Consider the following 57671-nt stretch of genomic DNA (forward strand, 5'->3'; position numbering starts at 1 on the left):
GTCAGCGAGAGGTCGTTGCCCGCCTGCAGTGCCGCGCTGCCGCCGGCCTTGATGGTCACGCCATGCAGTTGCAGGTCCTTGCCTGCGGAGACGATCAGGTCCTTGCCCGTGGTCACCGACACGGCGTCGCCACCACGCAGCAGGCCGTTGTCGTCACGCAAGGCGCTGGGTGTGAGGCTGAGGTTGTTGCCCGCGATCAAGGCCGCGCTGCCGCCTGCCTGCACGCGGGTGCCGGTCAGCGTCATGTCGTTGCCGGCCATCAGCTGCAAGGCGTTGCTGGCACTGATGCCCGACAGGATGCCGGCGCCGTTGATGGCCCTGGACGCTTCACTGACCAGGTTGTTGCCAGCGGCCAGCGCGACATCGCGGCCCTGGATCTGGCCCTGGTTGAGCAGGTCGTTGCGCGCTTGCAGCGACACCGTGCCGGTGCCGCTGATGCGGCCCTGGTTGAGCAGGTTGCCGGCGGTGACGCTGACATCGGCACCCGCGATCACGCCCTGGTTGCTCAGGGTGTTGGTGGCGTTGAGTTCGACGTTGCCGCCAGCGATCAGCGCGCCGTTGCCACGCAGCTGCAGCGAGTTGGACGCCAGATACACCACCGGCACCAGCACGGTCTGGCCCTGGTACTCCTGCTCCACCATCCACACGATGTCCTGCGTCAGTGCAGCGGCCTGGGCGGCAGTCAGGCCCACGCCCATGCTCAGCTGCAGCTGGCCTGCGGCGGCCACGCCGGACTCGAGCAAGGCGCGGTATTGCGCCACGCCATCGGCGTAGTTGCTCAGGTAGCGGCGGCCGGTGAGCTGGGTGATCTGGTCCAGCACCAGGCGCTGCTCATAGAAGCCATCGCCCAGCCGGGTCTGGGTCCACTCCGGGTCCACGCCCAGCTTGTCCAGCAGGAAGTCGCTGCTGATGAAGTTGTCGTAGTTGACGAAGCGCGGATCGGTCTCGATCAGGTAACGACGGCCCGGGCCGTTGCTGCGCCAGGCGTTGATGCCGCCCAGGCTGGTGGCCGCGCGGCCCATCGCGGTGCGGTCGGTGGCGGTGCCGTTGGACAGGCGATACAGCCCGCCGATGGGCAGATCGATCTGCGCCAGCGAGGTCTGGCCGCCGCCCACAAGCTCGGTTACCGGGATGCTCGATGGATCGACACCCACCCGGCCCTGGTTGGCACCCACGACGATGCCGGTGCCGGCCGTGGTGGTCTGCACTGTGGCCTGATCGACCGTGCTGCGCGCCAGGCCGCTGTCGTTGGACATGACCGGCGCAACCGACATCGCGACGATGCCGCCGGAGGTGGCCAGCGTGGCGTCCTGGGTGTTCGCACCGACCTGCGCTCCCGCGTTGCCGGAAGTGCCCGTGGCGACCCGGATGCTGCTGGCGCCGCCATTGGCGCGCCCGGTGACTGCCTGCTGACCCGCACTGGCTGCGCTCTGCCTGCCGCGGCCGCTCAGGCCGCCTTGCGCGCCGACCGCCGCCAGCGACGCGCCGCTGACCGCGCGCCCGTCGATACCGACCGCGCCGTTGCTAATGTTCGCGCCGTTGATGCTGACGCCTTGGTTGCCGGTCATGCTGGCGCCTAGGGCGACATAGCTGCTGTTGGTTCTAGTCGTCGACAGCGTTGTTTCCGTGGTGCCGTACTCACAGACAGGCCTTGGTCCCGGCCCGTTCCCGTTGTGCTCGACCGTTGCGCAATCCCCAAGCCTTCCTTCGACAGTGACATCCACAGTGGTCTGACGCACCGTTTGCGTCAGTGCGAGCTCCTGATTCAACGAGGCCTCGCTGCCGTTGATCAACGCATCGGACAACCCGGCTGTACCGCGACGATTGACATCCAGCGCGCCGGCCGCTGCAACAGTGGAGGCGGTATTAGTGACAGAGCCGGATACCAAAATGTTACGGCCTGCAACGATTCGCCCTTCGGCACTTGCTGCCGTCAGCTTGTCCCGCTGTTCGACGACTGTCGTCCTCGTGATGCCGGGATCAGGGCCCATGTATGGCGTAAACACATAGTAATCGCCGCGCGGATACTGAATATCACGCGCCTCGATCAACTCCGAAGTAGTACCGATCGAGTCCTGTTCCTGCGGCGTCAGCGTTTCCGTTTGCGTCAAGAGGACGCGTCGACGGTTATTCAGCTGACTCGCTGCGAGCCAGATGCTCCCATCCGCCTCGATACTGCCCGATAGGTTATTCACCACCCCAGTGCGCGAGACCAGCGTGCCGCCGCCATCCTGCGCCCCACCAATGGCGATATTGCCGAGGCTGAAGATGCGCGCGTCGCGGTTGAGCAGTTGATCGCGCACGACAAGATTCATATTGCCGGTCGAACCGAGCAGGGCCGAGCCATAGGCCGCATTGCCGGTGGCACCACCGAAGTCGGCGCCATTGACCAGGGTGCCGGTGTTCACCGACACGTTGCCGCCGACGATGCTGCCGGTGTTGTTGATGCTGTTGGCCACCAGCGACAACGCGCCGTTGCCGGAGATGTTGCCGGCGTTGTCGATGCCGTTGCCGCCATTGAGGCGGGTGTCGTTGGAGAGGATGTTGGCACCGGCACGGTTGCTGATGCTGCTGGCGGTGATCTCCAGCCGGCGCGCGGCCTTGAGCGTGGCCTCGTTGACCAGGTTGCCGCCCACGCGCAGGTTGAAGTCGCCATTGCTGACCAGATCGGCACCGGCACGATGGGTGTAGTCCCCGCGCAAGGTCAGATCCAGCAGGTTCTGCGCCAGGATGCTGCCGCCGCCGTCGAAGCCGACGGTGTCGATCAGCACGTTGCCTGCCCCGCCGCTGATGCTGCCGGCACCGATCTGCCCGCCGGCGTTGCTCAGCGATTGCAGCCACAGCTGCACCGACTGCTCGCCCTTGATCCTGCCGTTGCGGTTGTCCAGGAACGCGCCCGCACGCTGCAACAGGACATTGGCGCCGGCGTAGACGCTGCCGCCCTGGTTGTTCAAACCGTTGGTGTTGGCGATCAAATCGCCGGCGGCGACCAGTTGCCCGGCGTTGTTGGCGATGGAGGCGGCATCGATGACCACACTGCCACGCCCGCCCAGGTTGCCGCTGGTATTGGTGAGGTCACCGCCGGTGACGATGCGGGTCAGGCCACCGCCGTTGTTGACGATGCTGCCCTGAGTGTTGTCGATGCGCGCGCCTGAGGCGGTGAGTGCGTTGCCGGCGTCGAGCTGGCCACCGCTGTTGAGCAATGCGCCGCTCACTGCCACGTTGAGATCGCGACCGGCACTGAGCTTGCCGCCCTGGTGATTGTCCAGCTGGCCGCGTGCGGTGATGCCGAGGTCGCGCGCCGCTTGCAGGCTGCCGCCGGCGCTGCTGATGTTTTCTGCGGTCACGACCGCATCGGTGCTCGCACCGATCAGGCCGTTGCCGTTGTCCAGGCCACGATCGAGCTCGATGCGCAGACCACCGCCCAGGTTGCCGCTGGCCACTGACTGCACCGTGCCCCCCGCATTGGCGAGACTGGCTGCACGCACGCTCAAGCCACCGCCGCTGGCCTGCAGCAGCCCGCTGCGGTTGTCCACCGCGCCGCCGCTCTGCACGGTCAGTGCGCGCGCAGCGACCGACCCGCCGACATTGGCGAGGCTGGATGCGGTCAGGCTTGCATCGCCTGCGGCGGCAACGGTGCCGGCCTGGTTGTTCAATGTGCCTGCAGCGCCCAGGGTCAGCTGACCCTGGGTGAGCACGCGCCCGGAGGCGTTGCTCACTCCGCCGCGACTGGTGACCGCGAGCGTGCCAGTGCCCGCATGATCGATGCGGCCCTGGGTGTTGTCGACGCTGGCAGCGGTGATGGTCAGGTCCTGGCCATTGCTGGCGACGGTGCCTGCGGTGTTGTCGAACGCGCCGGCGAGGCCAAGGCGGGTCTGGCCGACGCCGCTCTGGACCAGACGGCCACCGGCGTTGTTCAAACTGCCACCGTCGATGCCGAGCTGGGTGGCCTGCAGTTGCCCGCCGACGCCGTTGAGCCGGCCGTTGTCGATGGCACCGCCGGCCTGCACGGTGAGCGTGCCGCCCGCCAGCAGATCGCCGCCACGATGATCGAGACTGCCAGCGGTGGTCAGCGCCACGTTGCCGCTGGCGCGGGTGGTGGCGCCGGCCAGGGATAGCTGGCTGCCCTGCGCGAGCAGGGTGCCGCCTGCGAGCAAGCTGCCGGATGCGCTCAGCTGACGGTCTGCGGTCAGACGCAACGTCCCGGCGCTGCCCAGGCTTCCATCGCCGGCGATGCCCGCGCCCACGGTACCGGCGATGGCGATGTCGCCCGCACGCAGGCTGAGATCGCCCGCCGCGGTGGTCTGGCCGGCGTTTTCGATGCGCGCGCCCTGCAGGCTCACGCTGTGACCGCTGACCACGCCCTGCTGCCGCAGCACCGTGTCGCTGGTCAGCGTGAGCTGCTGCGCGGCCAGTTGGCCGGCCACGGTGAGATCGCTGCTGGAGCGCAGCTCCAGCGTGCTGCCTGCGCTGAGGTTGCCGCTTTGCGCCAGGGTGCCGCCGGCCTGCGCAGAGAAGGCGCCTGCCGATGCCAGATTGCCGCCGAGCTGCAGATTGCCGCGGCTGATCACCGCGACCGCGCCGCGTTCGCTGCCCAACTGGCCACTGCTGCTGAGCTGCCCGGCCTCCACGCGCAGGCTGTTGCCGCCGATCAGCCCGCCGCGGTTGTCCACCGCACCGGACGCGGTCAGCCCCAGGCCGCTCACGCCGTATGCCTGCCCGGTCTGGCGCAGCGCGCCCAGGCCGAAGGTCAATTGATTGCCGGCACGCACCGCGCCGGCATTGTCGAGCAGACCGGCGATGGACAAGGTGGCGTCGCCCTGCGCCAGCAGCACGCCCGTGCCGGTGTTGCCCGCACTGGCGGCCGTGGCGGTGAGGTTCTGCCCGGCCACCACCTGGGCGGCGTTGCTGAGCGCATCGTTGGCACTGAGCACGATGTTGCGATCGGCCTGCGCCAGGCCGGCGACGGCCAGTTGCCCGGTGCTGCGCAAGGCCAGATCGCCGGCAGCATCGAGTGCACCGCGGCTGTCGATCGCCGCGCCATCCAGGGTGATGTCGCCGCCGCTCTGCAGCACGGCGGCCTGCCCGGTGGCGATGCTGGCGCCACGCAGGCTGGCGTTGCCGCCACTGGCCGCCTGCCCGTCGAACACCAGGCTGCGCTGGGCCTGCAAGTCCAGCAGCGTTGCCGATTGCAGCGTGCCGGCGGCGGTGAGGTCGCGCCCGGCCTGCAGGGCGAGCGCCTGCGCCTTGAGCGAGCCACCCTGCTGCAGATCGCCACCGGCGCTGGCCTGCAGCGTGTTCGCTGCGGCAACCACGCCCTGCAGCACGGTGTCGCCGCGGCTGCTCAGCACCACCGTGGAGGTTTCGCTACCGAGCTGGCCGCTGCTGCGAAGGCTGTCTGCGTCGATGCGCAGCGCGTCCTTGGCGATCAGGGTGCCGCGGTTGTCCAGCAGCCCGGCGACATCGGCGGTCAGTGCCTTGCCGGCAATCGCGGTGCCGCTCTGGGTCATGCTGGCGGCGGTGATCTGCAGGTCGTCGCCGCTTTGCAGCGTGCCGGCGTTCTGCAACGCGCCGGTCGTCAGCACGAGGCCGCGCTCGGCGGCCAGGGCGCCTCCGTCGGCGTTGTCGATGGCGCTCGCCTGCAGCGTGAGATCGCGGCCGGCGACCACCTGCCCGGCATTGCGCAGGCTGCCGTCGGCGCTCAGCACGACATCGCCCGCGGCCTGCGCGACACCTGCCAGCGCCAATGCGCTGGTACTGCGCAGGCGCAGATCACCGCCGGCATCGAGCGTGCCACGGCTGTCGATCGCCGCACCGTCCAGGGCGATCTGCCCGCCGCTTTTGAGCACGGCAGCGGCGCTGGTGGCGATGTTGTCGCCACGCAGGTTGGCATCGTTGCCTGCCTGCGCCTGACCGTTCAACGTCAGGCTGCGCTGCGCCTGCAGATCCAACGCAGACGCGGACTGCAAGGTACCGCCGGCAGTGAGGTCGCGGCCGGCCTGCAATGTCACGGCCTGCGCGTTGAGCGAGCCAGCCTGCAGCAGATCGGTCCCTGCGGTGGCTTGCAGCGTGGTCGCCGCAGCCACGACACCTTGTAGATCGATCGCGTTCCGGCTGCTCAGCGACAGTGCGCCGTTGACCGAGCCGAGTTGCCCGGTGCTGAAGATGCTGTCGGCGGCGATGCTCAGATCCTTGCCGGAGACCAGCTGACCCGCGTTTTCGAATGCGCCCGTCGACGCGATCGATAGCGCATTCCCGCTGTAGACACGGCCGCGCTGCAGCAACGTGCCGGTGTTCAATGCAAGGCCGCGCTCGCCGTGCAGGTTGCCATTATTTTCCACCACTCCGGCGACATCGACGCGCAGGTCGCGGAGCGCACCCAGGGTCGCAGTTGCGGCATTGTTGGCGCTGGCGGCCTGCACGTGCAGATCGCGGGCCGCCACGACTTGAGCGCCATTGTTCAACGCAGCGGTCGCCGTCAGCGCAACATCGCGCCCGGCCTGGACCACCCCGGCCAGCGCCAGATCACCGGCGCTGTGCACAGTCAGATCGGTCGCCGCATCGAGCGAGCCACGGCTATCGATGGAGCCGCCATCCACGCTGATCGCGGCCCCGCTCTGCAGCACGGCTGCAGCACCCGTCAGAATTGTCGCTCCGGTGACACTTGCGTCACCGGTGCTCGATGCTTGCCCGTTCACGGCGAGCGTGCGCTGCGCCTGCAGATCCAGGGTGGATGCCGATTGCACGGTGCCGTTCGCAGTGAGGTCGCGACCAGCCCTCAACGTCACCGACTCTGCCTTGAGCGAACCGGCTTGCTGCAGATCGCCACCCGCAGTCGCACGCAATCCAGTGGCTGCTGCAACCACACCATCGAGTTGCAGCGCGCCCTGGCTGGCCAGCGTGACATCGGCAGCTTCGCTGCCCACCTGCCCGGTGCTGCGCAGCGTGCCCGCATCGATCTGCAGCGCATTCCTGGCGACCAGATTGCCGCGATTGTCCAACGTGCCAGCAATCGTCGCATGCAACGTGTTGCCCGCAGACGCGCTACCGCGCTGGTCCAGGCTTGCAGCGCTGATCTGCAAGTCGCCGCCAGCCTGCACCCGGCCGGCGTTGTCGAGCTGCGCCACGGTGGTCAGTGCCACGTTGCCCTCGCCTGCCAGCACACCGTTGACGGTGTTATCCAGGCTGCCTGCCTGCAACGACAGATCGCGGCCTGCAAACACCTGCGCTGCGTTACTGAGCGCGCCGGTGGCGTCCAGGCTCACGTCGCGGCCGCCCTGTGCCACACCTGCCAGCGTCAGATCGCCCTGGCTGCGGATCTGCAGATCGCTGCCCGCATCCAGCGTGCCGCGGCTGTCGATGGTTGCGCCGTCCAGCGCGATTACGCCTGCGCCTTGCAGCACCGCATCCTGGCGCGTCGTCACTGTGGCCGCACGCAGTGAAGCATCACCACCGGCCTGTCCCTGCCCGGCAAACGTCAGTGCGCGCTGCGCTTGCAGATCCAGCGTGGATGCCGATTGCAGATTGCCGACGGCCGTGAGATCGCGCCCGGCACGCAGTGCCAGCGATTGCGCGCGTAGCGAGCCTGCCTGCTGCAGATCGCCCGCGGCGCTGGCCTGCAGCGTGGTCGCAGCGGCAACCACGCCTTGCAGCGTCATATCGCCTTGGCTGCCCAGACGAACACCTGCAGCTTCGCTACCGAGTTGACCGCTGCTGCGTACGCTGCCGGCATCGATCTGTAACGCATTGCGGGCGACCACCGTGCCTGCGTTGTCGAATGACCCGCTCACCGCAGCCGAAAGCGTATTGCCCGAGCCGGTACTGCCGCTTTGCGTGAACGCACCTGCGGTCAGCTGCAGATCGCGCGCCGCATACAGGCTGCCGGCGTTGTCCAAGGTGCCGGCCGTGCGCACGCGCGCACTGGCATCCGACGAGAACGCGCCACTTTGCGCGTTGCGCAGCGAGGCTGCCTCGACATCCAGTGCTCCGGCGGCGACCACCTTCGCGCGGTTATCCAGTGCCGCGCCCGCCTGCAATGTCGCCGAGCCGGCGCTCTGCACAGTGCCGTCCAACGCGAGGTCGGCAGCACTGGCGATGCGCAGGGTGCCACCTGCATCGATGACACCATCGTGCTCGACCGCCGCGCCGCGCAACTGCAACGCGCCATCGCTACGGAGCTGGCCACGCTGACGCAGCGTGCCGTTCGCCTGCAAATCGATCGCCCCTGTCGAACCCACCACGGCATCGCTGGCGAGCTCACCGCCTGCGGCGATCACCAACCCACCGGCGGTGGTCTGCAAGGTACCGGAGAGCGCGGTATCGCCGCCGCTACGAAGATTCACGCGGCCGGCGTTGACGACGCCGGATACCTGCGCATCCGCTGCGGCGTCCAGGTCCAAGGCAGCGCCTGCCACGGTGTTGCCGCTCAGCACCAGACCGCCACGGCTGCGCAGCGTGGCCTCCCCACGCTGGCTACCGATATCGCCGCGACTTTCCAGCTGCGCCGCGTCGATGGTCAGCGCATTGCCCGCAACGAACATACCGCGATTGACCAGATCACCCGCAACCGCCGCCTGCGCGTCGCGTGCGGCAGACAGACTGCCTGACGTGGTCACGGACGCTGCTTGCAAACGCAGATCGCGGCCGGCGTAGCCGCTACCGGCATTGTTCAATGCACCTGCGCTGCGCAGTTCAAGATCGCCACCGGCAGAGACTGCGCCACGCTGTGCGATGTCGATGCTCGCCGCATCGAGCGCCACTGTATCGGCCGCAATCAACTGACCCTGCAGCTCCAGCCGGCCGCCGGCTTGCACACCGGCACCCTGCCCGGCCTGTGCCAGTCCCGCCAAGCGCACATCGCCATTGCCGTTGATCCGCAATGCAGTTGCCGCATCCAGCGTGCCGAGTGCATCGATGGTATTGGCGTTCAGCGCAAGCGCTGCGCCACTCTGCAAGGTGCCGGAGATCGCAATCTGCGCCGCCTGCAGATTGGCGCCGGTACCACCATAGGCCACGCCACCGCTGCGCAGTAGTCCATCGGCGCTCAGATCCAGCGCACCGGTGGTATGCAGGCTGCCATCGGCATTCAATTGCGAACCGAACAGACGGATCGATCCTGCGCTGCTGCGGCCCACATGGTCCACCGCACCACCGGCTTGTGCATCCAGCATGCCGGCGGCGACCAGGTCGCCCGCAAGCGTCATGCTTGCCGCACGCAGGTGCACGTCGCCTTGTTGCGAGCCGAGCACGCCGCGCTGATCCAGCGCGCCGGTGGCGCGTACATTCATGCCATCGCGCGCCACCGCAGTGCCGCCCAGACTCACCTGGCCCGCACTGTCGATCTGCAGATCGCCGCTCTGCGCCGCCAGGGTGCCGCGGCTGACCACGCCCACCCCGGCTTCGGTGGCGATCAGGCGGATGCGGTCGGCATACATGCCGCCCAGCTGCGCCACGTCGATGCCGATCGACGGCGGCGATCCATCGGTACCGGGCAGCACATCCAGCAGCATGCCGTCGTAGCTGACCCGACCGACGCCGGCGTTGGCCACCAGTTCCCGGGTCCAGATCGATCCCTCGACACCGAGCTGCCGAGACAGCAGATCCAGGCGGTCCACGGCGAACGCGTCCAAACCGTTGCTGCCGATCGTCAGCGCACCGCCGGTGACGCTGAAGACATTCAACGCGCCATCGGCGCCGAGATTGGGGGTGCCGGTGGTCAGGGTGACGCGTGAGGTATTGAGGAATCCGCAGCCATCGCAGGAGATGCCGTTCGGGTTGGCGATCACCAGTTGTGCCCGGGTGCCGGCGATTTCGGTATAGCCCTGCAGACGGCTGCTGGCCGAGGTGACCTCGTTGAGGATCAGCGAGGCGGCGCCGCTGCGCTGCAGATTGTCGTTGCCGGCCACGTAGCCGCCCAGCTCGGTCCTGGAGATCTGTGCGCTGTTGTTGAGGATCAACCCGTTGGGGCCGACATTGAAGGTGCCGTAGCGGTTGTGCGAGATGCCGCGCGCATTGGGCGCCACGATATCCACCACCGGCACGCCGTTGGCGGCGACCTGTTGCCCCGGGGTCTGCCCGCCGGGGTTGGCCGTCGGTGCGACCTGCGCCCATGCCGGGAACGATGTCCAGGTGATGGTGACGCAGAGCAACAGCGCCACCGCGCGCTTGCCCTGTTCGGCCACGTAATCACGCACGCTCATCGCTTCGATGTCCATCGTTTCTCTCTGGCCGCCTGTCGGCGGCATCAATCAGCACAGCGCGCTGCCGGTCGGCAGCGCGATCCAAATCAGAACTGGTAGATCACGCGCGCGCCGTAAGCCGGCTGCGCGCTTGCAAAACCGTCGGGGCGGTGAATGGCCCAACCCGCGAACGCATCCACGCTGGCGCCGAACCATCCGCCGCGCAGACCCAGCGCACCGCCGACCAGACTGCGACCACGCAGCCCGCTGGCACTGGTGCCATCGATGCGGCCCGCGTCCAGGCCCAGGTAGGGCGTCAGCCCGATCCGCTGGATCGGGAAACTCAGGGTGTTGCGCCAGTACGCGCCTTTTTCCGCACCCAGGTTGGCTTCGCCATCGAAGCCACGCACGCTGTAGCGGCCGCCGATGGTGAGGAATTCCGAACCGAGCAGCAGTTCGCCGGCGGTCTGCGCGCGCAGGCTGCTTTCCCACGCCATCGCTACCGGGCCCAGCTTGAATGGCAGCGCCGTGCTCACATCCAGCGTGGTCACGCCATAGCGAAACGTCGGGAAGCCGATCTGCGGGTCGTAATCGGTCCACTGGCTGTCGAACCAGGGCGTACCGCGCCGATGCGCAATCCGCGCATCCAACTGCAGCGCGCCCAGATAGCGCCGATGTGCGAGATAGAACTCCGCACTGCTGGTATCGCGCCGCTGGATGCCGATTTCCACCCCGTCCAGGTAGCTGCGCGCACGCCGCCGGCCGATGACCACGCCGGCGGAGGTCTTGCTGGTGGCGTCGCGATGCAAGACGCGCTGCAGATCCAGCTGCACGTTGCTGGATTGGCCGCTGGAGCGAAAGGTCTGCAAAAACCCGTCCACGCGCTGGTGATAGCGGTAGGACGATGCCGACAGCGCGAACGTCCACCAGCCCCACGGCAGGCTGTAGCCAAGACTGTTGCCGCGGGTGCCGCGCTCGTCGTCGCGGCTGGCCAGATCGTGGCTGTAGCCGACGCTGAGCAGATCGTTCAAGCCCAGCGGATTGTCCAGCGAAAGATCCAGCCCACCCTGCACACGACCAGTGGCGTCCACACCCGAATCCTCGGCATTGACCACACCGCGCCAGCGCCGGCCGTGCTGCAGGGTGATGACCAGATCCGATTCGCCCGGCGCGTCTCCCGGCGCGATATCGATCTTGGCGTCCTGCGACGGCAGGCGCTTGAACTGCTCCACCGCCTGTTCGATCGCGCGCAGGTCCAGCAGATCCCCGCCGCGCAACGGCAAGGCCGTCTTCCAGCCGGCGCCATCGGTGTCGGAAACCACACGCACCGCCCGCAGGCGTCCGGGCAGCAGTTCGAAGCGCAGTTCGCCACGCGACAGATCCTGCTCGGGCACCCCGATGCGGGTGGTGACCAGACCACGCGCCACCAGTTGATCCAGGGCGCGGCGGCGGATGATGTCGATGCCGGTGCGGCCGATGCAGCGCCCCTGGTAACCGCGCAGCGATTTCCACAACCACGCAAAGCGTGCAGCGTCGTCGCCCGCGCCGGACAGGCGCACGCGATTGATCGGGAAACACAGTTGTTCCTTGGGCAGCACGGTGCTGCGTGCGTCCACGCGCTCGGGCTCCTCGCGCGGGCCGGCGAAAGGCGCCTGGCGCTCCTGCTCCTGACGGCGCTGGATCTCTTCGGCCTGACGCAGCTGTTCCTGCCGGTCCAGGCTCGTCGGCGCAGTTTGTTGGGCAGCCGCCGGCCTGGCGACCGCCCACAGGCAGGCCGCCAGCACCAACGGTGCCGATCGCATCCACATCTGTCATGCCCCCTGTGCCACGGTCGCGCCTGGGCGCGCCGCCGCCCGCACCGCCACGCCTGGCCGCCAGAACGGCGACGCCAACCGAGGACGCGGCGAGTGCGGCGGTACTGTGCGGTCGCGTTAATGGTGCGTCAACGCGCGCTGTAGGGGCCACCCTGTAGGAAAAGCCTGACAATCAGACTTATGTGATGAAAATCACACTAAAAGTGAAGAATAGCGGGCCTCACCCTGCTGCATCGAATCGCATGACTGCGCAATCGCAGACGAAACTTCGGCAAAGCCGCTAACAACTCCACCGAAACTGCCAATGTTCGGGAAAGCAGCTCTGGTATGTCCTTGCTGTGCCTCGCGCTCCGCAAACAGTCGACCAAAGCGATACCGGTTCCGCCCGTGCCTGGCTCCGACCGCCTTCATCGCAGGCATTCGCTAGCGGAATCAACCGATGAACATCGCACCAACGTTGTGACGACGTCGTTTTTACATGGGCATACGCAGTATCGCCGATCCTTATAGCCGGGATCGCTAGTGAACTTCTTCCGTTCTTTGCCTGCATTCCGTGCGGCTCGGTCGTCCTGACCGCCTAGGCGCACTCACCCCCCTGTTCGGCCTCGCGTTGTTTGCCACCTGTGCGCCCCCCGCGCGCAGCGCAGAAGTGCGGCCCTCAGAGGTGACTGACGCCTCCGCCTTGACCCCCATGCAGCAGGCCGAGCGACTCCGTGGCCAGCAGCGCTATGCGGATGCACTAGCGATCTACGAGCGGGTGCTGCGTAAGGACCCGCGCGACAAGGGCGCCTACACGATGCGGGCATTCACGCTTAGCGACCTTGGCAGCGCGCAATTGGCCGCCGAAGCGGTCTGGCGTCATCCCGATTGGTTCTCGCAGCAGGAACGCGACCGTCTCGACAACGATCGCATCGCCCGCATGATCGGCTGGGCCAGTGCCGAACCGATCGATGCGGCGCACCGCTACGCGGAAACCGATCAGGCATTGGCCAACGTGGCGCGCATCGAACGCAGCGCACCGCCGCAGGTTGCCGGCGAGGCGACGCGGCTGCGCATCGATCGCCTGATCGCGCTCAATCAGCGCCAGCGTCACCGCGATGTGGTGGCCGGGTACCAGGCGTTGCGCGCGCAGGGCATCGAGGTACCCACATACGTGCTGCCAACCGTCGGTGACTCGCTGATGGGGTTGCGCCGCCCTGCCGAAGCCGAAGCGGTGCTGCGTCAGGCCCTGCAGCACAACCCGGACGATTTCAATACGCAGGTCCTGCTGGGCTACGCCTTGCTCGAACAGGAGCGCTTCGATGCGGCAATGCCCGTGTTCGAACGCCTGGCCGCCACGCAGGCTCCCTGGCCGCGACGCGCTGGTGCCACCAGCGGTTACGAAAACTGGGACCGCTTCAGCGCCGACATCGCGCTTGCCACCGCGCGCTCCGCGGCCAACGACAATCGCAACGCGGAACGCCTGCTGCGCGAGCGCGTTTCCATCGGTCCGGACAATGCCGAGCTGCAGGCCGCGCTGGCGTCGATCCAGGCCCGACGCGGCCACACCACACAGGCACTGCAGCGCAATCGGATCGCACTGACGCTGGACCCGCACCAGAAACAGGCGCGCAGCGGCATGGTCGAAACCCAGCGCGATCTCGATCGGCTGGACCTGGCCGACGCACAGTTCCAGACCCTGCGCACCGAGTATCCCGATGATGTGGGCCTGCAACGGCTGGGCGCGTCGCTGCAACGCCAGCGCGGCTGGCAGGTGCACCTGAGCCAGTCCTGGGGTCGCAGCGACAACGACGAGCGCACCACGGCGGTGTCGCCGCTGGGCAATCATTTTGGCGGAACGCTGCTCGAAGCCGAATCGCCCTTGCTCGGCGAGCGCTGGCGTATCGGCCTGCGTGGCCGCGACGACTGGGCGGATTTCCAGGACACGCGGGTGCGCTATCGCAGCTTCTGGCTCGGCACGCATTATCGCTACGACCGCCTGGATTTCAGCGCCTACGGTGGTCGCGCGCTGGACGACTTCGACCGCGATGGCACCGCATGGGCACTGGATGCCGGTTGGCGCTTCTCCGATGCATGGTATGCCAGCGTTGCCTGGCGCACGCGCGATCCGGAAGCCTCGTTGCAGGCACGCCGTCTGGGCATCACCGCCGACAGCATCGGCGCCAGCGTGCGTTGGACACCCAGCGATGAACGCCGCTGGGAGCTGCAGGCACGGCGATTACGCTACAGCGATGGCAACCGGCGCAATCAACTGGATCTCTCCGGCAGCCAGCGGCTGTGGGCCAATCCGCATCTGCTGCTCGACGGGCTGCTTGCAGCATCGGTGTCTGCCGCCGAGGACGACCGCGTTGTCGACTATTTCAATCCGCGTCGCAGCGTCGGTGTAGCTGCCGGCATGCGTATCGAACAGATCGGCTGGCGCCGTTACGACTACGCCTTCCGGCAGCGGTTGGAGGTGACCGCCGGGCCGACCTATCAGTCGGATTTTGGCAGCCAATGGGTGCCCGCGCTGGCCTACCGGCATCTGTGGTCGCTGGGCGACGGCAGCGCCCTGACGTATGGCGTCAGTTGGTCGCGACCGGTCTACGACGGCCGGCGCGAACAACAACTTGGACTGGACCTGGATTTCCGATGGGGAGGTACGCCTTGATCCGCCTGCCGCTGTTGCTGCTCGCGCTGCTGCTGATGAGCTTCGCTTCGTCGGCGCGGGCCGGCCTGCTGGTACTCAGCTACCACGATATCCGCGACGACGTCGCAGCCAAGGGCGACCCGGATCGCTATGCGGTGTCCACCAGCAACTTCGCTGCGCATCTGGACTGGCTGCGCTCGCATGCGTATCACCCGGTGAGCGTGCAACAGGTGCTGGATGCACGCGCCGGCCGGCGCCCACTGCCTTCGCGGCCGGTGTTGCTCACTTTCGACGATGGCCTGCGCAGCGTGTATACGCGGGTGTTTCCGCTGTTGCAGGCGTATGGATATCCGGCGCTGGTCGCACCGGTCACCAGTTGGGTCGAACTGCCTGCCGGCCAAGTGGTGCCCTATGGCCCGCGCGACTTCACCGGCGACGACTTCGTGACCTGGGCCCAACTGCGCGAGATGCAGGACAGTGGCCTGGTGGAAATCGGCTCGCACAGCGACGATCTGCACAAGGGCATCGCCGGTAATCCGTTCGGCAACCAGACGCCTGCCGCAGTGACGCGCCAGTGGCATGCGGAAAGCGGCTACGAGAACGAAGCGGACTACCGCCAGCGGATCCAGACCGATCTGCGCCGCAGCCGCGACGCGATCGTGGCGCATCTTGGCAAACCGCCGCGCGCGATGGTGTGGCCTTACGCCGCCTACAACCGCGCCAGCAACGCCATTGCCGCGCAACTGGGCATGACGCTCAGTTTCGACCTGGAAGGCCGTTCGCACGAAGCCGATATCGGCCAGCAGGGCCGCGACCGCGTGGACGGGCAATCGCTGGCCAGCCTCGGCCGCCTGTTGCTGTTCAACAACCCCGATGTGCGCGACCTGGCCGGCGAACTGCGACGCGACCTGTCGCGCGACGGCCTGCGCGCCATCCAGGTGGATCTGGACTACGTCTACGACCCGGATCCTGCACAGCTGGCGCGCAACCTCGACATCCTGGTCCAACGCATCAAGGACATCGGCCCCAGCCATGTGTTCCTGCAGGCCTTCGCCGATCCGGATGGCGACGGTGCGGCCGACGCGCTGTATTTCCCCAACCGGCATCTGCCGATGCGCGCGGACCTGTTCGGGCGGGTGGCCTGGCAGCTGCGCACCCGCGCCGGCGTGCGCGTATTCGCCTGGCTGCCGGTGCTGGGATTTCATCTACCCGATGCGCAGCAGCAGGCCAGCCTGCAGATTCGCGGCAACGACCCCAAAGACGTTCCGCGCCTGGATCCGGGCAACCTGCGCACGCGCACACTGGTGAGCGATATCTACGAAGACCTTGCGGCCAATGCGTATTTCGAAGGCCTGCTGTTCCACGACGATGCCTACCTGCGCGACGACGAGCTGCCCGCCTATGGCAATGGCGATCCGGCCCGGCGCACCCAGGCCCTGATCGGCTTCACCCAGCAGTTGAAGAACGCGGCTGAACGCTGGCGCCCGAAGCTGGTGACGGTGCGCAACCTGTTCGCACAGCCGGTGCTGGAACCGCACAGCGAAGCCTGGTTCGCGCAACGGCTGGACGCATTCGCCGCGGCATACGACTACACCGCCTTGATGGCCATGCCTTACATGGAGAAGGCCGACGATCCGCAATCCTGGCTGGCGCAGCTGGTCAAACGCGTGGGTGAACATCCCGGTGGCTTCGACACCACCATCTTCGAACTGCAGACCGTGGATTGGCGCACCGGCAAGCCGCTGCCCGATGGCGTCCTGCTTGCGCATAGCCAGCTGCTGTTGGCAGCGGGCGCGCGTCACCTGGCGTACTACCCCGACGATTTCATTGGCGGCCATCCCTCCCTGCCCGAAGCGCGCGAAGCGATGTCCGCGCGCCAATTTCCCTATCTCGAGCGATGACCGATGACGTCCAGCCTGTTACTGGTCGCCCTGTTCAACTTTGCGTTCTACTACCCGATCATCATGGCGTTCTTCTGGATGATCGGCGGCATCCATTACTACCTGCGGCGCGAACGCGGCACGCCCGGCCCGTCCCGGCCACCGTCGATGGCCAGCGAACCGTTCGTCACGCTGCTGATGCCCTGCTACAACGAGGCCAAACACGTCGCCGAAACCATCGCGGCGATGAGCGCACAGCAGTATCCCGACTACGAGATCATCGCGATCAACGATGGCAGCACCGACCGCACCGCCGAGGTGCTGGACGATCTGACCCATCAGCACCCGCGCCTGCGCGTGGTACACCTCGAACAGAACCACGGCAAGGCCAATGCCTTGCGCGTCGGCACCCTGGCCGCGCGCTCGGACTACCTGGTGTGCGTGGATGCCGATGCGATCCTCGATCCTAACGCGACGCGCTGGATGGTGGGCCACCTGATCGCCGGCCCACGCGTAGGCGGCGTGACCGGCAACCCACGCGTGCGCAACCGCACCACCTTGATGGGACGCATGCAGGTAGGCGAGTTCTCCGCCATCGTGGGGCTGATCAAGCGCGCGCAGCGTGTGTACGGCCGGCTGTTCACCGTTTCCGGCGTGATCTGCGCGTTTCGCCGTTCGGCCCTGCACCACGTCGGCTTCTGGTCGGACAACATGGTCACCGAAGACATCGACATTTCCTGGCGCCTGCAACTGGACGGCTGGGACATCCGCTATGAGCCCAACGCGTTGTGCTGGATCCTGATGCCGGAAACCTTCCGCGGGCTGTGGATGCAACGCCTGCGCTGGGCACGCGGCGGGGTGGAGGTGCTGCTCAGCCATGGCCGGCGCGCGCTCGCCTGGCGCAGCCGGCGCATGTGGGGCGTGCTGCTGGAATACGGCCTGAGCCTGATCTGGGCCTACGTGATGCTGCTGATCGTCGTGCTGTGGGCACTGGGCAAGTTCATCGCGCTGCCGCCCGCCCTGTATGTGGACACCATCCTGCCGCGCTGGCACGGCCTGGTGCTGGCGGTGGTGTGCCTGCTGCAGTTCGGCACCAGCCTGCTGATCGAGCGCCGCTACGAAAAGGGTCTGGCACGCCAGTTCTTCTGGGTGATCTGGTACCCGGCCGCGTTCTGGGCGATCGGCATGTTCACCTCCGTGATCGCCTTCCCCCGCGCGCTCATCGCCCGACGCAATACGCGCGCCCGCTGGAAAAGCCCCGACCGAGGAATTCAATGACGCCACCCATCATCAACCTGCCGCAACGCCTCGGCCGCTCGCGCCGCCTCGCCTATGGCGCGGCCACCGCCGGCGCCTGGATGGTCTACTTCTATCTGTGGGCACCGCTGGCAACGCTGATCGCCTGGTTCTTCGGCCTGCGCAGCGCCTATATGGAGCTGTATCTCGAGCACAACGCCCTGGACCCGTTCGCGCTGGGCGCGCTGCCGGTGATCGCACTGATGAGCGCCATCACCACCGTCGGCTGGGCCGAATACAACCGCCTGCGCTTCGCCAACGCCGACAAACGCAAACGCCCCCGCACGGTGGCCGAACCGGAAGTCGACCAGCGCCTGGGCGCCCCCGAACAACTCGGCGCCTTGCTGCGCCACAGTCGTATCTCATCGGTGACGATGGACAAGTTTGCGAGGCCAGTGGGAGTGCGGGTGGTTAGGCACAGGTAGGCTTGATGAACGTATCGCAGCGTTCGCCTCAGAGCCTTTTATGTCTGCTGCAAACAGCAAACCTCTCTACCCCACTACAACCACAATAAATTTGGTGAATTCGCCGCTTTACCCAGACCCACTGGCAGTTAATCCTACCAATATTTTTGCATCACAAGTTACACGCTGGCACTTAAAAACCTGAACCCACTTAAAGCCATCAAACTGCAAAATATGGAATAAATTACACATTCGCGAGCAAGATTTTGTCACGCCACCTTAATCAACAACTCTCGATGACCTGAAAGTAAACCACCGCTACTCAGCGCCCTCCAAATAAACTAAAGATTGACTTGCCTCATCAATTAATTTTTTAGCAGATTCATTAGGGCGAATTGCATATGAACGCCTTGCCGCTCTAAGCGATTCCAATAACATTGCACGCCTTTCTTTACGATCATTACTCCTCTTAGCCTCCGTAGACAGCCTTGCCGAATAATAATACAACTCATCCGCATCCCCAAGCAACCTTGCTTTAGCTCTCCACCTTTCACTGGCCTCTTCATTTCCCGAAGTAGCATCATAATGGGCTATAAGAATTTTTACTGCTGCCAGATCACCAGAATCAGCCTCTCTAGTCAGACGCTCTAATTTTGAATCTGAAACAACAAAGGCATCACTCGGACTTTTAGCACCGCAGGCAGCTAACAAGATCGTCAGAAATAAACAAGTATTTTTTTTCATCACTTCCCGACCCGAGGCATTGGGCGAAATGGAGTGTACTGCCCAGGATTTGAATAATCAGCTTTTCCTACTCCACCTACCCTTGGCATCGGGCCAATAACACCCTGCCTATTAAACCAAACTTGAGCGTTTGGCGCATAAACGGTCACACCAAGCCGATTAGCTAATTGTTGAGCAAACCCATTGGGATCTTTTCCCGTGTTGCACGATTTCAACCAAACAACATCCTTACGGTTCCAAGAACTATCCTCAATAATATCTGCAACCTGATCAGCGCTGAATGCGAGGCCATACTTATTAAAGAAGGATGGACCGTTCACTGCATTCGGACCTCCATGCGCATAAATTGTCAAGACGCCAGGCCTATCTTCATCAGCCCTAGCCCCCGAATAAATAACCGGATCTCGGATAGGGGAAATCCAAACCCACTTTTCCAGGCCAAGTGGATCTTTAGAAAAGAGAGAATCGCCTTCGACGTAGGAATATGCAGAAACTCCGCCATTTAACCCAATAGGATCGCTCTGAATATATCGCCCGACGGAAACATCAAAATCTCGAAAATAGTTCTGATTTAGCCCACTTATTGCATCGTAGCGCTGCCCTGGAAACCGCATATCCAACACGAAACCTGCACCATCTTGATCAGGATCTTGATTCGGCGCCGTACTCCCAAACGCCTCTCCCTTCAAGTTCCAGGCCCACACAGCCACATTGCGCGCTGGATCAACTGCAACGCGCGGGCTACCCAAGTGATCAGGCTCGATATAGACCAGCTTGGCATCTGTACCTGTGACTCCCACCGGCATGTCATCCAGCCAGATCGCTTGCTGCAGTGGCTTGCCGGCTTTGTCGTAATCACCCATCCAGTGGCCGGACTCGTCATAGAGCGTGTAAATATTTGCAGTACCGAGGAAGCGACGGACCTGCTCGCCCTTGCCGTTGTAACGGTACTCGCGTACCACCACGCCATTGCGCTTGACCTGGCTCATGCGGCCGGTCACGTCGTAAACGAATTCGCGCTCGGTTCCGTTGATCGAAGTGGTATCGCCTACTGCGTTGTAGATACGTGGTGTCGCACCTACTTTGGTCAGGCGATGACTGTTTACCTCATAGGTGTAAGCGACTTCGCCGGCTGCCGATTTACTGCTCTGACGGTTACCTGTCTTGTCGTAGGTGTAGCCATCCAGCACCGTGCCGGTCACGCCGTCTTTGAACTCGGTCAACCGGCCAAGCGGGTCATAGCCCAGAGTGGCATCCGCAACAGTGCCGCCGGCCGGGGTCAGTTTGGACAGATTGCCGACCGGGTCGAAACCAAAACCGACATCCAGACCTCCGGCGCTCGTGTCCTGAATTGCTTTCGGGCGATAGTCCTGATCATAGGCGCGTGTCAGTACGCGGCCATTGCCATAGGTCCAGCCTGCGATCGGGCCAAGCGGCAGATAGCTGATGTTCTTCAACAGGATCTGGCGGGTACCTGCCGCGGGCGTATAGCCCACTTCTGTAACCTGCCCCAGCCTGTTACGGACATAGTCCACCTTGGCGCCATCGGGATAGACCGCGCTGGTCAGGCGACCGGCTGCGGTGTAGGCATAGCGCAACGCCAAGGCCTTGCCATTGGTGGTCTGCAACTTACGCACAAGCTCACCGAAGCCGTTGTAGCAATAGTCTGTCGTCCCGCTGCCGTCCTTGATAGAAGCAAGGCGGCCTGTCGCAAAGGTCTCTCCTGCCTGGCAACTGGCGGGCGCGGAATCGTAGGTATAAGTAATGTTGAAAGCGCTAGTCGGATAGCTCAGCTTGGTCAATCGTCCCAACGCGTCGTAGCTTGAACTGATTTTGACCCCGCGGGCAGTCGCTTCGAGTGTACGGTTACCGGCAGCATCGTAGCTGTAGGTCGTTGCGCCGGTATCCGGACTAGTCAGCTTGCTGAGGTCGCCGAGGCTGTTGTAATCGTAACGAGTAGTCAGACCCTTGGGATCGACTAAGGCGGTAACGCGGTCCAGCGCATCCAATTGCTGCGTTGTCTCCACCGCCAGCCCGCCCACATCTTGAAGCGTATGTGCGACACGACGCAGAGGGTCCGGATCCAGCTGTGTCTTGCGCCCCAGCGCATCAGTCACTAAATTTAGATCACCGTTGAGATCATACGAAAAATCAGTCGGATTAGCAGACGCATCCGCCTGTGTCTGCAATTGCCCTAGCTTGTTGTAAATGCGAGTTAGAGTTTTTTTGACATTTCCGGACGGATCTTTGACATCTTCCTTCAGCCGATTTCCTGCAACATCCAGCGAATAATGTAAACTATTACCAGCACCATCAGTTATGCCTGTCAAACGGTGCGCCGCATCATAGTCATACGTCACTACGTCGCCATCAGGCCCGATAACCTGACTGACGTTGCCTGTCTCATCATACTTGATCATCGTTACACGATCCTGAGCAGAAGCACCGCCACTGGCATCGGATCTGGTGATCTTGGACGTCAGCCATCCGCGAGGCGAATAGCTAAAGTCAGTCGTGACCCCATTCGAATCGAGAACTCGTGCCGGCCTCCCATTGCTGTCATATGACGCATATGTGGTGACATGCCCTAACGCATCTGTTATTTGAAAGAGGTCACCAACCCGGTGGCATCGCCCGCCTACCGTGCCACATCCAGATTCGTCACTAGTGCTGAAATAGCGGTATGCCTTGACATCGCTCACATCTGTACGAGGCCCGTCTACCGAGAGAACCAAACCAACCTGCGGACAATTGACTGCGTCGACTTTTTCACAGTAGCTTGTGCGCCACTGACGGACGCCAGCAGGTGCATTTGCCGCGCTTCCACACACGTAGGAAACAGCTGTCGTCACAGCGGTGTTGATCTCGCAGCTGGCGGTCTGCAAACCGCTGACGTTGTAAGCCCATTTCGATTTCGCTTTGACTGCATTAGTAGCGTCAAGAACAGTTCGTTCAAGCGGTTCACGGATAGCCGTGTCCCAGACAGTATTCATAGTTCTCTGTTGCGCAGAGCCTACCGCATCAATCTGCTGCTGAAGCAAACCATTGGTATCGAAGCTGGTCTGCGTTTTGTTACCCTGAAAATCCATCGTAGACGCGATGTAACCATTCGCATCGTATGTAATGGCCTTGTATGGTTGATTGCATTGCGTACCGCAAGGCAAACCAGAGCTTGCAAAGCGTATTGCGCCAGTCGCAGCATCAACAAACTTCAAGTAGCTACGCGCACCTAAGGGGCCAATCACAGAAGAATTGACTATTCCATTAGTGGAATATGCATCGTAATCAATTTTCGTAGTGTCAACTCCACCAGCAAATGATGCAGAGGTTGCTTTTCTAGATGATTGATATGTGATCGTTTCATACCTAACACCTTTTTCATCAATTACGCCAGTCAGCACGCCAGGAAGCTTATTCCCCGCCGTAAAGCTGCTCTCATTGTAAAGATAGCCGATCGATTTTCCATCAGGGTATTTCACCGAAGCAAGGTATCCATTTGCGTCATATGAGTAAAACATCCTGCCTTTATCAGGTAGCGTTACTCCAGCCAATCTTGACGAACTATCGTAATCAAAGAGCATTTGCCGGCCGCTTCTATCGGCCACACTCAAAAGAATTCCGCCGCCCATACCTGTAGCATCAGGTAGACTATAGGTCAGTAAATACACCCTCTGACCTGCCTTATCGTAGACCTCCTGCAAGAGACCCTTTGCATCATAAATCTCTGTCTGCTGCGTCGCTGAAATCGCCAATGCGAAGCCTGCTCCGTCGGGCCGTTCGACGAGCGTCTCTGAGTAATCAGCACTAGCCTTCCATACTCCATTAGTCAGCTGGAACGTCACCGAGCTTCCATCTGGACGATATGCATTGATCGCCTGTGTGTCAGTTACCGCGCTCGTGGAGCGCTGAATCTCCAGGCTCCGATCAAAGAAATGGCGCCACTGCTGCCCCATTGAGGTCGAGGAAACCGACAACGAGCTATTGTAAAATCGACGAAACACAAGACCACTCGGGTTATCATAGTCTGTATCTTGACGATAAAAATTCCCTGTCGCGGTATTGATTGGATCGCCTTCAAAAACTGATCCAGGTTTGTTCGCCACGGCAGCACTATCACGGCTACCGCGTGGGCCAGTTCCGTCCCTGCTAGCGCCGAGACCGCCGCTACAGGGCATGCTGCAGCTGCCAAGATTCTTCTTTGGCGAGCCGACGGCATACTTTGTCGCTTCCACAAAATAGCCCAGTCCGGTTGGGTCATTGGGCCACATCACAAACGCACCCGTTGTGGTTGCGCTATATTTGATAACTGGCCAAGATGAACAACCCTGAGGTTTCGACATGCAACCTTTGGTCATTTGCCCAACCAGCCACTCGGCGCCCGCGCTCGCTGAACCAAATGAACGACTTCCATAGATCGAATTAACGTAATACGGCGCGCCATAGTAAGACGCAGCCATCACGTCAACTGGCGTTACCGATAACAACTCTATTAGCATTAGGACGGATAGGCGAAGAGCCTTAATACCTTCCGATGGCATGATATTCATATCACTCTCCCTGTGATTAAAATCCAGTTTTATCGGGCGTTCTATACTATCCAAGATAGATGTCATAAATTTGACACTACTTTTGGCGCAGCCTACTGACCCGTTTGCCGCGCGTCAAGACGAGCGGGGATGATTAGATGGTGCTGCATGCCCGTAGCGGAGAGCTTCCGCAGCACACCAATGCCGCCACTTTTGAAAGGTGACACACAGGCAGCGCCAGCAATCAGGGACAGCGAAAGCTTCCCGGCGAGATTGACCTCGATGTAGTCGAGCGCACGATTCACGCTCTGGACCGTGGTGAGGGATGGCGTTTGGCTGATCGTCATCTGAGCAAGATCTGGCAAGCGGCTGAACTCGCAGTACTTTATCGTCGTTGCGCGGCAGCCGAATCTGGACGCAGGGAACGGCTCCGCTGTTGGTCATCAACCCACTCAGTCAAAGGAATCGGGCATGCACGCAGTGAACGGGATCGGCGGGATCATCATCAAGTCCAACGACGCGGCTGCATTACGCACCTGGTATGCAACGCAGCTGGGAATCGATGTACAAGCCTGGGGTAGAACCGTGTTCGATACGGGATCGCGAGAGGGAAGCCTCGAGAACCCGCTGGCATGGGCAATTCACGATCAGGCGAGCAGCCAGTTCGAGAACACCGCAGCCCCGTTCATCGTGAACTACCGCGTCGATGATGTGGAGTCGCTGGTTGAACGGCTGAGAGCCGCCGGTTGCCAGGTATCGGAGACCGTCACCACCTCGGAATTCGGGCTGTTTGCCTGGGTCATCGACCCCGACGGCAACAAGGCAGAGTTGTGGCAGCCGACCTGAGCCCAATGCGCTGACCTGGGAAACAATGCGCAAGCCTCTACTGACGCGGTGCCGTCAACGCCCTGCCTTCTCAACGCGGCAGCTGGCAGGCCCCTATCGTCCCGCCAGCTCATGCGGCCATCTGGAACAAAGGCTCTCGGTCTGGTGACCCCGGCCCGATTCGAACGGGCGACCTTCCCCTTAGGAGGGGGACGCTCTATCCAGCTGAGCTACGGGGCCAAGGGCGGCATTGTCGCATGTTCAGCCAGCTTGCCAAGTCGGCCGGGGTGGGTGGAGCCTGCTAAAATCGCCGGCTACCCGTGTCGTGGGCCGGCCTCGCCGCCGCGCGACCGCCACCGTTTCCAGGAGATCCCATGTCCGCTGACCTGCTCAAGGCGCTCGACCTCGCCGCGTCCAATTCCGGCACCTATCTCGGCGAGGCGACCTGGTCGCAGGCCACCGGTGCTGGGGTGCTGCAGCCGCTCAATCCGACCACCAACGCGGTGATCGCCGATGTGCAGGCCACCACGCCGGACGACTACGAGCTGATCGTGGCGCGTGCGCAGGCCGCCTTCAAGGTGTGGCGTACCACGCCGGCGCCGCGTCGCGGCGAAGCGGTGCGTCTGTGTGGCGAAGCGCTGCGTGCGCACAAGGACGCCCTCGGTTCGCTGGTGGCGCTGGAGATGGGCAAGAGCAAGCCCGAAGGCGACGGCGAAGTGCAGGAGATGATCGATATCGCCGATTTCGCGGTGGGCCAGAGCCGCATGCTCTACGGCTACACCATGCATTCGGAGCGTCCCGGCCACCGCATGTACGAGCAATACCAGCCGCTGGGGCTGGTGGGCATCATCAGTGCGTTCAACTTCCCGGTGGCGGTGTGGGCGTGGAATGCGTTCCTGGCAGCGATCTGCGGCGACATCTGCATCTGGAAGCCGTCCAACAAGACGCCGCTGACCGCGATCGCGACGATGAAGATCTGCAACGCGGCGCTCAAGGATGCCGGCTTCCCGGACATCTTCTTCCTGATCAACGATGCCGGCACCGCGCTGTCGGAGACGCTGGTCGACGACAAGCGCATTCCGCTGATCAGCTTCACCGGTTCGACCCAGATCGGCCGCGTGGTGGCCGAAAAAGTGGCCCGCCGGCTCGGCCGTTGCCTGCTGGAACTGGGCGGCAACAACGCCATCATCCTGGACGAAACCGCCGACCTGAAGCTGGCGATTCCCGGCATCGTGTTCGGCGCGGTCGGCACCGCCGGCCAGCGCTGCACCACCACCCGCCGCCTGATCGTGCACGAGTCCCGCTACGACACCGTGCTGGCCACGCTGATCAAGGCCTACAAGCAGCTCGACGGCAAGATCGGCGACCCCACCGACCCGGCCAACCTGATGGGTCCGCTCAACAGCCAGGGCGCGGTGGAGCAGTTCCTGGCATCGATCGCCAAGGCCAAGGCAGCCGGCGGCACGGTGGAAATCGGCGGCACCGCCATCGACCGCCCCGGTAACTTCGTGCTGCCGGCGATCGTGACCGGGCTGCAGAACAGCGACGCGGTGGTGCAGCACGAAACCTTCGCGCCGATCCTGTACGTGATGAAGTACAGCACGCTGGACGAGGCGATCGAGTTGCAGAACGGCGTGCCGCAAGGCCTGTCGTCGTCGATCTTCACCCAGAACCTGAAAGCAGCCGAGAAGTTTCTGTCGGCGGCGGGCAGCGATTGCGGCATCGCCAACGTCAACATCGGCACCTCCGGTGCGGAAATCGGTGGTGCGTTCGGTGGCGAGAAGGAAACCGGCGGTGGCCGCGAATCCGGTTCGGACGCGTGGAAGGTTTACATGCGCCGCCAGACCAACACCATCAACTACTCCGATTCGCTGCCGCTGGCCCAGGGCATCAAGTTCGATCTCTGATGCCAGGCGCTCGCGCCGGACACCGCTCCGGCGCGTTGGGACACCCCCGCGGCGTGCAAAGAGGCAGCTCTTGCTGCATGCAGGGCGTGTGATCCGGCTGGACCCGGCAGTCTTGAACGCATGCCTGCACCCAGCCGTTCGCTCCTGCCCGGCCATGCCGCCGACGCATCCAGAGCGCGTTCGATGCGTTGTCGCAGCTTGCCCCGGCTCCGCTGGCCCCGCTCGAAGCCGGCCATACCGCACGGTTCGCCTCAACCGGCACGCCTTTTGGGCGGCCGCTCTGGGATAATCGTGCCACGCCAGCCGCCGGCTGCCGGCCCCTCAAGGAGTTCATGATGAACGTTGTCGTTCGACAGACCAGCGCCATGGCCATCGTCAGCCTGGTGGCCGGCATTCTCGGCTGGACGTTGATTCCGTTCCTCGGCAGCGTCTGCGCCATCATCACGGGGCACATGGCGCGCGCGGAAATCCGCCGCAATCCGCAGGGGCTGGACGGGGACGGGCTGGCGATCGGCGGCCTGATCCTGGGCTGGCTGGCCCTGGCACTGTGGGTGTTGGGCGTTGCCGTTTTCGTCCTGTTCTTCGGTGGCATGGCGTGGCTGGCGGCCGCCAACAGTTGAGTACGGCCGCGCCCTCCTCGGCACAGCGCTTCAACGACCGGGTGGCGGCGTATGTTCGCTACCGGCCGAGTTATCCGCCGCAGCTGCTGCTCTGGCTACACGACGAATTGGGCGTCACCCCTGCTCTGCCGGTGGCCGATATCGGCGCCGGCACCGGCATCTCCAGCCGCCTGTTCCTGGAAGCCGGCTACGCAGTCACCGCGGTGGAACCGAACCCGGCCATGCGCGCGGCCGCGCAGCAATGGCTGGCGGAATTTCCCCGGTTCCAGGCGATCGACGGTACCGCCGAGGCGACCGGGCTGGCCGATGCCAGCGTGGGCCTGGTGTCGGCAGCGCAGGCCTTCCACTGGTTCGACATGCAGGCGGTGCGCGGCGAGTGGGCCCGCATCCTGCAGCCCGGTGGCCTGGCGGTGGTGTACTGGAACTCGCGCGAACTGGAGAGCACCGCCTTCCTGCGCGGCTACGAACAACTGTTGCTGGACTACGGCACCGACTATTCGGCGGTAGCCGAACGCTATCAGGACGATGCCACCATGCAGGCCTGGTTCGGCGATGGGTTCCGGGCGATGGCGCGTTTTCCGAACGTGCAGCGGCTGGATTTCGACGCCTTGCGTGGCCGGCTGCTGTCCTCTTCGTATGCGCCGCTGGCACACGATGCGCGGCATGCGCCGATGCTGGCCGCGCTACGCGCCCTGTTCGATGCGTACGCGCACGACGGGGTGATCGACTTCCATTACCAGACCCGCATCTTCGCCGGGAGTTTGAACTGACCCGCATGTATTCGCTTGCCCGCCCCCTGCTGTTTTCCCTGGATGCCGAACGCGCCCACGCGCTGGCATTGCGCTCGATCGAGACCGCCTACCGCGCCGGCACCATCGCGCTGCTGGCCAGGCGCCCGGTGCCGCTGCCCACGCCCGCCTTCGGGCTGATGTTTCCCAATCCGGTCGGGCTCGGCGCCGGGCTGGACAAGAATGGCGAACATATCGACGCGCTGATGGCGCTGGGCTTTGGCTTCGTCGAGATCGGCACGGTGACCCCGCGCGCGCAGGAGGGCAATCCGAAGCCACGCATGTTCCGCCTGCCCGAGTATCAGGCGGTGATCAACCGCATGGGCTTCAACAATCTGGGTGTGGATGCGCTGGTGGCCAATGTGCAGCGCGCGCGCCGGCGCGACGGCCTGCTCGGCATCAACATCGGCAAGAACAAGGACACCCCCAACGAAGAGGCCACAGGCGATTACCGCTACTGCATGGAGCGGGTGTACCCCCTGGCCGACTACATCACCGTCAACATCTCCTCGCCCAATACCGCCGGACTGCGCGAGCTACAGGAAGAACAGGCGCTGCGGCGCCTGATCGCCGAGCTGCGCGAAACCCAGGAAGCGCTGGGCGCGCAACATGGCAAGCGCGTGCCGATGCTGGTGAAGGTGGCGCCGGACCTCAACGACCGCGACATCGATGCGGCCGCGCGCGTATTGGCCGATCTGGCCGTGGACGGCGTGATCGCCACCAACACCACGGTCACGCGCACGCTGGTGGCCAATCACCCGCTGGCCGCCGAGGCCGGTGGTCTGTCCGGCGCACCGCTGCTGGGGCAGTCCACCCTGGTGCTGCGCCGCCTGCGCGCGCGCCTGCCCGAAGCGATTCCGCTGATCGGCGTGGGCGGCATCACCTCCGGCGCCGATGCGGTGGCGAAAATGGCCGCTGGCGCGAGTCTGGTGCAGTGCTATAGCGGCCTGGTGTATCGCGGGCCACCGCTGATCGGCGAATGCGTGGATGCGATCCGCCGCCGCCGCGAGGCACCCAGCGGCGGCGCGGTGTCGCCGCTATGAGCGAGGCCGTGCAACCGGGCTGGCGCCTGAGCGAACACGCCTCGCTGCGTGAATTGAACACGTTTCATGTGGAGGCCACCGCACGCTGGCTGCTGCGCATCGACACGCCCGGGGCCTTGCCGCAGGCGCTGGCAGCGCCGCAGATCGCGGGCGAACCGCTGCTGGTGCTGGGCAGCGGCAGCAACGTGCTGCTGGCCGGCGACCCGCCGGGTTGCGTGCTGTGTTTCGACAACCGCGACATCGCGATCATTGCGCACCATGCCGACCACGCCATCGTGCGTGCCGGTGCCGGCGCGAACTGGCATGCGCTGGTGCTGTATTCGCTGCAGCAGGGCCTGTCGGGCCTGGAGAATCTGGCGCTGATCCCCGGTACCGTGGGCGCCAGCCCGATCCAGAACATCGGCGCATACGGTGCGCAGGTGGGCGAGTTCATCCACGCGGTGGAGGCCTTCGATCGGCAGAGCCAGCAGTTCGTGCGGCTGGCTGCAGACGACTGCGCATTCGGCTACCGCGACAGCGTGTTCAAGCAGCAGCCCGAGCGTTACCTGATCGTGGCGGTGGAGTTCAACCTGCCGCTGCTGCACGAACTGCGGCTGGACTACGCGGGCATCCGCGAGGAACTGGCCAGCATGGGGGCCGAGCTGGCCGGTGCGGCCGAGGTGGCGCAGGCGGTGATCAACATCCGCCGGCGCAAGCTGCCGGATCCGGATGTGCTGGGCAATGCCGGCAGTTTCTTCAAGAACCCATTGCTGCCGAGCGAGCAGATCGCCGCCTTGCAGGCCAGCTTCGCCGAGCTGCCGGTGTACCCCGGCGAGCACGCCGGCCAGGGCAAGTTGTCGGCGGCGTGGTTGATCGAGCAATGCGGCTGGAAGGGCCGGCGCGAAGGCGATGCCGGCGTGTCGCCCGATCACGCGCTGGTGCTGGTCAACTACGGCACTGCCAGCGGCGCGCAGCTGCTGGATTTCGCGCGGCGCATCGCCGAATCGGTGCGCGAGCGCTACTCGGTGATCCTGGAGCCGGAGCCGCGCATCATCGGAGCGCATTGGTGACGGCAGCGCCGGCGCCGGTACGCGCCGCCATCTGGATGCTGATCAGCACGCTCGCCTTCGGGCTGATGGCCATCAGCATCCGCCTGGCGTCCGCGCACATCCCCACCACCGAGATCGCGTTCTTCCGCAATGCCTTCGGCTTGCTGGCACTGTTGCCATTGATCGTGCGTCCGGGCAAGCCGCTGCCGCGCACACGCCAGCTGCCGCAATACTTCGCCCGCACCCTGATCGGCCTGGCCTCGATGCTGTGCGGATTCTGGGCGATCGGGCATCTGCCGTTGTCGCAGGCCATCTCGCTGTCCTACTCCACCCCTTTGTTCGTCACCGTGCTGGCAGTGGTGTGGCTGCAGGAACAAGTGCGCATGCGGCGCTGGCTGGCGGTGGCGGCGGGCTTCATCGGTGTGCTGGTGATCCTGCGACCGGGCTCGTCCACCTTCAGCCCGGGCCTGCTGGTGGCGCTGCTGGCGGCAGTGATCAGCGCCATCGTCGCGATCCAGATCAAGCAGCTCTCGCGCAGCGACGATTCGGATACGGTGGTGTTCTACACCTACGTGTTCTGGGTGCCGATGTCGCTGCTGCCCGCGCTGTTCCAGTGGAGCTGGCCGCAGGGCATCGACTGGCTGTGGCTGCTGGCCACCGGCATCTTCGGCACCGCCGGGCAGTTGTTCTGGACGCGCGCGCTCAAGCTGGGCGAAGTCTCGGCATTGCAGCCGATCAGCTTCATGCAGCTGCCGCTGGTGGCGCTGTTGGGATGGTGGCTGTTCGGCGAGGCGATCGAACGCCATACCCTGATCGGTGCGGCCATCATCATCGGCGCCAACGTCTACATCGCCCACCGCGAAGCCGTGCTGGCGCGCCGTGCCGCCACCCATGCGCCGGTGGAAGGCGCCAAACCGGGCGAGTAGGCGCGGCCGACCATCCTGCTGCGCAGTCGCCCGACCGGCGCGGCAGGTACCCGGAATTCTCTTAGCACCCGTACACTCCCGGGTTTGGGTACGTCGTCCACGCCCTACCCGGCAACGCTTCGCAACGTTGTGTTCGCCACTCCAGGGCCTACGGCATGCCACCCGCACCCACCGCGTTGAAACCCGTCAAGACGCTTGGCCTGATCGGCGGCATGAGCTGGGAATCCACCCAGACCTATTACCGGCTGATCAATCAGGCGGTGCGGCGCGACTGTGGCGGTCTGCATTCGGCCAGGCTGGTGCTGTACAGCGTGGATTTTCAGACCATCGAACGACTGCAACAGGCCGGCGACTGGGACGCGGCCGGCGATGCCATGGCGGACGCTGCGCGTGCACTGCAGGCGGCCGGTGCCGAGCTGCTGGTGCTGTGCACCAACACCATGCACTGCGTGGCCGATGCCATCACCGCGGCCACGCCGGTGCCGCTGTTGCATATCGCCGACGCCACCGCCGATGCGCTGAATGCCGCAGGCATCACCCGCGTCGGGCTATTGGGAACGCGCTTCACCATGGAGCAGCCGTTCTACCGCCTGCGCCTGCAAGCACGCGGCCTGCAGGTACTGGTCCCGCCGGAAGCGGCACGCGCGCAGCTGCACCGGGTGATCCACGAAGAATTGTGCCAGGGCGTGATCCAGGCATCCTCGCGCCTGCTGTTCCGCCAGATCATGGCCGGCCTGGTCGCCGATGGCGCGCAGGCCATCGTGCTGGGCTGCACCGAGATCGCGCTGCTGGTGGACGCCAGCGACGCCCATGTACCGCTGTTCGATACCACCGCCCTGCATGCCGAAGCGGCAGCGCGGGCCAGCCTGGGCTGAGCGCGGCGGCCGGTTCGTATTTGCGCACACGCCGGCAAGTACGCCGCGCCGTACCGCCAGCAGGGCCGCGCTAGCATGGCGGCACATCGACGCGCGGCGTTGCGCGCGTCCCACGCCTACAAGGATGCCTGCCAGTGACCACTGACTCGCTCTCGCCCGCCGCCCCCAGGCCCCTGCGCGCGAGCGACTACAAGACCCTGGCGTTGTCGGCACTGGGCGGGGCACTGGAACTGTATGACTTCATCATCTTCATCTTCTTCGCCGCCGTGCTGGGCCAGCTGTTCTTCCCGCCCGGCATTCCAGAGTGGATGCGGCAGCTGCAGACCTTTGGCATCTTTGCGGCCGGCTACCTGGTGCGGCCGCTCGGCGGCATGGTGATGGCCCATTTCGGCGACCTGGTCGGCCGCAAACGCATGTTCGCCTTGAGCCTGTTGCTGATGGCACTGCCCACGCTGTGCATCGGCCTGTTGCCGACCTACGCGCAGATCGGCATGGCAGCGCCGCTCTTGCTGCTGGCCGCGCGCCTGTTGCAGGGCGCCGCGATCGGCGGCGAAGTGCCCAGCGCCTGGGTCTTCGTGGCCGAGCATGTGCCACCACATCGCACCGGGCTGGCCTGCGGCACGCTGACTGCCGGCCTGGCTGGTGGCGTGCTGCTTGGCTCACTGGGCGCCGGCGCGCTCAACCGCTACTTCACCACTGCCGAGATCGCCGACTACGCTTGGCGCCTGCCGTTCCTCGCCGGCGGGGTGTTCGGGCTGATATCGGTCTATCTGCGGCGCTGGCTGCACGAAACGCCGGTGTTTGCAGAGCTGGTCGCCATGCGCGCGCTCGCACGCGAGACCCCGCTCAAGCTGGTGCTGCGCGATCATCGGCGCGGCGTACTGCGGTCACTGGCACTGACCTGGATGGTGGCCGGCGGCGTGCTGGTGGTGTCGTTGATGACGCCCGGCCTGTTGCAGAGCAGCTATCACTACCCGGCGGCGGTGGCGCTGCAGGCCAACAGCCTGGCGATCGTGCTGCAGGCGCTGGGTTCGGTGGTGGCCGGTACGTTGGCCGACCGCCATGGCAACGGACGCGTGCTGCTCATCGGCAGCCTGTTGCTCGGTGTAGCGGCGTGGCTGTTCTATCGCCTGGCCGGCGATCCGCAGCTGGTGTTTCCGCTGTACGCGCTACTGGGCGCGGCACTGGGCATCCTGGGCGTGATCCCGCGCATCATGGTCGAGATGTTCCCGCCGGCCGTCCGCCTGTCCGGCGTGTCGTTCGCCTACAACCTGGGCTATGCCGTCTTCGGCGGGCTGACGCCGCTGCTGGTGGTGATGCTGGTCAAGCAGCACCCGATGGGCGCGGGCTATTACGTGATGCTGCTCGCGCTGATCGGCAGCGTGACCGGCCTGCAGCTGCTGCGCCATGCCCCCGCAAAGAATCACTCCCTGCGGGGCCAGGCATAGCGCTCATCGGAGCATCCACGCGGACACTGCAGTCCGAGGCAGCCGCTCGACACTGCAATTCCAGCGCTGCTGCATGACCGCCCATGCCCCGCCGTCATCCATGCAGGTGATCCAGCTCAGGCAGCACCACCACGCTTTCCTGCGTACTGGGATCGGTGCGGGCCACCAGCACCACCGCTGGCTCTACCCCATCGTTGTACGGCTGATGCGGCATGCCGGCCGGGATGTAGAGAAAGTCACCGGGTGCGACCACCGCGTGATGTTCCAGTGCCGCGCCGTACCAGACCTTGGACGTGCCGGTCAGCGCATGGATGGCTGTTCGTGCGCCGCATGCAGGTGTGGACTGCACGAGATCCAGGCAGACATCGAGGGGCATGCAATGCGCCCATCCATCTGCTGGCGCCTGGCTGAAATAGCGAAGAACTGGATGCACTCAGGTCGACACGCGAACGCGACGCCAATGCGGGCGCCGCGTGCCGCGGAACATGACCAGATACAGGCCGACCACCCACACCAGCGCCGCCGACCAGCCGCCCAGGATGTCGGAGGGGTAATGCACGCCCAGGTAGATGCGCGACACGCCGACCAGCAACGCGAACGCACTGGCCACGATGGTCACCGGCCAACGCCAGCGGGTGCGCCAGGCCAGTGCAATGACCACCGCCGCCAGGGTCATCGAGCCCATCGCGTGGCCGCTGGGAAAGCTGAAAGTGCTCTCCGGCGCGATCGAGTCCCACAGGCTCGGCCGGTCGCGCTGGAAGAACTGCTTGGCGCCCATGTTGAGCAAGGCCGAACCGCCGAAGCCCAACGCCGCGAAGGTTCCTTCGCGCCAGCGCCGCAGCGCCAGCAGCACCAGCACGATGCCGACATCGGCCGGGATCACGCCGTACTGGTAACCGATCTTGGAGATCATCCCGAAAAATGTATCCAGCGTCGGGGTGGCAATGCTGCGCAGACTCCACAGCAAGGGTTCGTCGAAATAGAAGTTTTCCAGCTCGTGGACTTCGTCGGCCAGGTCCACGAACAGGCCCAGCGGCACCAGCACGCCGACGAACAACAGCCCCATGCGCCATGCGTTACGGCGCAACCACGCCTTGAACCCGGCCGGCGATTCAGCCGGCGCGTCGGACATAGGTGCGTTCGACATACTGGTCGATCAGCGCGATGAAGTCCTGCGCGATGTTCTCGCCACGCAGGGTGACGGCCTTCTCACCATCCACGAAGACCGGCGCCGATGGCGCTTCACCGGTGCCCGGCAAGGAGATGCCGATATTGGCGTGACGCGATTCACCCGGCCCATTCACCACGCAGCCCATCACCGCCAGGGTCATGTTCTCCGCGCCGGGGTTGGAGATCTTCCATTCCGGCATGCGCGCGCGCACATGGTTCTGCACGACGCCTGCCAGCTCCTGGAAGAACTCGGAGGTGGTACGGCCGCAGCCCGGGCAGGCGGTGACCATTGGCGTGAAGGCGCGCTGGCCGGTGGTCTGCAGCAATTCCTGCGCCACCACCACTTCCTGCGTGCGCGGCTGGCCCGGCTCGGGCGTCAGCGAAATACGGATGGTGTCGCCGATGCCTTCCTGCAGCAGTACGCTCAATGCCGCGGCCGAGGCCACGATGCCCTTGCTGCCGATGCCGGCTTCGGTCAGCCCCAGGTGCAACGCGAAATCGCAGCGGCTGGCCATGTCGCGGTACACCGCGATCAGCTCCTGCACGCCGGAGACCTTGGCCGACAGGATGATGCGCTCGCGCGGCAGGCCCAGTTCCACCGCCCGCTCGGCCGAATCCACCGCCGAGCGGATCAGCGCCTCGCGCAGCACGCGGCCGGCGTCCCAGGGCGACTCGCGCCTGGAGTTCTCGTCCATCAGCTGCGCCGCCAGCGACTGGTCCAGCGAGCCCCAGTTGGCGCCGATGCGCACCGGCTTGTCGTACTTGATGGCGAATTCGATCAGCTGCCCGAACTGCAGGTCTTTCTTCTTGCCGAAGCCGACGTTGCCCGGGTTGATGCGGTACTTGGCCAACGCTTGCGCACAGGCCGGCTCGGCGGCGAGCAGCTGATGGCCGTTGTAATGGAAGTCGCCGATCAACGGCACTTCGATTCCCATCATGCGCAGCTTGTCGACGATGCGCGGGATGGCGGCAGCGGACTCGGCGTTGTTGACGGTCAGGCGCACCATCTCCGAGCCGGCGCGCCACAGCTCGGCCACCTGCTTGACGCTGCCGGCGATGTCGGCGGTATCGGTATTGGTCATCGACTGGACGACCACCGGGTGGCCTCCACCCACGGTCACGCTGCCGATCCTGACGGCCTGGGTGATGCGACGCGGCCAGGCGGTGGCGTCGGCGGGAGGAGTTGGGCGGGTCACGGCGTCATGCATCGGCGTATTTTAGCCTGTCCTCCGTCCGCTCACAGCTGAAGCGTGCTGCGGGCCGTCCTGCCGGCCGATGCGACGGTTTGTCGCAGGCCGCCACTGCCCCGAGCGCATAGCATTGTGGCGATGAACAGCTCCGACGCCTCCTTCCTGCGGACCCTGTGCAGCCTGCGCTGGCTGGCCACGGCCGGCCAGGCCGCCACCATCCTGGTCGCCACCGGCCTGATGGGCCTGAACCTGCCGCAGCAACCGCTGTGGGCCGGCGTGGCCGCACTGGCGGTGTTCAACCTGTATGCGCAGTTGCGCGTCGCCCACCGCAGCGCGGTCGGCCCGGCCACCGAATTCGGCCACATCCTGGTCGATGTCACCGTGCTGACCTGGATGGTGGGCTGGAGCGGCGGCATCGCCAATCCGTTCGGCTCGCTGTTCCTGGTGCTGATCGCGCTGGCCGCACTGGCCCTGCCATTGGCCTGGGCGATGGCGGTGGCGGCGTCGTGCGTGGCCGGCTACGTGATCAGCGCAGCGTTCGGCCTGCCGCTGCCGTACGGCAGCTTCGATCCGCTGAGCCTGCACATGTGGGGCATGGCGGCCAACTTCCTGCTCTCCACCGTGGTGGTGCTGGCCTTCGCCACGCGGTTGGCGCTATCGATGCGCGAACGCGAACGCGAGATATCCACCCTGCGCGAGCGCTTCGCCCGCAACGAGGGCATCGTGGCGCTGGCCACGCACGCGGCTTCGGTGGCGCACGAACTCAACACCCCGCTGGCGACGATGACACTGCTGGTGGACGATATCGCCGACCAATGCGATCAGGCCGAGTTGCGCGAGGACCTGGACACCTTGCGCGAGTTGCTGGTGCAGTGCCACGAGCGCGTGCTGGCGCTGGCCGCACCGGCCGACAACGGCCATCTGAGCCGCGAAGTCGCGGTGAAGGAAGTGCTGGAGCAATGGCGGCTGGTGCGCCCCACCATCGAGCTGCGCCGCAACGAGGACGCCCCGATGCGCTTGCTGCTGCAGCCAGGCGTCGGCCACCTGTTGATGGTATTGCTCAACAATGCCGCCGATGCCGGCGAGCGGGCCGGCCGCCCGCAGATCGACCTCACGCTTCGAGTGGAAGACGATCACCTCAGCGGTGAGGTGCGCGACTACGGGCCCGGTTTCGACACCGCGCAGGCCATGCTGCCTGGTACCTTGTTCAACAGCGGCAAACACGACGGCATGGGTGTTGGCCTGGCCTTGTCGCATGCCACCGTCGAACGCCTGCAGGGCGAGCTGTGGATGCTGCCCGCCGAAGGCAGCGGTGCCCGCGTCGGGTTCCGGCTGCCGCTTTCCGACCACGAGGTCCTGGCATGACAAGCACTCCGATCCGTACCGGCCTGTTGGTCGACGACGACACCTTGTACCTGCGCACGCTGCAGCGCAGCCTGGCACGCCGCGGCGTGGAAACCCTGACCGCCACCGATGCCGCCAGCGCGCTCGCCACTGCGCGCAGCGCATTGCCGGACTTCGCCCTGATCGATCTCAAGCTCGGCCACGATTCCGGGCTGAGCCTGATCCAGCCGCTGCGCGAGATCCGCGCCGACATGCGCATCCTGCTGGTCACCGGCTACGCCAGCATCGCCACCGCGGTGGAAGCCATCAAACTCGGCGCCGACGATTACCTGCCCAAGCCGGCCAACATCCCGACCATCATGCGGGCGCTGGGCGAAGAGGACGACGACCTGCCCGAGCCGGATGAGGAAGAGGCCGCACAGGACATGATGACCCCGCTCAGCCGCCTGCAGTGGGAGCACATCCAGCAGGCGCTGCACGAAACCGGCGGCAACGTGTCCGCGGCCGCGCGTCTGCTGGGCATGCACCGCCGCTCGCTGCAACGCAAGCTGACCAAACGGCCGAGTCCGGGGCCGCTGCGCGAACCCGGGCGCTGATCGCCCTGGCTGGACGCCCGAGCATGCGCCCGGGGCGTCCAGCCAGGCGCGGTCGGCGAAGGCGCTGCGCTCACCGCCAGCCGGGCGCGGCCGGTGACCGGAACCGGCATATGTCACGCGCACGTTCCCGATGACCGGGCGCCGCCGCCCCACCCGACGACTGCGCGCCATGTTCCGTTGGCCGCTTCAGCGCCGCCTGGCGCCGAAGATGCTGGCCTTGCGCGAGGTTGCCCGAATGCCGTCCGGGCCGTCGATCAGGGTGCGCCCCCAGCTGCTCAGGCGGGCCGGATCCCAGCCCAGCACGATATCCAGCGACTGGTTGCTGCTGTCGTTGCCCGACCACGACCAGCCCATGTAGCCAACGCCGTACTCGCGCGCGCGGCGCATGATCGCCGCCTCGTCCACCTGCGCGCCGCGATGGTCGGCGCCGAACTCGCCTACCACCAGCGCCAGGCCGTTGCTGCGGAAGGCGCGCAGATAGCTGTCCACCGGCGCATCGCTGCCGAAGACTTCGTACATGTGCACGCTGAAAACGAGATTGCGGCGGCTGTCCTGGGCCAGCAGCGCCGCGGCGTTGTCGCGCATGTAGAACTGCCAGTCCTGGCCCCAGTTGGGTGCGTCCACCATCAACGCGTGGGTCAGGCCGGCATTGCGCAGCGTGGCGATGGCACGCGCGTGCCCAGTCACCCATTCGCTGGCGCTAAGCCGGTTGCCGAACGGCTCGTTACCGATATTGATGATGACGTAATCCTCCTGCCCCACCAGCGCACCGCGCACGCTGGTCCAGTAGCTGGCGGCATTGGCCAGGCTGCCGGCGGCGCCCTCTTCGCCATAACCGGTGGTGTCGTGCACTTCCAGCACCGCGATCAGGCCCAGACTCTTGCAGCGCGCGATGATGCGCGCCACTTCCGCTTCCGGCGTGCGGTTCCAGCGATGGCCTGAGCTGAGCACCACGCGCACGCTGTTGGCGCCGGTGGAGGCGATCTGCGCCAGCGCCGTGTCGGTGCGGTCGGCGAACCAGGCATGCGGCAGATTGATCCCTCGCAGCACCAGCGCATTGCCGTTGGACTCGCGTAATTGCGTGCCGGAAACGGAGAGACCGGCGTGGGCCAGCGACGTCAGCGCAAGCCCGGCAACCAGCAGCACGGCGCGCTGCGCCAGGCGATTGAAGATGTTCATGATCGGCTCCAGAAGATGGGGAACACGGGCATGGCGGCGCGCGCGCGGCCGGGCCCGCAGTGGCCACCGTGCGCGAAGCACGATGGCGCGCGCCGCGCGCAGGTCACAGAACCGAAAAAACGCCTGGATGTGGACCGAGCGCGCAGACTGCCGTCGGCGAGCGCTGGTAACGTTAACTTTCGAGCGTCCGCGCGCAGGCGCAGGCCAGCCGATGCGCCCGAATCGCCTGCCGGCATGACGGGACGGGCTTTGCCCGCTCGCGCAGAGGCGTGTTGCAACGCGAAAACCGCGGCCCTTTGCCCGGACCAGCGGCGGACACGGACGTGCTTTGCCCTGCGCTGCACCATGCGATTGCGCTGCTGGCAGCTGAATAAGACGGGGCACGTGCGTCAAGCGAATGCGGCAGAGGCCGATAGAGCAACATGCCGTCCGACCCTGCCCCCGTGTCCCAGCCCCCTTCCGTCATCGACGACACCAGCCGCGTGGCCGTCCTGCGTGGCCTGTGCCTGCTGGATTCGCCGCCGGATCCGGTGTTCGACACCATTGCCGCGCTGGCAGCGCGCAGCCTGGGGGCCGACATCGCGCTGGTCTCGCTGGTGGACGCGCACCGCCAGTGGTTCAAGGCACGCCTTGGCATGGAAACTCCCGAAACGCCGCGCGACCAGGCGTTCTGCGCGCATGCCATCGCGTCGGACGAAACCATGGTGGTGCTGGATGCGCGGTTGGACCCGCGCTTCAGCGACAATCCGCTGGTGCTGGGGCCACCGTTCATCCGCTTCTACGCAGGCGCGCCGTTGACGCTGCGCGACGGCCACCGCATCGGCACCTTATGCGTGATCGGCACCACGCCCCGCACCGCGCTGGACGCCGACGCGCTCGATCATCTGCAGGGGCTGCGCGATCTGGCAGTGCTGCGGGTGGAGAACCTGCGCAGCACCACCTATCGCGATGGCGCCACCGGCCTGCCCAACCGCTCGCGCTTCGGCGAGGATCTGGATGTCTGGCTGGCGCAGCGCGAAACCGCGCCGGCCACCACCGCGGTGGCGATCGATATCTGCGGCAGCGATTACTTTCGCGACATGGTCAAGGCGCTCGGCTGGGATTATGCCGACGGCTACGTGGCGCTGGCGCAGCGCCGGCTGGCCGCCTACCTGCCGGGCGACACCCTGCTGTACCGGCTGGATCCGACCACCTTCGGCTTTCTCACCCAGGCCGAGAACCAGCGGCTGGCAAGCCTGTGCACCCGGCTGTCGAAGGCCTTCGCCGAACCGCTCGATCATCAGGGCATTCCGCATACCGCAGTGGCCTCGATCGGCGCGGTGGCCTTGCACAGCAGTTATGGTGCGGCCGACACCATCCGCTCGCTGACCACCGCCGTGGACGTGTCGCGCGAGCGCGGGCTGGCGTGGAGCCGGTACGAACGCAAGCACGACGTGGCCCAGCGCTCGACCTTCCGCCTGCTTGCCGCCCTGCCCGCGGCGCTGGACAGCGCCAGTCAGCTCCGCCTGCATTACCAACCGCGTGTGGACCTGCACGACCACCGCTGCGTGGCGGTCGAGGCGCTGCTGCGCTGGCAACACCCGATGATCGGCCCGGTGCTGCCCTCGGACTTCGTGCCGATGGCCGAGAAGACCGCATTGATCAACCGCATCACCGCCTGGGTGATCGATAACGGCATCGCCCAGGCCGCGCGCTGGCAGCGGCAGGGCCTGGACTTCAATCTGGCCTTGAACGTATCGGCCGCCGACCTGGACCGCCCCGGCTTTGCGGCGTTGCTGCGACGCGGGCTGGAACGCCACAGACTGGATCCGCGCCGGCTGGAGATCGAATTCACCGAGAGCGCGATGATCCGCCATCCCGAACATCTGGCCGAACAACTGGCCGCGGTGGCCGCGCTGGGCGTGCACATCGCCATCGACGACTTCGGCACCGGCTACAGCAACTTCAGCTACCTCAAGCAACTGCCGGCCCGCTCGTTGAAGATCGATCAATCCTTCATTCGCTCGCTGCCGGACAACCGCACCGACCGCACCCTGGTGCCGGCGATGATCCAGCTCGGCCACAGCCTGGGCCAGCGCGTGGTGGCCGAAGGCATCGAATCGGCCGAAGCCTATGCGCAGCTGCAAGCCTGGGGGTGCGACGAGGGCCAGGGCTACTGGATCGCCAAGCCGATGCCTGCCGCTGCGCTGGAAACCTGGTTGCAGACGCCCTGGCACCAGCCGTACGCCGCGCCGGTCGATCTGCTGGCCGCAGACATGGCCGCCGCGCGCGTCTGAGCATCGACCGATGGACGGCACTGCCGTCGGTCTGGATTTGGCATTCTTTACGCGCCCGGGAACGCGAGCAGAGGTTTTCCGCGAGCTGGCACTGCCCGCTCGTCCGATACCGGCATCACCCGAGGCGCTGAACGCAATGCGGCGCGACACCCAGGTGCCGCGCCGCATGATGATCGCTGCCGGAGCGACTGACACGCCTTGCGTCAGCCACTCCCGATATCTGCCTGGCTTACCAGAACACCGTGTACAGCACGATCAGGATCGCGATCACCCCGGCGGCGCCGACCTTGAAGCCCAGCGTGGTGCCATAGGCCACATCGTCGGTGCGGATCAGATCGCGCGCCTGCGTGGCCGGAGTCAGCAGCGAGACCACCACCGCCAGCACCAGTGCGGCCAGGAACACCACGCCGATGCGGTCCATGAACGGCAGTTCCGGCCAGGCGAACTTCAGCGCGAACGACAACACCACCGAGCCGATCGCCGCCGTCAACGCACCGGCTTCGTTGGCGCGCTTCCAGAACAGGCCCAGCATGAAGATCACCACCACGCCTGGAGTGAAGAAACCGGTGAATTCCTGGATGAACTGGAAGCCCTGGTCGAAGTTGCCCAGCAGCGGGCGTGCGGTCAGGATGCCGATCAGTACCGACAGTGCGGCCACGATGCGGCCCACGCGCACCAGCGTCTTCTGCTCGGTGTGCGGGCGGAACTTGGCGTAGAAATCCAGGGTGAAGATGGTCGCCACCGAATTGATCTTGGAGGCCAGCGAGGCCACGATCGCCGCCACCAGCGCGGCGAACACCAGGCCCAGGATGCCGGTGGGCAGCAACTGCATCATGGTCGGATAGGCCTGATCGGGCTTGGCCAGATCCGGCGCCAGCACCACTGCGGCAATGCCAGGCACCACGATCACCAGCGGCATCAGCAGCTTCAGGAACGCGGCGAACACCATGCCCTTCTGCGCCTCGCCGATGTTCTTTGCCGCCAGCGCGCGCTGGATGATGTACTGGTTGAAGCCCCAGTAGCTGATGTTCATGATCCACAGCCCGCCCAGCAGCACGCTCAGGCCCGGCAGATCCTTGTAGAACGGGTTGTCCTTGCTCAGGATCATGTGGAAGTGCTCGGGATGCGCATTCCACAGATGCTGGAAGCCGGCCAGCACGCCGGCACCGTCGCCGATGCGCGACAGCGTCAGCCCGGCCACCAGCAGCCCGCCCAGCACCAGCAGCGTGACCTGCACGATGTCGGTCAGCGCCACCGCCTTCAGCCCACCGTACAGCTGATAGACCAGCGCGAACACGCCGATCAATGCCAGCGCCAGGGTCTGGTCCATGCCGGTGACCTGGCTGACCGCGATCGATCCCAGCCACAGGATCGAGGTGAGATTGACGAACACGTACAGCAGCAGCCAGAACACCGCCATCAGCGTGCGGATCCACTTGCCGTAGCGCTGTTCCAGGAACTGCGGCATGGTGTAGATGCCGTTGCGCAGGAAGATCGGCAGGAAGAACTTGCCGACGATCAGCAGCGTCAGCGCCGCCATCCATTCGTAGGAGGCGATCGCCAGCCCGATCGCATAACCGGAGCCGGCCATGCCGATGATCTGCTCGGCGGAAATGTTCGCGGCAATCAGCGAGGCGCCGATTGCCCACCACGGCAGCGACTTGCTGGCCAGGAAGTAATCCTCGGCGCTCTTGCTGTGGCCGGCCTTCTCGCGCGAAACCAATTGCGCGAGCACGAAGATGCCGGTCAGATAGACCAGCACGATCACGATATCCAACGTCGCCAAACCCACTGCACTCTCCTGTCTGGCTTTGGGGAAGAGCGCCAACGATCAGGCAGGGCTGCCCACTGCCGCCGCTGCGCACCCTGTGCACGACGGCAGCGCGGCGAACCGCGGCTGCTGGCCATCCCGGCCGATCGAAGACGCCGCCCCCGCGGCGGCTGATGACACCACCGCGATCGGTGGCCGCTGTTGTGACGCGCCGCCGATGGCGGCGACACGCCTTGTTTCATTGCATCGACGCACCACCCGCAGGCATACCTGCGGGCCTGCGATTCACTTTACCGGGCAATCCACGGTGACTTCGGCTTCGTTGAGCGCGCCCAACGCGACCTTCGATACCGCGATCTCCAGCGCAGCGCCGCTTTCGATGCTGGCCACCTGGGTCAGCTTGGTCACATCGGCACCGGCCACCGCAAAACACTTGAGCGGAACGCCGACCACTTTCCACTGACCCTGCGGCAGCGCGGCCAGGGTCTTCTGCGCATCGACCCGGCCGCCGCACTTGTCGCCGCAGCCCACGCCCAACCACACCGGCGCCGTCACTGCGCTGTCGCGGCGCATGGTCAGCTGCAATTGCACATCGCCATTGCTTTCGCGCGAGACGTCCACCGGCTTGCCGGACACCAGCAGTACGCTTGCAGGTTTGGCACCGGACCACACCAGGCGCCGCGCATCTTCCTGCGCCTTGTGATCGACCGCGCTCATCTTCAGGCTACCGTCTGACAGGCCCACCGGCAGCGTGGTCGCCGGCATGTTGGCCTGGCCGGCGTTGGACAGCTGCATGGCGATGCCCAGCGCGGGCTTGCCGCGCACGAAGTACACCCCGCCCACCGACTGCTCACCGGAAACCCCGGATTCTTCCGGAAGCGCGGCCAGATCGCCCTTGTCGGCGTAGGTCAGGCCGTAGCCGAACTTGAACTGCGGGTCGTAATCCTTCTGCCCCACGTTGTTGGCGAACTGCACCGCGGTCTTGGGCCAGGAGAAACTCAGCTTGCCCTTGAAGTCGTTCTGCACGCCGCCGTCGGCCTTGCGCAGCAGCACATCGGCGATGCCCTCGCCCTCGGAACCGGGCAACCAGGCGGCCACGAACGCGTCGGATGCGTTGATGTACTGGTTGGTCCACAGCGGACGCCCGCTCAGGAACACCGCCACCACCGGAATGCCCTCGGACTTGAGCTTCTTGATCAGGGTCAGCTCGCTGTCGTCGCCCGGCTTGTAAAGCAGGGTGGCGATGTCGCCCTGGAACTCGGCATACGGGTTCTCGCCGAACACCACCACCGCCACGTCGGGCTTGGTCTTGTAGGCGCCATCCACGGCCAGCTCGGCGCTACCGCCGGCAGCCTTGATCTGCTTGTCCAGGCCTTCCCAGATGGTGTTGCCGTTCGGATAGTCGCTGCGCTTGGTGCCGGTACCCTGCCAGTTCAGCGTCCAGCCGCCGGACTGCTTGCCCATGTCGTTGGCGCCATCGCCCAGCACCAGCACGCGCTTTTTCGGATCCAGCGGCAGGATGCCGGCCTGGTTCTTCAGCAGCACCAGCGACTCGCGCACCGCCTGGCGGGCGATTGCGCGATGCTCGGGCGCACCCAGCAATTCGTACTTGCCACCGAGCGGGCGCTTGGACGGCTTGCCGGCCTCGAACAGACCCAGACGCATCTTGACGCGCAGGATGCGGCGCACCGCATCGTCCAGACGCTCCATGCTGATCTGGCCGGACTTCACCGCTGCCAGTTCGGTTTCGTAGATGCCCTTCCAGCTGTCGGCGGCCATCGCCATGTCCACGCCGGCAATGAACGAGGCCGGGCAGTTGTCGTTGCTGCAGCCCTTGACCTGGCCATGACCGTTCCAGTCGCCGACCACGAAGCCGCCGAAGTTCATGCGGCCCTTGAGCACGTCGGTCAGCATGACCTTGTGGCCGTGCATCTTCTCGCCGTTGAAGCTGTTGAAGGACGCCATGACGCTCTGCGCACCGGCGGCAATGGCCGGCGGGTAGCCTGCGGCGTGGATGTCGCGCATGGTGGCTTCGGACACCTTGGTGTCGCCCTGGTCCTTGCCGTCGGTGGTGCCGCCGTCGCCGACGAAGTGCTTCACCGACGAGATCACATGGCTGCCGTCCAGGAACTGCGGCGTGCCCGGCGTGCCCTGCACGCCTTCGACCATCTTGCCGGCGAAGCTGGCCACCACGTCCGGCGATTCGGAATAGCCTTCATAGCTGCGGCCCCAGCGATCGTCCTGCGGCACCGCAACGGTGGGCGCGAAGGTCCATTCCATGCCGGTGACGCGGGTTTCGGCAGCGGTGACCTCGCCGATCTTCTTGATCAGCTCCGGATTGCGCGTGGCGCCCAGGCCGATGTTGTGCGGGAACAGCGTGGCGCCGACGATATTGCTCTGGCCGTGCACCGCATCGATGCCGAAGATGATCGGGATCGCGTTGCCGCCCTTGGAGGTATCCATCGAGGCTTCGTAGAAGGCGTCGGCCAGCTTCAGCCACTCGGCCGGGCTGGCGTTGTACTTGCCACCCGGGTCGGAATTGCCACCGGCCAGCACCGAGCCGATGCGGTGCTTGCGCACATCGTCCGGGGTCATGCTGGCGATGTCGCCCTGCACGGTCTGGGCGACCTTCTCCTCCACGCTCATCTTGGCCATCACGTCGCTGATGCGCTGCTCCAGCGCCGCATCCTGCGCGAACGGCCACTTCGGCGATGGCCACTGATCCGGATGGATGGCGGTGGAGGCTTCAGTGGGCGTAGCCGCCGGCGCTGTCTTGCTCGCCTCGGCAGCGGTGTCCTTGCCCTGGCAGGCGGCCAGCATCAGCACCGCAGCGGCGGTGGCCAGAGAGAGGGCGCGGCGCGCGACGGGCGCGGCGGTACGACGAAGCAGCTTGTCCAAGATCCAGGTCTCCAGGTGGTTCTCCCCACGGCGATGCGTGACGCCGCAGGCCATTAGGCGGCGTACGCTTGCGTGATTCCCCTACCCTGTCAACAACGCGCGCTTATATGCCAAACGACGGCCAACTTATTGGCCCGGGCTATATGCTTGGAATACCGGCAGGCGGCGCCAAACCACGCAAATAGGCTGAATCGGCTGTCCGAGCTGGCATCGCCACCGATCGTCATTTGCTGCACCGCACCACTCCCTGGGCCAGCGACTGCGCAGCGGCCTGTACTGCGTGACTCGCTGGCAGTGTTCGCTTCGGCAGCTACAACCCGACCGCGGCTCAACAGGTGAGCTCGCCGTCAAACCACTGTCATACGCCCGACCTAGCGTGACCGGCTTGCCGCTGCGCCGTCGCCGCCGGCGGTCGTTGCCTTTGCCTGGAGTTTCGATGTCCGCCTCCCACAACCCCTCACGTCGCCGTCTGATGCAACTGCTGGCGGCCGCTCCGCTGTTGCCGCTCGGCAGTGCCAGTGCCGCCGCGTTCAACCAACCGGGTAATACCGCGCTGGCGGCCCGTTCGTTGCGGCCTTCGCAAACACCGGCCCCGCTGGTCTCGGCCACCTTCCATGGCATGCCCGCCCCCAGCTTGGCCAACCCCGCCGCCATGGCCACCACCACGGTGGGCTCGTCGTTGAGCGTGGCCCGCAGCGACGGCAGCACCCAGCGCTACACGCTGGCCTATCAGCCCTTCTTCGTCACCGGCGATCCGGTGCCGGACGGCAACGGCGGTACCGTGTTGGCCGGCGGCTACTACGACATCCACCACCGCCCCATCATCGACCGCTCCAGGCCCGGTGCCGAACGCCCATTCTTCTCCGATTGCCCGGACGGCTCCTCGCTGCTGACCCTGCCCGATGCGAGGGTTCCGGGGGTCAAGGGCAACCACGTCTTCGCCGTGGTGCAGTTCGAATACACCACCCGCGATCAGGCCGGCAACGACACCAATCGCCACCTTCCCGCGCCCATCGCCGTCCTCACCCTCGATCAGGACCCAGCCACCGGCAAGCTGTCGCTGGTGAAGTACCACAACGTCGATACCGCGCCGGTGCACGGGCTGTGGACCACCTGCGGCGCCAGCCTTTCGCCGTGGAATACCCATCTGTCCAGCGAAGAATACGAGCCCGACGCGACCGCGCTGGCGGGCAACACCCAGTTCCGCAGCTACAGCACGCACCTCTATGGCGACCCGGACAAGGCCAACCCGTATCACTACGGCCACCTGCCGGAAATCACCGTGCACCCGGACGGCACCGGCAGCGTGCGCAAGCACTATTGCCTAGGCCGCATCTCGCATGAGCTGGTGCAGGTGATGCCCGACCAGCGCACCGTGCTGATGGGCGACGATGCGACCAATGGCGGGCTCTTCATGTTCATCGCCGACCGCAAGGCCGACCTTTCCGCCGGTACGCTCTATGTCGGCAAGTGGCACCAGACCTCCGGCGTCGGCCCGGGCGCGGCGACGCTGAGCTGGATCAAGCTGGGCCACGCCACCAGCGCCGAGATCGAAGCGCTGGCCGATGGCCTCACTGCCGCCGACATCCTAGACGTGCATCTGAGCGACCCGGGCGATGCCTCGTTCACCAGGATCCCGTTCAACGGCACCTTCAACTGGATCCGCATCAAGCCCGGCATGGAAAAGGCCGCCACCTATCTGGAAACCCACCGCTACGCCGCGCTGGCCGGCGGCAGCCTGGGCTTCACCAAGCTCGAAGGCACCACCGTCAATGCCAAGGACAAGGTTGCCTACATGGCCATGTCCTACATCGTCACCAGCATGCGTAATGGCTCCGGCGACGTGAAGGTGGAAGGCCCGGATGCTGGCGCGGTGTACGCCTTGAACCTGCGCGGCGGACGCCGCGACAGCAGCGGCGCGCCGATCCACAGCGAGTGGGTGCCGATCGACATGGCCGCACCGGCCGCCCTCACCGGCCACGATCTGGCCCAGCCCGATGCATTGGGCAACCTGGCCGACCCGGAGCGCCTGGCCAATCCCGACAACCTGAAATTCTCCGAATCGCTGCGGACCCTGTTCATCGGCGAAGACAGCAGCCTGCACGTCAACAATTTCCTGTGGGCCTACAACGTGGACACCGGCAGCCTGACGCGCCTGCTATCGGTGCCGGCCGGCGCCGAATCCACCGGTCTGCACGCGGTGGACCAGATCCACGGCTGGACCTATGTCATGAGCAATTTCCAGCATCCCGGCGACTGGGAGAGCCCGCTGCACGACACCGTCAAGGCCACGCTGGATCCACTGGTGCGCGCCAATTACAAGAACCGTTTCGGCGCAGCGGTGGGCTACCTCACCGGCGACCCGGTGGCGGTGCAGTTGGGTAAGGCGTAAGCGCGTGGTGTCGCCGCTCGCGTGCTGGCAAAGCGGTGCGAGCGGCATGCCCATGTCAAACGCTGAGTCGGTCGAGGGCGCGGTGCCCTCACCGCTCGCGGGACACGCCGTAAATCCTTCCCTGGAGGCTCCGTGGCGGCATCCATGCCGCCAAGGGTCCCGCAATCGGCGAGGACACCGCACCAGAGAGTTTGCTGGCTGTTTTATTGAGAAGCATGCACAGCGACCATCTCGACTGGGCCTTGCAGCCATGCTGCAAATCATGCGCTCAGCATTTGATCTATCCGAAACGTCCAATCCATCCGGACACAGGATGCAAAAACAGCCAGGGATTTGAGTCGTCGCAGTGTCTGGGTACAGCCAGAAGCTGAGTGAGTCCGGTGCGTGGCGCCCTCACCGCTTGCAGGACCGGATGGGCGTCAAGGCATGCCGCGCGTTTCCAGTGCTGCCATCACGATGGGCTTGGCCCAATCGGGCACCTGTGCCAATTCTTCCGGGGTTTGTGGATATTGCAGGCCGCTGCGATCTGCTTCCAGCACAAGCAACGGCGCAACCTGCCCTGCGGCATCGGCCGGTGCGCTGTTGTCGTAGACATGCAGCACCGACAGGTGCGGCAACAATGCGATCAGGTTGGCGCGCGAGGCATCGTAACGTTCGCGGATCTTGTGCTCGGGGATGGCATGCCCGCCGGCGGCCACGCGCGCCGCCACACGTGCGATATGCAGCTCGACGCTGGACAGGCCGCAGAACCAGACCGCCACCGTGTGCGTCGCGCAGGCCTGCCGCAGCAGGCGCGGGATGGTGGTCGCGCCCAGGGTGGTTTCGAACGCATAGTCATGGTCGACGTCCATGGCCTGACGCAGCCGCCGCACGCCCTCCTGCCAGGCCTGCGCATTGGCATCGTCCAGTATCCAGCCCTGCTCCACCAGCGCTCTGGTGAACGCATCCGGGTTGAACCAGGTGGCGCCGTCTTCCCGCAGCAGGCTGCCCAACAGCGAACTCTTGCCGGCGCCGTTGACGCCGGCCAGCACCAGAATGTTCCCCACGATTTAGAGCGACGGCCCCAGGTCGATCTTGCTGCCCCGGCGTGCCGGCTTGCCGATCGCCTTGGCCAGACCGGCGCCATTGGTCACTGCCGCAAGATGCGCATCGAACCTGGTCTGCAATGCCTGCAGCGACTGCGCGCGCGTCGAGGCGGCCGTCGCTGCATTTGCCTGGTTGACCAGCCGGCGATACTCCTCCGCGTCCACCACCACCGCCTCGGGGTGATTGTGGTTGGTGATGACCACCGCGCCATGCGAGCGCACCTTGCGCATCAGGCTGGGCCAGCCTTTCACCTTGATGTCGGCGGCGGGGGATTTTTCGAGCTTGGGCAGATCCTGGAGGCGAGACATGGGCGGTCCTGCGCGCGGTGGTTGCCTCAGCCTACTCCCAACGTCCCATTTTGGGAAATTTGGCCATTTAGTCCAAATTTATTGCCGGGCAGGAGCTCCAGAAAAACGAAACGGGGCCCGCGGGGCCCCGTCGTCTGACACCATCGATGCGCGACAGGCTCAGCCGCGCAGCTTGCCCAGCAGCTCACGGGTGACCGGGTCGGCCACGTCGGCCGCCTCGCCCTTGAGCGCCGGCAGCAATTGGCTGGCCAGCTGCTTGCCCAGCTCGACGCCAAACTGGTCGAACGCGTTGATGCCCCACATCACCGACTGCACGTATACGCTGTGTTCGTACATCGAGATCAGCGCGCCCAGCGCCTGCGGGGTGAGCGCATCGAGCAGGATCACCGTACTCGGACGCCCACCGGGATAACTCCGGTGCGGATCGCTGCTGTCCTGGCCGTTGGCCAGTGCCTCGGTCTGCGCCAGCACATTGGCCATCAGCGCAAGATGGTTCTCCGCATACGGGTCGTCGTTGTGCACGGTGCCGATGAAATCGGCCGGCACCACGCTGGTGCCCTGGTGCAGCGCCTGGAAGAAGCTGTGCTGCACATCGGTGCCCGCACCGCCCCACCACACCGACACGGTGTCGCTGTCCACCGCCGAGCCGTCGAGCTTGACGCGCTTGCCCAGGCTCTCCATCACCAGCTGCTGCAGATATGCCGGCAGCAGGGCCAGACGCTGGTCGTAGGTCATCACCGCGTGGGTGGCGCTGCCCAGCAGGTTGCGGTTCCACACCGCAGTCAAGCCGTGCAGGACTGCGACGTTTTCTTCCAGCGGCGTGTCGAGCGCATGCGCATCGAACTGCGCAGCGCCTTCGAGCAGTTGCTCGAAACGTTCGAAGCCGATCGCCAGCGCGATCGGGAAGCCCACTGCCGACCACAACGAATACCGTCCGCCAACCCAGTCCCACATCGGCAGCACGCGGCTGGGAGCGATGTCGAAGGCCTTGGCGGCGCGCTCGGGGTTGGCGCTCACGGCGTACAGGCGCTCGCTGCCGCCCAGCCAGGCATGCAGGATGCTGCCGTTGAGCAGGGTTTCCTGGGTGCCGAAGGTCTTGGAGATCAGGATGCCGGCAGTACGCGCCGGGTCCAGCGTCGCCAGCGTGCGCTGCATCGCCGCGCCATCGACATTGGAAACGAAATGCACGCGGAAGCGCGCACCGGACACCGGGCGCAGCGCATCGGCCACCAGGCGCGGGCCCAGGTCCGATCCACCGATGCCGACACTGACGATATCGGTGACGTCGGTGGCTTCGAGTTGCTGGATCAGCGCGCCCATCCGCTGCCGCACTTCTGCAGCAGTGGTGTAGGCCTCCGAAGCCACCGGCGCGTCGGTCAGGTCGCCACGCAACGCGGTGTGCAAGGCAGCGCGCTGTTCGGTGACGTTGACCTGCTCGCCACGGAACAAGCGCTGGAACGCACCTGCGACATCGCGCTCGCGCGCAATGGCGAACAGGGCATCGAGCGCGGCGCGATCGTACTTCTGCCGCGCGAAGTTGAAATACAACGGACCGACCTGCCTGGCGTACTGCGTGGGCCGCTGGGGCTCGGCGGCAAGCAATGCGGGGATGGCAGCGCCGCGCAGGCGCTGGGCGTGGGCGTGGAGCGCGTCGAATCCGTTGGTCTGTGTCATGCGGCCTGTGTGGGAATGCTGTGGTTGGTGTGGGAGATCGCGTTGTTCGCACCCACATATACCAGATTGGGCTTGAAGGTCTTGGCTTCGTCTTCGCTCATGCTGGCAAACGCGGCCACGATGATCAGATCGCCCACCTGCACATGGCGCGCAGCGCCGCCGTTGAGCGAGATGATGCCACTGCCTTCTTCGGCCCGAATGGCATAGGTGCTGAAGCGCGCACCGTTGGTGACGTCCCAGATGTGGACCTGTTCGAATTCGCGGATGCCGGTCGCTTCCAGCAGCAGGCCATCGATGGCGATCGAGCCCTCGTAGTTGAGCTCGGAGTGGGTGACGGTGGCGCGGTGGATCTTGGCTTTGAGCAGGGACAGGTGCATGGACGCAGGCAACGACGAAAGGAAAGCCGGCATTTTAGCGGAAAGCGTCCGCACCCACCGGCCTGCACCGCAGCCGGTCGTGAGGGCTTCAGGACGGCGCTGGCCCAACGGCCGTCGCGCCGCCCATCGGCCAGCGCTGCCGGCGGCCCCGTCTAGAATTCCAGGTTGTCGATCAGGCGCGTGCTGCCCAGGCGCGCGGCGATCAGCGCCACCCGCGCACCGGCGCCGCCCTGGCCGGGCTCGCTCAGGTCCGGCAGCCGCACGACCGCGTAATCGACCTGGAATCCGGCGTCTTCGAGCGCACCGGTGGCGGCCTGTTCGACCTGGGCGCGCGGCGTGCCGGCGGCGGCACTGTCGCGCATCTGCAACAGCACCTTGCGGATCTGCGCGGCGACCGGGCGATCGGCGGCGGACAGATACTGGTTGCGCGAGCTCATCGCCAGGCCGTCGGCCTCGCGCACGATGCTGCCGCCCAGGATCTCGATCGGAAACGCCAGGTCGGCCACCATCTGCCGGATCACTGCCAACTGCTGGTAATCCTTCTTTCCGAACGCCGCCACATCCGGCTGCACCTGGTTGAACAGGCGCGTCACCACGGTGCAGACACCGTCGAAATGCCCGGGCCGGCACACGCCTTCCAGCACATCGCTGACACCGGGCGCATGGATCGGCGTGGCCAGCGCCGTGCCCAGCGGATACATGGTGTCCACATCAGGCAGCCACAGCGCGTCGCAGCCGGCATCTTCCAGGCCGCGCAGGTCGGCCTCGGGCGTGCGCGGGTAACGCGCAAAATCTTCGTTCGGCCCGAACTGGGTCGGATTGACGAACACGCTGGACACCACGCGGTCGGCGTACTGGCGCGCCAGCATCACCAGCGAATAATGGCCGGCATGCAGGTTGCCCATGGTCGGCACCAGCGCCACGCGCAGGCCCTCGCGCTTCCAGCCGGTGACCAGGGCGCGCAGGGCGGATAGATCTGTGAGGGTCTGGATCATGCGGCGTAGGCGTGTTCTGCATCGGGGAAACTGCCGTCGCGCACGGCCTGTGCATAGGCCCGCACCGCGCCGGCCACCGAGCCGCCCTCGGCCAGGAAATCCTTGACGAACTTCGGCCGGCGGTGACCGCTGTCCAGGCCCAGCATGTCGTGCATCACCAGCACCTGGCCATCGCAGCCGGGGCCGGCGCCGATGCCGATGGTCGGCACCTGCAGTTCGGCGCTGATCTGCGCGGCGATCGGCGTCGGCACGCATTCGAGCACCACCAGGCTGGCGCCGGCATCGACCACCGCCTGCGCATCGCGCCGCAATTGCTCGCCGGCTTCGCCACGGCCCTGCACCTTGTAGCCGCCGAAGCGCAGCACCGATTGCGGGGTCAACCCCAGGTGCGAACACACCGGGATCTCGCGCTCCACCAGGTAGCGGATGACCTCGAGCTTGTGCCCGGCGCCTTCGATCTTGACCATCTCCGCACCGGCCTGCAGCAGCCGGGTGGCCGCATCGAGCGCACGCTCGGGAGTGGCGTCGGCCTGGAAGGACAGATCGGCCACCAGCAAGGCCTGCTGCAGCGCCCGCGCCACCGCGGCGGTGTGGTAGACCATGTCGGCCGTGGTCACCGGCAAGGTCGAGTCGTGCCCCTGCACCACCATGCCCAGCGAGTCGCCCACCAGGATCAGATCCACGCCGTTGGCATCGAAGGTCCGCGCAAAGCCGGCATCGTAGGCGGTCAACATGACCAGTTTTCGACCCGCCCGCTTGGCCTCGGCCAGGGCGGGCACGGTCCAGGGCTTGCTGTCGCTGTGGCTGCTCATGAACTCATTACGTGGGGTTGTAAGCCGGCCATTATCTACCCAATCGGCTCCAGCCCGCAGGCATCGATGGCACGAAGGGCGTGCTGCACCGTTCCATGACCCGGAATGATCGCCTCCGGCGCCAGCTCCGCCAGCGGCAGCAGCGCGAAGGCGCGCGCATGCAGATGGGGGTGCGGCACCTGCAGCCGCGGCAGATCCAGCACCTGGTCGGCGTACAGCAGCAGGTCCAGATCCAGCGTGCGCGGGCCCCAGCGCTCGCCGGCACGGCGCTCGCGCCCGAACGCCTGCTCGATGCCGAGCAAGGCGTCCAGCAGCTGCAGCGGCGCCAGCCCGGTGCGGAGCTGGGCCACCGCGTTGATGAAATCGGGCTGGTCCTCGCGGCCCCAGGCCGGCGTGCGATACAGACGCGAGGCGGCCACCAGGGTGGACTGCGGCAGCGCGCCCAGGGCGCCGATCGCCGCACGGATGCTGGCCTCGGCCGGGCCCAGGTTGGCACCCAGGCCGACAAAGGCGGAGTGCATGCCCTACTCGCCCGCAGGCGCGCCGGTGCGGCGGCGACGGCGGCGACGCTTGCGGGGCGCGCCGTCCTCGTCGCCGTGGTCGGCCTGCGCCGATTCGATGGCCTGCACCAGCTCCTGGCCCGAGGCCTGCTGCGCCTCGCGCCAGAACGCGACATCGGCCGCATGGTCGGGCGATGCGAACTGGCGCAGCGCCAGGAAATCGAACGCGGCACGGAAGCGCGGATGCGACAAGGTACGGAACACGCGCTTGCGCTGACGCGAGGAAAAGCGCGTCTGCAGCAACCAGATCTCCTGCATCGGCAAGGAAAAGCGGCGCGGCAGGGCCACACGCTCCAGCTGGTGCAAGGTGACCCGGTCGGCCGCACGGCGCTGTGCATCTTCCGGCTGCACGCCCTGCGCCTGCAACGCCATCAGCGTGCGGCAGAACGCAGGCCACAGCAGCAGTGCGAACAGGAATGCCGGCGACACCGGCTCGTCGTTGGCCACGCGCGCATCGGTGTTGCGCAGGCCTTCGAGCACCATCGCGCGTAACGCACCGCTGCGATTGGAGCGCAGCGCCGCCGCGCTCTCCGGGAACAGCACGCCAAGCAGGCCGTAACGTTCCAGGCCCTCGAAACTGGCCACCCCGTGCCCGGACAGGAACAGCTTGAGAATCTCCTCGAACAGCCGCGCCGGTGCGGCTTCGGACAGCAGCCCGGCCAGGCGCGGGATAGGCTCGGCGGTGCCGGCCTCGATCTCGAAGCCCAGCTTGGCCGCCAATCGCACCGCACGCAGCATGCGTACCGGATCTTCCTGGTAGCGCAGCTCCGGATTGCCGATCAGTTTCATCAGCCGCGCCTGCACGTCCTCGAAGCCGCCGCAGTAATCGCGCACCGAGAAATCTTCGATGGCGTAATACAGCGCGTTGCAGGTGAAATCGCGGCGGATCGCATCGTCTTCGATGGTGCCGTAGACGTTGTCGCGCACCAGGCGGCCGTTATCGAGCTCGCGGTCGCCGCTGCCATCGTCGCTGTTGGCGCGGAAGGTGGCCACCTCGATGATCTCGCGCCCGAACACCACATGCGCCAGACGGAAACGGCGCCCGATCAGGCGGCAATTGCGGAACAGCGCCTTGACCTCTTCCGGGGTGGCGCTGGTGGCCACGTCGAAATCCTTCGGGTGGCCGCCGACCAGCAGATCGCGCACCGCGCCGCCGACCAGATAGGCGCCGAAGCCGCACTCGCGCAGCCGATAGAGCACGCGCAGCGCGTTGGGGCTGATGTCCTTGCGCGAGATGGTGTGCTGGTCGCGCGGAATGACGCGCAGCGTGAACGGGGATGTAACTGAGGGTTCGATGATGGCGCTTCCGTCTTGTGTTGCAGGATTGCCCAACGGCTATTACCCCACTATACTAGCGCGCTGCTCAAGACGCGACAAAACGCTCCCTTCGTCTAGTGGTTAGGACGTGGCCCTCTCAAGGCTAAAACAGGGGTTCGAGTCCCCTAGGGAGCGCCATCCGTTCCGCAGCAGATCCTGCCAAGGCCCCGCATTGCGGGGCTTTTGCGTTACATGGCACGCGTCATGCGCGGCCGCGCATTGCCGGCAGTCTCCTCCCGGAAACCTCGCCCCACAGCCGTACGGCGACATGGTCGTGTCTGGTTGGTACCGGCGTGCCCGACCTGACGACTCCCGTCACCCCATGACCACTCTCGGCAGGCCTGCGCGCGGCGCTGCATGCGCCCCATCGGATCATGCCAACCACAACAACGCCAGGGCCGCCTTTGCGTAGACGCACAAGACGCTGTGCGCGCCGAGGCATCCGCTGTGCAGAACCGCACGCGGGGCGATGCGCTTGCGTGTCCGCGCGGGCGGGCGGCCGGGGAATTTGCACTGCATCTCGCCTCCTCAGACGATTGCCACAGGTGATTGCCCAACATCGCAGCCGGTCTCGGCGACGGCGTCGTGGGCATGCAGACTTTCCAGGTGGCGCACCGCCACATGGAAAGCCGTATAGCGCTCTGCGAGCGCCTGGCGCAGCCGCCGTGCCGCGTCCTCCACGTACATCAGGTTGGCGCCGTTCAAGCGGGCAAAGGCCTGCTCGTCGATGCGTCGTACCGCCGCCTGCACCGGCGTGGCCAACGCCTGCTCGCACACCCCCACCAGGTCGCGAATCTCCAGCCGCTGCATGCGGCCCATCAGGTCGACGCGCACCTGCGCGATGCTGCGCTGGCTGTGCGGCGTGGCATACGAACCGTTGACCTGCAGCCACGCCGCCACCGCCTCGGCTGAAAGCGCATCGCGCCCGGCGTGCTGCCGAACGAACGCTTCGCTCAGCAGCTGGCGCGACAACGCAGCCGAACAGGGACATGTCGATGCGTAGAGCACATCGACCTGCAATTGGACACGGCTACGCCCCTCCACGCATTGCGCCTCCAGACGCACCGGATAGGCGCGCCAGCCCGCCAGCCCTTCGCTCAACAGCGCCGGCACCCGCAGCATCACCTCGAAAGCCAGCGACACCCGCGCCGCACGGCTGCCGCAGTCGTCGTGGCTGTCGATCAAGGCCTGCAACAACTGCGACAGCATCGCCGGCGACAGCGGCTGCTCGAGATGCCGATCCAGCAGGCGATACAGCCGCGACATATGGATGCCCTTGAGGTCGGCCCGTGGCAGATCCACCTGCACGCTGGCGCGCGCGCCCACCGTCGCGCCGGGCTCGGCGTCATCCAGGCGTACGGGAATGGCGATATCGTGCATGCCCACCCAGCGCAATGGCGCGCTCAACGTGGACGGTTCGGAGACGGCAACATCGGGGAGCGTGGCGGACATCGCAAACTCGTTGGTGGAAAGTGGCGATCGCACGACGTGCGCGACCAGGGACGCTAGGACCGTGTGACGTGCCTGGCGTTGCGTGCGAAGTAGTCGTCGATGCCGGCGTGCAATGCCTGCGCAAGCTCGTCCTGATGGCTGTCGCCACACAGGCGCTGGCAGTCGTCGCGATTGCTCATGAAGCCGGTTTCCACCAGCAGTGACGGGATATCCGGCGATTTCAGCACCGCGAAGCCTGCCTGCCCGACCTCTGGCTGATGCAGCCGCGTCACCTGTTGCAGACGCCCGAGCATCAATTTGCCCAATGCCACGCTGCTGGTGATGGTGCCGCTCAACGACAGGTCGGCCAGCACCTGCGACAGCACCGGATTGCCCGGAACACGCAGCCGGCGCGCGGTGTCGCCCATGTCGTCGGCAGCGTTCTCGCTGTCGGCCAGCCAACGGGCCATGGCCGAACTGGCGCCGTTCGCCGACAGCGCATACACCGATGCACCGCGCGCCTGTGCGTTGGGCGCGGCGTCGGCATGGATGGACACGAACAGATCGGCATTGCGGCGATGGGCGATCAACACCCGCTCGTGCAAGGGCACGAAACGGTCGTCGCTGCGGATCATGGTCGGCCGGTAGCGCACATCGGCGGCCAGGCGCTGGTGCAGACGCGCAGCGATCGCCATCGCAACATGCTTCTCGTAGCGTGCATCGGCGCTCACCGCACCGGGATCCTTCCCCCCGTGGCCGGCGTCGATCGCCACCACATAGGGGTGCAGGCGCGATCGGTCAGGCGTGGTCTGCTCGGCCGGCTCTATCGGCGCTGCCACAGCGGCAGCCTCGCTCGCGGACAAGGCCACGCTGCCGGGCCTCTCGGCAAGCTCCAGCACCAACGTACTGCCTTCCCAGCGCGGGTTGACCGAACAGGTCTGCTGCAGATCCAACACCACGCGCAGACCATCGAGATGCGGCGCACAGCGGATGCGGGCCACCGCCGCACCGGCGGGTACTGGATCGATGCGCGGCGGCTGCGACGACACGCCAGGCAGATCGATGACCAGGCGTTCGGGATCGGACAACCTGAAACTGCGGTAGGCAAGCTGCGTACTCAGCTCCAGCCGCAGGCGCAACAGCTCGCCCTGCTGCTGCACGCTGCTTGCCCGCAAGACTGCAAGCCCCTGCGCAGATCCCAGCGCAGGCGAAAGCATCAATGCGGCAGCTCCGCCATGTAGCAGGTGCCGGCGCTTCAACACGCCCTCCCCTTACGAGGCGGGCAATCGACTCGCCACGACAAACGGCAGCACGGCACTCGCAGCGATTCCGGACGGCACATCTGGGACGGGAGGAAACAGAAC

The 57671-nt window shown here is 65.6% G+C and carries 38 protein-coding genes and 2 tRNA genes; 18 read left to right on the forward strand and 22 right to left on the reverse strand.

Annotated features, from left to right (window positions below):
• Both LL962_RS17275 and LL962_RS17280 read right to left on the reverse strand, forming a co-directional pair.
• The coding region (locus LL962_RS17275; RefSeq protein ID WP_228317788.1) for a two-partner secretion domain-containing protein at positions 1-10214 on the reverse strand (10214 nt) is incomplete at its 3' end.
• A gap of 71 nt (positions 10215-10285) precedes the next feature.
• Positions 10286-11986 carry a ShlB/FhaC/HecB family hemolysin secretion/activation protein gene (locus tag LL962_RS17280; RefSeq protein ID WP_228317789.1) on the reverse strand — a complete coding sequence of 567 codons (1701 nt, stop codon included), beginning with the start codon at positions 11984-11986 and terminating at the stop codon, positions 10286-10288.
• A gap of 697 nt (positions 11987-12683) precedes the next feature.
• On the opposite strand from LL962_RS17280, the gene pgaA reads away from it, so the two are divergent.
• Genes pgaA through pgaD form a run of 4 tightly spaced genes read left to right on the forward strand, consistent with a single transcriptional unit; the run spans position 12684 to position 18222 of the window.
• Positions 12684-14642: a poly-beta-1,6 N-acetyl-D-glucosamine export porin PgaA gene (pgaA, locus tag LL962_RS17285; protein WP_255626408.1), complete on the forward strand. Its 1959-nt coding sequence runs from the start codon at positions 12684-12686 to the stop codon at positions 14640-14642.
• Entirely contained in the window at positions 14624-16522 is a 1899-nt protein-coding gene (gene pgaB, locus LL962_RS17290) for a poly-beta-1,6-N-acetyl-D-glucosamine N-deacetylase PgaB (protein ID WP_228317791.1), read from the forward strand. Before pgaA ends, pgaB begins: the two co-directional genes overlap by 19 nt.
• 3 nt (positions 16523-16525) lie before the next feature.
• A complete protein-coding gene (pgaC, locus tag LL962_RS17295) occupies positions 16526-17779 on the forward strand; it encodes a poly-beta-1,6-N-acetyl-D-glucosamine synthase (protein ID WP_228317792.1) in 1254 nt (417 codons plus the stop codon).
• Positions 17776-18222: a poly-beta-1,6-N-acetyl-D-glucosamine biosynthesis protein PgaD gene (gene pgaD, locus LL962_RS17300; RefSeq protein ID WP_228317793.1), complete on the forward strand. Its 447-nt coding sequence runs from the start codon at positions 17776-17778 to the stop codon at positions 18220-18222. Before pgaC ends, pgaD begins: the two co-directional genes overlap by 4 nt.
• Positions 18223-18519: 297 nt before the next feature.
• On the opposite strand, the gene LL962_RS17305 is transcribed toward pgaD, so the two are convergent.
• The 3 genes from LL962_RS17305 to LL962_RS17315 all read right to left on the reverse strand — a co-directional run bounded on the left by LL962_RS17305 (position 18520) and on the right by LL962_RS17315 (position 23818).
• Positions 18520-18945 (reverse strand): hypothetical protein, encoded by a 426-nt coding sequence (locus tag LL962_RS17305; RefSeq protein ID WP_228317794.1) that lies wholly within the window; start codon positions 18943-18945, stop codon positions 18520-18522.
• A complete protein-coding gene (locus LL962_RS17310; protein WP_228317795.1) occupies positions 18945-23492 on the reverse strand; it encodes an RHS repeat-associated core domain-containing protein in 4548 nt (1515 codons plus the stop codon). Before LL962_RS17310 ends, LL962_RS17305 begins: the two co-directional genes overlap by 1 nt.
• A gap of 92 nt (positions 23493-23584) precedes the next feature.
• Complete coding sequence (locus LL962_RS17315) at positions 23585-23818, reverse strand: hypothetical protein (RefSeq protein WP_228317796.1); 234 nt, start codon at positions 23816-23818, stop codon at positions 23585-23587.
• A 124-nt stretch (positions 23819-23942) separates the two neighbouring features.
• On the opposite strand from LL962_RS17315, the gene LL962_RS17320 reads away from it, so the two are divergent.
• Entirely contained in the window at positions 23943-24317 is a 375-nt protein-coding gene (locus tag LL962_RS17320; protein ID WP_228317797.1) for a VOC family protein, read from the forward strand.
• Positions 24318-24459: 142 nt separating this feature from the next.
• Here LL962_RS17320 and LL962_RS17325 read toward each other — a convergent pair.
• A tRNA-Arg gene (locus LL962_RS17325) sits at positions 24460-24536 on the reverse strand.
• A 134-nt stretch (positions 24537-24670) separates the two neighbouring features.
• Between LL962_RS17325 and amaB the strand changes: the two genes are divergently transcribed.
• From amaB to LL962_RS17365, 8 genes are all read left to right on the forward strand, one after another.
• Positions 24671-26203 carry an L-piperidine-6-carboxylate dehydrogenase gene (gene amaB, locus LL962_RS17330; protein ID WP_228317798.1) on the forward strand — a complete coding sequence of 511 codons (1533 nt, stop codon included), beginning with the start codon at positions 24671-24673 and terminating at the stop codon, positions 26201-26203.
• 335 nt (positions 26204-26538) lie between these two features.
• A complete protein-coding gene (locus LL962_RS17335) occupies positions 26539-26823 on the forward strand; it encodes a DUF4190 domain-containing protein (RefSeq protein WP_104586397.1) in 285 nt (94 codons plus the stop codon).
• The gene (locus tag LL962_RS17340; protein ID WP_228317815.1) at positions 26820-27593 is read left to right on the forward strand and encodes a class I SAM-dependent methyltransferase; all 774 of its coding nucleotides are present in this window, start codon (positions 26820-26822) and stop codon (positions 27591-27593) included. The genes LL962_RS17335 and LL962_RS17340 overlap by 4 nt, the downstream gene beginning before the upstream one ends.
• Positions 27594-27598: 5 nt before the next feature.
• Positions 27599-28654, forward strand: a complete 1056-nt coding sequence (locus tag LL962_RS17345) for a quinone-dependent dihydroorotate dehydrogenase (RefSeq protein ID WP_104586399.1) — start codon at positions 27599-27601, stop codon at positions 28652-28654.
• The gene (murB, locus tag LL962_RS17350) at positions 28651-29703 is read left to right on the forward strand and encodes a UDP-N-acetylmuramate dehydrogenase (protein ID WP_104586401.1); all 1053 of its coding nucleotides are present in this window, start codon (positions 28651-28653) and stop codon (positions 29701-29703) included. The genes LL962_RS17345 and murB overlap by 4 nt, the downstream gene beginning before the upstream one ends.
• Positions 29697-30608, forward strand: a complete 912-nt coding sequence (locus tag LL962_RS17355) for a DMT family transporter (RefSeq protein WP_228317799.1) — start codon at positions 29697-29699, stop codon at positions 30606-30608. Before murB ends, LL962_RS17355 begins: the two co-directional genes overlap by 7 nt.
• A 155-nt stretch (positions 30609-30763) precedes the next feature.
• Positions 30764-31483: an aspartate/glutamate racemase family protein gene (locus tag LL962_RS17360; RefSeq protein ID WP_228317800.1), complete on the forward strand. Its 720-nt coding sequence runs from the start codon at positions 30764-30766 to the stop codon at positions 31481-31483.
• 134 nt (positions 31484-31617) lie between these two features.
• Positions 31618-32931, forward strand: a complete 1314-nt coding sequence (locus tag LL962_RS17365) for an MFS transporter (RefSeq protein WP_228317801.1) — start codon at positions 31618-31620, stop codon at positions 32929-32931.
• Between the two features lie 94 nt (positions 32932-33025).
• On the opposite strand, the gene LL962_RS17370 is transcribed toward LL962_RS17365, so the two are convergent.
• The 3 genes from LL962_RS17370 to ispG are packed head-to-tail and all read right to left on the reverse strand — an operon-like array spanning position 33026 to position 35309.
• On the reverse strand, positions 33026-33307 hold the full coding sequence (locus tag LL962_RS17370) for a cupin domain-containing protein (protein WP_228317802.1): 282 nt from the start codon (positions 33305-33307) through the stop codon (positions 33026-33028).
• A gap of 57 nt (positions 33308-33364) precedes the next feature.
• Positions 33365-34063, reverse strand: coding sequence for a phosphatase PAP2 family protein (locus tag LL962_RS17375; protein WP_228317803.1), 699 nt, complete (start codon positions 34061-34063; stop codon positions 33365-33367).
• Positions 34044-35309, reverse strand: a complete 1266-nt coding sequence (gene ispG / locus LL962_RS17380) for a flavodoxin-dependent (E)-4-hydroxy-3-methylbut-2-enyl-diphosphate synthase (RefSeq protein WP_228317804.1) — start codon at positions 35307-35309, stop codon at positions 34044-34046. Before ispG ends, LL962_RS17375 begins: the two co-directional genes overlap by 20 nt.
• Positions 35310-35429: 120 nt before the next feature.
• Between ispG and LL962_RS17385 the strand changes: the two genes are divergently transcribed.
• Positions 35430-36656, forward strand: a complete 1227-nt coding sequence (locus LL962_RS17385; RefSeq protein WP_228317805.1) for an ATP-binding protein — start codon at positions 35430-35432, stop codon at positions 36654-36656.
• On the forward strand, positions 36653-37231 hold the full coding sequence (locus LL962_RS17390; protein ID WP_104586416.1) for a response regulator transcription factor: 579 nt from the start codon (positions 36653-36655) through the stop codon (positions 37229-37231). Before LL962_RS17385 ends, LL962_RS17390 begins: the two co-directional genes overlap by 4 nt.
• 186 nt (positions 37232-37417) lie before the next feature.
• On the opposite strand, the gene LL962_RS17395 is transcribed toward LL962_RS17390, so the two are convergent.
• Positions 37418-38410 (reverse strand): glycoside hydrolase family 5 protein, encoded by a 993-nt coding sequence (locus LL962_RS17395; protein WP_228317806.1) that lies wholly within the window; start codon positions 38408-38410, stop codon positions 37418-37420.
• A 422-nt stretch (positions 38411-38832) separates the two neighbouring features.
• Here LL962_RS17395 and LL962_RS17400 point away from each other — a divergent pair, with 422 nt between their 5' ends.
• Positions 38833-40686, forward strand: coding sequence for a putative bifunctional diguanylate cyclase/phosphodiesterase (locus LL962_RS17400; protein WP_228317807.1), 1854 nt, complete (start codon positions 38833-38835; stop codon positions 40684-40686).
• A 229-nt stretch (positions 40687-40915) separates the two neighbouring features.
• Here the strand turns inward: LL962_RS17400 and LL962_RS17405 are convergent, their stop codons facing one another.
• On the reverse strand, positions 40916-42478 hold the full coding sequence (locus tag LL962_RS17405) for a sodium/sugar symporter (RefSeq protein WP_228317808.1): 1563 nt from the start codon (positions 42476-42478) through the stop codon (positions 40916-40918).
• A gap of 264 nt (positions 42479-42742) precedes the next feature.
• On the reverse strand, positions 42743-45355 hold the full coding sequence (locus LL962_RS17410; protein WP_228317809.1) for a glycoside hydrolase family 3 protein: 2613 nt from the start codon (positions 45353-45355) through the stop codon (positions 42743-42745).
• A gap of 436 nt (positions 45356-45791) precedes the next feature.
• Between LL962_RS17410 and LL962_RS17415 the strand changes: the two genes are divergently transcribed.
• The gene (locus LL962_RS17415; protein WP_228317810.1) at positions 45792-47747 is read left to right on the forward strand and encodes a PhoX family protein; all 1956 of its coding nucleotides are present in this window, start codon (positions 45792-45794) and stop codon (positions 47745-47747) included.
• Between the two features lie 419 nt (positions 47748-48166).
• On the opposite strand, the gene LL962_RS17420 is transcribed toward LL962_RS17415, so the two are convergent.
• From LL962_RS17420 to pcnB, 8 genes are all read right to left on the reverse strand, one after another.
• Positions 48167-48793, reverse strand: a complete 627-nt coding sequence (locus tag LL962_RS17420; RefSeq protein WP_228317811.1) for a hypothetical protein — start codon at positions 48791-48793, stop codon at positions 48167-48169.
• A gap of 3 nt (positions 48794-48796) precedes the next feature.
• Complete coding sequence (locus LL962_RS17425) at positions 48797-49141, reverse strand: type II toxin-antitoxin system prevent-host-death family antitoxin (protein ID WP_104586426.1); 345 nt, start codon at positions 49139-49141, stop codon at positions 48797-48799.
• Between the two features lie 159 nt (positions 49142-49300).
• Positions 49301-50815, reverse strand: a complete 1515-nt coding sequence (gene pgi / locus LL962_RS17430; protein WP_228317812.1) for a glucose-6-phosphate isomerase — start codon at positions 50813-50815, stop codon at positions 49301-49303.
• Positions 50812-51192, reverse strand: a complete 381-nt coding sequence (panD, locus tag LL962_RS17435; RefSeq protein WP_104540474.1) for an aspartate 1-decarboxylase — start codon at positions 51190-51192, stop codon at positions 50812-50814. The genes pgi and panD overlap by 4 nt, the downstream gene beginning before the upstream one ends.
• 152 nt (positions 51193-51344) lie before the next feature.
• On the reverse strand, positions 51345-52187 hold the full coding sequence (gene panC / locus LL962_RS17440; RefSeq protein WP_228317813.1) for a pantoate--beta-alanine ligase: 843 nt from the start codon (positions 52185-52187) through the stop codon (positions 51345-51347).
• A complete protein-coding gene (gene panB, locus LL962_RS17445; protein WP_104586431.1) occupies positions 52184-52999 on the reverse strand; it encodes a 3-methyl-2-oxobutanoate hydroxymethyltransferase in 816 nt (271 codons plus the stop codon). Before panB ends, panC begins: the two co-directional genes overlap by 4 nt.
• A 35-nt stretch (positions 53000-53034) precedes the next feature.
• Entirely contained in the window at positions 53035-53520 is a 486-nt protein-coding gene (gene folK / locus LL962_RS17450; RefSeq protein WP_104586432.1) for a 2-amino-4-hydroxy-6-hydroxymethyldihydropteridine diphosphokinase, read from the reverse strand.
• A gap of 3 nt (positions 53521-53523) precedes the next feature.
• Complete coding sequence (gene pcnB / locus LL962_RS17455) at positions 53524-54891, reverse strand: polynucleotide adenylyltransferase PcnB (RefSeq protein ID WP_104586433.1); 1368 nt, start codon at positions 54889-54891, stop codon at positions 53524-53526.
• A gap of 48 nt (positions 54892-54939) precedes the next feature.
• On the opposite strand from pcnB, the gene LL962_RS17460 reads away from it, so the two are divergent.
• Positions 54940-55014: transfer RNA gene (locus LL962_RS17460), tRNA-Glu, on the forward strand.
• 390 nt (positions 55015-55404) lie between these two features.
• On the opposite strand, the gene folE2 is transcribed toward LL962_RS17460, so the two are convergent.
• Both folE2 and LL962_RS17470 read right to left on the reverse strand, forming a co-directional pair.
• A complete protein-coding gene (folE2, locus tag LL962_RS17465; RefSeq protein WP_228317814.1) occupies positions 55405-56328 on the reverse strand; it encodes a GTP cyclohydrolase FolE2 in 924 nt (307 codons plus the stop codon).
• Between the two features lie 53 nt (positions 56329-56381).
• A complete protein-coding gene (locus tag LL962_RS17470) occupies positions 56382-57524 on the reverse strand; it encodes an N-acetylmuramoyl-L-alanine amidase (RefSeq protein ID WP_228317816.1) in 1143 nt (380 codons plus the stop codon).
• Positions 57525-57671 lie beyond the last annotated feature (147 nt).

The sequence above is a fragment of the Xanthomonas sp. NCPPB 1067 genome (assembly GCF_020783795.1).
In the GTDB taxonomy this organism is placed as follows: Bacteria; Pseudomonadota; Gammaproteobacteria; order Xanthomonadales; family Xanthomonadaceae; genus Xanthomonas; species Xanthomonas melonis.

What these genes read in the sequence shown, in the direction of transcription:
- LL962_RS17280 (WP_228317789.1), bottom strand. Translation starts at nt 11,986, where the DNA reads ATGTGGATGCGATCGGCACCGTTGGTGCTGGCGGCCTGCCTGTGGGCG.
- pgaA (WP_255626408.1), top strand. Translation starts at nt 12,684, where the DNA reads ATGCAGCAGGCCGAGCGACTCCGTGGCCAGCAGCGCTATGCGGATGCA.
- pgaB (WP_228317791.1), top strand. Translation starts at nt 14,624, where the DNA reads ATGGGGAGGTACGCCTTGATCCGCCTGCCGCTGTTGCTGCTCGCGCTG.
- pgaC (WP_228317792.1), top strand. Translation starts at nt 16,526, where the DNA reads ATGACGTCCAGCCTGTTACTGGTCGCCCTGTTCAACTTTGCGTTCTAC.
- pgaD (WP_228317793.1), top strand. Translation starts at nt 17,776, where the DNA reads ATGACGCCACCCATCATCAACCTGCCGCAACGCCTCGGCCGCTCGCGC.
- LL962_RS17305 (WP_228317794.1), bottom strand. Translation starts at nt 18,945, where the DNA reads ATGAAAAAAAATACTTGTTTATTTCTGACGATCTTGTTAGCTGCCTGC.
- LL962_RS17310 (WP_228317795.1), bottom strand. Translation starts at nt 23,492, where the DNA reads ATGAATATCATGCCATCGGAAGGTATTAAGGCTCTTCGCCTATCCGTC.
- LL962_RS17315 (WP_228317796.1), bottom strand. Translation starts at nt 23,818, where the DNA reads ATGACGATCAGCCAAACGCCATCCCTCACCACGGTCCAGAGCGTGAAT.
- LL962_RS17320 (WP_228317797.1), top strand. Translation starts at nt 23,943, where the DNA reads ATGCACGCAGTGAACGGGATCGGCGGGATCATCATCAAGTCCAACGAC.
- amaB (WP_228317798.1), top strand. Translation starts at nt 24,671, where the DNA reads ATGTCCGCTGACCTGCTCAAGGCGCTCGACCTCGCCGCGTCCAATTCC.
- LL962_RS17335 (WP_104586397.1), top strand. Translation starts at nt 26,539, where the DNA reads ATGAACGTTGTCGTTCGACAGACCAGCGCCATGGCCATCGTCAGCCTG.
- LL962_RS17345 (WP_104586399.1), top strand. Translation starts at nt 27,599, where the DNA reads ATGTATTCGCTTGCCCGCCCCCTGCTGTTTTCCCTGGATGCCGAACGC.
- murB (WP_104586401.1), top strand. Translation starts at nt 28,651, where the DNA reads ATGAGCGAGGCCGTGCAACCGGGCTGGCGCCTGAGCGAACACGCCTCG.
- LL962_RS17360 (WP_228317800.1), top strand. Translation starts at nt 30,764, where the DNA reads ATGCCACCCGCACCCACCGCGTTGAAACCCGTCAAGACGCTTGGCCTG.
- LL962_RS17370 (WP_228317802.1), bottom strand. Translation starts at nt 33,307, where the DNA reads ATGCCCCTCGATGTCTGCCTGGATCTCGTGCAGTCCACACCTGCATGC.
- LL962_RS17375 (WP_228317803.1), bottom strand. Translation starts at nt 34,063, where the DNA reads ATGTCCGACGCGCCGGCTGAATCGCCGGCCGGGTTCAAGGCGTGGTTG.
- ispG (WP_228317804.1), bottom strand. Translation starts at nt 35,309, where the DNA reads ATGCATGACGCCGTGACCCGCCCAACTCCTCCCGCCGACGCCACCGCC.
- LL962_RS17385 (WP_228317805.1), top strand. Translation starts at nt 35,430, where the DNA reads ATGAACAGCTCCGACGCCTCCTTCCTGCGGACCCTGTGCAGCCTGCGC.
- LL962_RS17390 (WP_104586416.1), top strand. Translation starts at nt 36,653, where the DNA reads ATGACAAGCACTCCGATCCGTACCGGCCTGTTGGTCGACGACGACACC.
- LL962_RS17395 (WP_228317806.1), bottom strand. Translation starts at nt 38,410, where the DNA reads ATGAACATCTTCAATCGCCTGGCGCAGCGCGCCGTGCTGCTGGTTGCC.
- LL962_RS17400 (WP_228317807.1), top strand. Translation starts at nt 38,833, where the DNA reads ATGCCGTCCGACCCTGCCCCCGTGTCCCAGCCCCCTTCCGTCATCGAC.
- LL962_RS17415 (WP_228317810.1), top strand. Translation starts at nt 45,792, where the DNA reads ATGTCCGCCTCCCACAACCCCTCACGTCGCCGTCTGATGCAACTGCTG.
- LL962_RS17425 (WP_104586426.1), bottom strand. Translation starts at nt 49,141, where the DNA reads ATGTCTCGCCTCCAGGATCTGCCCAAGCTCGAAAAATCCCCCGCCGCC.
- pgi (WP_228317812.1), bottom strand. Translation starts at nt 50,815, where the DNA reads ATGACACAGACCAACGGATTCGACGCGCTCCACGCCCACGCCCAGCGC.
- panD (WP_104540474.1), bottom strand. Translation starts at nt 51,192, where the DNA reads ATGCACCTGTCCCTGCTCAAAGCCAAGATCCACCGCGCCACCGTCACC.
- panC (WP_228317813.1), bottom strand. Translation starts at nt 52,187, where the DNA reads ATGATCCAGACCCTCACAGATCTATCCGCCCTGCGCGCCCTGGTCACC.
- panB (WP_104586431.1), bottom strand. Translation starts at nt 52,999, where the DNA reads ATGAGCAGCCACAGCGACAGCAAGCCCTGGACCGTGCCCGCCCTGGCC.
- folK (WP_104586432.1), bottom strand. Translation starts at nt 53,520, where the DNA reads ATGCACTCCGCCTTTGTCGGCCTGGGTGCCAACCTGGGCCCGGCCGAG.
- folE2 (WP_228317814.1), bottom strand. Translation starts at nt 56,328, where the DNA reads ATGTCCGCCACGCTCCCCGATGTTGCCGTCTCCGAACCGTCCACGTTG.
- LL962_RS17470 (WP_228317816.1), bottom strand. Translation starts at nt 57,524, where the DNA reads ATGCTTTCGCCTGCGCTGGGATCTGCGCAGGGGCTTGCAGTCTTGCGG.